We start from the raw sequence: 56211 nt of genomic DNA, 5'->3' as shown, positions 1-56211 counted from the left end.
AGCGTGCCCTCGGCCGTGCCGAGCAGAACCTGCACGGAGACGAGGTGGGCGACCGGCGACGCCAGCGCCGTGCGCGGCGGCAGGAAGTCCTCGTCCGCGGAGAGCGGGCCGAGCACCTCGTCGGCGGCGACCGTCACATCGTCGAACTCCACGCTGCCGCCGGCCGCGAGTCGACGGCCGAAGGTGTCCGCCGCGGCGTCGATCACGACACCGGGACGGCCGGCGTCCACGACGACCGCGAGCGGTGCGCCCGTGTCCGCCCGCACCGCCCGGACGGCCAGCCGGTCGGCGGCCAGGACCCCGGTGGTGTAGTCCTGCCGCCCGTTGAGCACCAGCCGGCCGGAGCCCCTGGTCAGCGTCAGCGCCGGTTCTTGGCGGGCGAATCCGCCGCCCCAGCACCACTGCTCGGCGGCGGACCGCTCCTCGATCCGCGCGGCGAGCGCGGGCCCGGCGAAGAACCGGGCGCTGCCCGCCAAGAAGTAGTGACAGCCCAGGAGTTGGCCGATCGCGCCGTCCGCCGCGGCGATCTCGCGGACGACGGCGAGGGCGGCGGCCCAGTCCCCGCCCCCTCCGTCGGTCCCGGCCGGTGCCGGAGGTGTGAGCAGGCCCGCCTCGCGCAGCCGGGACACCTCGTCGACGGGGGCCTTGCCCGCCTGCTCCCTGGCGACCGCGTCCGTGGCGAGGTCGTCCGCCACCTCGCGGGCCACCCGCAGCCAGTACGGACGCTCGGATTCGGCCCGGTCGTGGGCCGATACGGGGCGGGGCGACGCGGTGGCAGGGCCCATCACGGGGATCTCCTCAAGGTCGGTGGCAGGGGGCGGGGTCCGGGCTCCCCTGCCGGTCGGGGACGTACTTGTAGCCCACGCGTCGTACGGTGACGATCCGTTGGCGGTGGGCCCTGCCCAGCTTGCGCCGCAGCCGGGCGATGTGGACGTCCACGGTGCGGCCGTCCCCGACGTGGTCGTACCCCCACACGGCGGTCACCAGCAGCTCGCGCGTCAGCACGTGGTGGGGGCGCTTCACGAGGTGGGCGAGGAGCGCGAACTCCAGGTAGGTGAGGTCGAGTTCGCGTCCCTCCAGCTCCGCCACGTGTCGCACCGGGTCGATGCGGATGACGTCGTCGTCCGTGGACCGCGCGGCGGCCGGTGGGGCGGGGGCCGGGTCGACGGGGTCGACCGGGCGGATCTCGGGGCGGGGCCCGCCTTCGGCGAAGAGCTCGGTGGGGTCGGTGCCCTCGGGGACGAGCAGCAGGTATCCGACCATCGGTACGGAGCCGTGCTGCCCGGTGCCGCCGCCCTGCGGGGTGGCGCGGACGAGGCTGAGGTGGCGGGTGTCGGAGGGTGGCGCGGTGGCGTGGGTGGTCCGGGTCTGCGGTGCCGTGGTCATGGCGGTTGTCCCTCGCTGGTGTGTCGGGTCACTGGGGCGTCTTGGGTGAACGCGCCCTGGTGACCGGGGAATTGGCGTGCGGAGCGGCACGGTCCGACCTGTGGGTCGAGTGCCTTACGCGCGACAGCACGCGGCGCTGACGACGTGACCAAAGTCGACATGCCGACGACGAACGAGTCGCTGCTGCGTACGGGACATGTGCACCATCCTGTGGGCCCGAGCGGGCCGGGTCAAGGATTTCCTAGTAATTCGGTAGGGAAAGTGGGGAAGGTGTGGCGCAACTCACCGGTCGCCGCCGATCGCGGGGCGCGCGTCGGCCGCCGTCACCCCGCTCAACCAGGCGCGGGCGGCGGCGAGTCGACCGCGAAGCCGCTGCGGCGGAGTGGGCGGCAGTGTCCGCGAGTCGCCTCGCGCGTAGTGCCGCTCGACGTAGTATTGCCCCACGCTGAGCACGCTGGTGACCGCGATGTACCAGAGCGTGGCGACCATGAGCAGCGGGATCACCTGGTACGTCTGGTTGTAAATGAGCTGCGCCGAGTACAACAGGTCGTGCACGGCCAGCACGCTGACGATGCTCGTGCCCTTCAGGGTGCCGATCAGCATGTTCCCCGCGGTCGGCACAATCGAGCGCATCGCCTGCGGGACGACGATGCGGCGCAGGGTGCGGCGCCTGCTCAGCCCGAGCGCCTGGGCCGCGAGGGTCTGCCCGGAGTCCACGGAGATGATGCCGCCGCGCACCACCTCGGCGGCGTACGCGGTCTCGTGCAGCGTCAGGCCGATCAGGGCGGTGAGGGTCGGGCCGAACAGGTTCACCGTCTTGACCGTGATGAACTCCGGGCCGAACGGGATGCCGAGCCCGAGCGTCGGATACAGCGTGCCGATGTTGAACCAGAACAGCAGCTGCACGAGGAGCGGCGTGGACCGGAAGACCCACACGTATCCCCAACTCAGCGTGCGCAGCACCGGGTTGGCGGACAGCCGCATCGTCGCGAGGACGGTGCCGAGCAGGAACCCGAGCACCATCACCGCGCCGGTCAGCCACACCGTCAGGAGCAGCCCGTCGAGCACGGCGGACGTGGTGAAGTAGTGGCCCACCACCGCCCACTGGAAGGCGTCGTTGCGGACCACCGAGTTCAGCACCATGGCGAGTACGAGCAGCGCGACGGCGGCGGACGCCCAGCGGCCCAGGTGCCGGCGCGGCACGATCCGGGGGCGGGCGGGGGCGCTCGCCGGTTCCTCGGGCGAGGCGGCAGGGGGAGTCTTGACGTAGGACGACGTGGTCATCGGGCTCTCCGGGGAGGGGAATCGCGGGCATGGGTGGGGTCGCCCGGCGGCATCCATCGGAGAGCGCGGCGACATGGGCGCTGCGCGGGTACGGAGTGCGGCCGGGCTCGGCGTCGTCACATGCGCCGCGTCCCTCAACGCGGCCGGAGCGGCAGCCGCGCACCGCGGGGCCGCTCCGCCGTCGATCGTATGCGCCCGCCACGCGGATGTGTCAACAGCGCCCGGACGACGCCGAGTCGAGGACATCCGGCATCCGGACACCGGCTCGGCGCGGCTTGACGAACGGCTCGATGTCCTGCTCAATTGTCCGCATGACTGCCCAGCGCCTGGTCTCGCGTAACCACATCGACTTCGGTCGGGTGTGGTCCGCGGCGTGTTGCGCCTGACGCGGCAGCGGGCCCTCTGACCGGCCCTTCCCTCCCTCGGTGACCCCGTCGCGGGCCGAGTCCTGCCTTGCCGCGCGCTGCCGCGCGCCCCTCTTCCACGACCCGTCGTGACCTCTCACGACGGTCGACGTCGTCACACCTGCCCCGACCCGTCGCGCTCCCCGTGTCGTACGGGTCGTCATTCGACATGCCTGCGGTGCCCCGCGCACCGTTCGCACACCTGAAAGGCTCCCGACCCGTGAACCTGCCCGGGACCAGAACCCGACCGCGCCTCGCCGCCCTCGTCCTGCTGCCGCTCCTCGCGCTGACCGCCTGCGGCTCGGGCGACACCGACACCGACGGCGCGGCCGGGGCGGGAGCGCAGGCGGCCGCCGCGCCGACCGGCAACCCGGTCGCCGACGTCCACAAGGTGGACGCCGCCGCCGAACTGCTGCCCGCCGACGTCCGCAAGAAGGGCACGCTGCGCATCGGCAGCTCGACCGGAGGCCCGCCCGCCGCGTACTACCCGAACGGCACCGGCAAGAAGGCCGTGGGGCAGGACATCGACCTCGCCGACGCGGCGGCCAAGGTGCTCGGCATCCAACTCCGGCGCCAGGACGCCTCGTTCGAAACGATCCTCCCGGCCCTGGAGAGCGGAAAGTACGACCTCGGCACCGGAAACTTCGGTGTCACCGGCGAGCGCCTGAAGACCATCGACTTCGTCACCTACATCAACGACGGCCAGGGCTTCGCGGTCAAGACGGGAGACACCTCGTTCGGCAAGAAGATCACCGACCTCGCGCAGCTCTGCGGCCGGAACATTGGAGTCGGCGCCGGCACCACGTTCGAGGCCACCCTCGACGCGCAGAAGGCGCGCTGCACCAAGGCGGGCAGGAAGCCGTACGACGTGCAGGTGTTCTCCGACAACGGCGCCACCCTCACCGCGCTCCAGCAGGGCCGCATCGACGTGGTCATGTCGACCATCAACGGCTTGCGCCACCAGGCGAGCAAGCCCGCCTCCCGGACCACGTTCCTCGGCGAGTTCCACCGACTCGACGTCGGCTTCGCCTTCAAGAAGGACTCCCGGCTCACCAAGGCCTTCCGGGCCGCCGTCAACGAGCTGATCAAGGACGGGACGTACGAGCGGATCCTCAAGAAGTGGGGCACGTCCGCGTCCGCGATCGAGACATCACGCATCAACCCGCCCGAGCACACCTGACAACGGGAGGAGCAGGAGGGACACACCTGACAACGGAGGGGAGCAGGAGGGGCACACCTGCGCGGGTGCGGGTGACTGTCAACGGCTGTGAGACTCGGGGTGGCCGGTCTGGGATCGGCTGCCAGGGTGGTGTCGGTCGTCCCGCCGTGTCGTGACTCTTGTCAACGGTGGCCCTCAGAAGGTGCCTTCGCATGGACTTGTCCGACGTGGTGGGAGCCGACGCCGCTCTGGCCCACCTCGGTGTCCTGATCAGGAGATTGCCCGCCGTTCACGGCGTGGCCCGTCACAGTCCTGGCCCGGAGTGACTCTCACCCAGACCGACGCCGGCCGTCAGCGGCCGAACCGTTGGTCCCCGGAGGGAAAGGCACCCGACCACCGTGACGATCGTCGCGCACAGCCACCCGTACGTCATCGGCGTAGACACCCACGCCCGCAACCATGTCCTGGTCGTCCTGGCCGCCCCGACCGGCGAACTGCTCGATACGGCCGAGTTTCCCACCAGCAGATCCGGCATGACCCGGGCGGTTGCCTGGGCCGCTCGCCGCACCGGCGGCGACCTCACCGCACTATGGGTCATGGAATGCATCGCGACCTACGGCGCTCAGTTCGCCCGCACCGTCGCCGACGCCGGCTACCAGGTCATCGAAGCACCTCGGATGGGGGTACATCGCGGCAAGGGCAAGTCCGACCCGATCGACGCACGGCGCATGGCCGAGGCCGCGCTCCCGCTCGAGGAGCACGAGCTGCGCCACCCTCGCGCCGACGAGGGAGAACGCGCCGCGTTACGCGTTCTGGTGACTGCCAGAGACCAGATGACTGACGAGCGGACCGCGCACGTCAACGCGCTGAACGCATTGGTCCGGGCCGTGGACCTCGGCATCGATGGGCGTCGGGCACTAAACGGTCGGCAAATTCTCGAAATCTCCCGCTGGCGCACCCGCGAAGAGCCTGTCGCAGCGATGGCTGCTCGGGCGGAAGCCATGCGCCTGGCCAAGCGCATCGTCGCCCTCGACGAGGAACTGAGCGCCAACGTGAAGTCGATGACAGCGTTGGTGCGGGCAACGCCGGCCGCGGGGCTGCTGGACAAACCCGGGATCGGGCCCGTCACCGCAGCTGTCGTGATGACGGCCTGGTCCCACCACGGGCGGGTGCGTTCCGAAGCCGCCTTCGCCTGCCTGGCCGGCGTGAACCCGATCCCTGCCTCCTCGGGGAACACCGTGCGCCACCGACTCAACCGCGGTGGAGACAGACGCCTGAACCGAGCCCTGCACATGGCCACAGTCAGCCGCATGATCCACGACTCCGACACCCGCGCATACGTCGAACGCCGGACCGCTGAAGGCCGCACCAGCAAGGAGATTCGGCGGAGCCTAAAGCGCTATCTCGCACGCCAGATCTACCGCCATCTCAACAGAGCCGACAGCCCACCCCCATCGACTTGCGCATCATAGGAGAGTCCCACCACACCCGCGCAGTTCACACCACCACGCCTACTTAGCGATCACCTCGCTCACCACCGGAGCCGCCGAACCGGCACCCCACACGAGCCGCATCGCGTCCGCCCGCGCCCCGGCGGGCGCGCGCAGGGTGGTGACGGAGCCGTCGAGCGGGCCGAGGTCCTGCCACGCACCGTCGACACGCAGCTGCACCTGGGCCTTCGACGCGCTCGCGTCGTCCGGGCGCAGCACCGTCACCGACGACACGGCGCGCGGCGCCGGGTACGTCACCGTGAGGGCGTCACCCGAGGCCGGGGCGGAGCCGGCACGGTAGGCGTTCTCGGGGACACCGTCCGCCGCCGCGGACAGGCTGCTGCCGTCCGCCGGGGCAGGGCCGCCGCTCACCGTCGGGCGGTCCGTCCGCGCCACCGTGAACTCCCGGACGATCAGCCAGTTGGTCTGCTCGGCCGTCGAGCGGGCGCGCACGTACCGGGCGGTCGTACCGCTCGGCGCGTCCGCCGTCCACGTCGCCTTCCCACTGAACCCGTCGCCCAACGCGTGCCACGTCGTGCCGTCCGACGAATACTCCAGGACACCCTGGTGCAGATAGTCCTCCGTGCTGCCGGATTTGCCCATGGCCACCGACACCGAGCCGAGCGGCTGCTCGCCGCCCAGGTCGACACCGACACTCTCGCCCGTCTTCGGCGCCCGGCTGCTCCAGAAGTACGTGGAGTCGTCGCCGTCGGTCATCCGGTCGGCCGTATTGCCGTTGTAGACAGGCAAGTCGGTCGTGCCGGTCGGCTGCGGCGGCAGGCCGAGGGACTTGTTGGAGGCGTCCCGCACCTTCGCGAAGAACGGTTCGAGCACACCCTCACCGACGACCACCGGCACCTTGGTGCCGTTGAGGTCGGTGTACCGGTACGACTTCGCCTTGGCGACCAGCTCCGGCAGTTGCTGCCGGAGCGTCCAGGCCGCCGCGGTGTGTCCGGCACGCTGCTCCTCCAGCAGCCGCACCGCCGCGACCCCGGCCTCGCCCCACGCCTGCGCCGAGTCCAGCCACGGCCCGGAATCCTCGACGAATCCCTTCTCGACGCCGGAGCGGATCGTCGCCGGCGCGTCGCGCAGCGCCGCGAACGCCGCCGTCAGCCGCGACGCCGGGACGGAACCGTCCCAGTACCCCTTCATCAGCTTCGCCAGCTCCGGTGCCTCCGCGGAGTCCATCCGCGAGCTGTGGTTGACGTCCGTGAACGCCCGCAGCGCCCGCGCCACCTTGGCGTTCCCACCGGCCGCCTCCTCGACGGCCGCGCGGTACGAGGCGTCGGGGTCGTACGCCGAGTCGTTCCACGTGTAGTCGGCGACGGTGTGCAGGGCGAGCTTCGACGCGTACGGCTGGATCATCGGGTTCGCGGTGATCCCGGCCAGCTCCTCGGCGAGCCCCTTCTCACGTCCGCTGAACGGGCCGAGGAAGAGGCGCCCGGTCGCGAAGTCGTTGACGGGATAGTTGTCCCACGTCAGGATCGCGTGCCCGAAGACGGCCTTGGCCCGCTTCGCCTGAGCCACCGTCATCGTCGGCGCCACGACACCCTCGCCCGTCCACTCGACGAGCACATCCTTGTCGAGCTGCCCGGAGATCGCCGTCTTGTACGGCGTGGAGGTGGTGTCGTAGTACTCCGTCGGCACCATCTGTAGCGGCAGGGCGCCGTCGTGGGTCTTGATGAACTGCTGGTTGACGCGGTTCAGCAGATACGCCTGCGCCTGGCCGGCGGCGCCTCCACCGGTACCCCACTTCGCCTTGTCCGCGTCGCAGTTCCAGTCGGTGTAGCTGATGTCGTCGAGCGGCACCGCGAACTGCCGCACCCCGATGTCCCACAGCGTCTGGAACTTGTCGGTGAGCGCCTTGAGGTCGTCGTCGGAGCTGTAACAAACGCTCAGGCCGGGGGAGAGGGCGTAGGTGAACTCGACGTGGTTCGCCCGCGCCCGGTCCACCAACTCCTTGATCTGGTCGAGCTGTTCGGCCGGGTACGGGTCGCGCCACTTCGCGCGCAGATACGGGTCGTCCTTCGGCGAGTACACGTAGATGTTCATCTTGTGCGCGCCGTAGTAGTCGAGCTGGTCCAGGCGCGCCTCGTGCGACCACGGCGTGCCGTAGAAGCCCTCGATGACACCGCGCACCGGCGTCGCGGGCCAGTCGCGCACGGTCAGGCCGCGCACCGTGGCGCCGGGGGTCTTGCGGTGCGGCAGCACCTGACGCAGCGACTGCGCCGCGTAGTACGTGCCGGTCGGATCGGCGCCGGACAGCACGATGCGGCCCGCGCCCTTGCCGCCCATGGCGAGGACGTAGCCCTCGGCGGCGAGCCCGGCGGGACCGTCCGCGCGCAGGGCGTCGAGCGCGCCCGCGGAGGCCGGGTTCTCGGACGGCCCGCCGACGTAGACCGCCAGCGAACCGGAGCCGGCGGGGGCCTTCTGAGCGGTGGTGACATCCCGCGCGCCGGCCGCCTTCAGCACGGCGGTGGCCAGCTTCACCGCGGCCGGGTCGGACTTCGTTCCGGTGACGACCGTGACGGCGGGGGTGATGGTGACGTGGTCGGAGCGTTGCCGCTCGCTGTGCGGGGCCGGGGTGATGGCGGGCGGGCCCTCACCGGACCCCGACCCCGACCCGGCGGCGGCCGGGCCCGAGCCGAAGGTGAGGGGAGCGGCGGCCAGGGCCGCCACGGCGAGGATGGCGATGAGTGGCGTCCGGCGGGATCTGTGCTTCGGGCGGAACATGAGTGAACCTCCACGGTGGGCACATGCAACATGCTGTAGCGGACTAGACCACTTCGGTGATGAGGTGTCAATGTTGCGCGAACAGCCGGGAGTTCAAGCAGTTTCACGCACCCCGACGCTCCGCCCCGCCGACCCCCATCGCGGCTCCGAGCACCAACAGGCCGTGTGCCGTACGGGGGTTGACCCCGGTCAGCGCGTCGACGCGAGACAGCCGGTTGTCGATCGTGTTCGGGTGGACGTGGAGTTGCTGTTCGGCGCCGTCGTCGAACTCTTCAACCAGGGCCGGTACGTGGACGACATCGTGCACGAACTCCACTACCCGGCCGAGCTGTTCGACGTCCGGTGGATGCGGGAAGCGTACGGTCACCGCGAGTACATCGTGCGGGACATCGTGCGCTCCGAGACCGGCTGGTGGGACGGGAACCAGACGACCCTGCATCCCTCGCGTCCCTCCGTCGCGGCGGCCGCCCGCGCCGAGGCGATCACCGACAAGCAGGCGGTCCTCGACCACGCGGCCCGGCTGCGGGACACCGGCCAGGTGCAGGAGGCCCTGCACGTCATCGACCTCCTGGCCCTGGCCCCCGGCGACGCCCGCGAACTCGCCGCGGCGCGCGAGCTCAAGAGTGAACTGTGCGGCCTGCGGGCGAAGGAGGCCACCAGCTACGTGTCCCGCAGCTTCTACCGCGTGACGGACTGACACCGTCTCCGCCGGGAGACGGGCCGGGCCGCCTGCCGACGGGCCGGAACTCAGCCGAGCGTGAGTTTCGCCTGTACCGGCAGGTGGTCGCTGGGGAACTGGCCGTTCTTCTCATACGTGTTGATGGCCGCGGAGTGCACGGTCACGCCCGGCGTGGCGAGGATCCAGTCGATGCGGTCGCCGTCCGGGACGAGCGGCTTGTAACCGTGGAACGTCGCATAGAGCCTGCTGCGTTCGGCGGCCGCGTCCCAGGTGTCCTTGAGACCGGTGGCGAGCAGCTGGTCGTAGACCGGGTTGCCGTGCGCGGCCACGTTGAAGTCGCCGGTCATCAGCAGCGGCAGGGAGGTGTCGAGGGCCGCGATCCGCGAGGCGATCAGCTCCGCCGACTTCACGCGGGACACCTGGACCTGGTGGTCGAAGTGGGTGTTGAGGACGTAGAACTCCTTGCCGCCGTCCTGGAGGTCCGCGAAACGCACCCAAGTCGCCATCTGGATCACCGAGTTGCCCCAGCTCTTGGAGCCGATCAGCTCCGGGGTGTCGGAGAGCCAGAAGTGGTCGTACTCGACGGGGCGCAGGCGTCGTGTGTCGTAGAAGACGGTGGCGAACTCGTCCCGGCTGCCTCCCGCTCTGCCGGTGCCGATCCAGGCATAGTGCACGCCCAAGTCGGCATGAATGTCCTGGAGTTGATGGTACAGGCCCTCCTGGGTGCCGATGACGTGCGGGCGCTCCTTGCGGAGCAGTTCGCGCATCACGGGACGGCGGTCGGCCCAGGAGTGGGGCGAGGAGTCGGAGGCGTATCGGAGGTTGAACGTCATGACGTGCAGACGCCCTCCGCGACCCGACGCTGCGGCGCCGGCGGGCGCGGCGGCGGTGGTGGTCAGCGCCGCGGCGGCGGGAAGCGCCGCGGCCACGCCGAGCACGGCGCGAAGTCCGTGGCGGCGGGTGAGGCGGTGGTGCTCGGTCATGGGTCCTCCGGTGCGTCGATGGCTGGGCAGGGGACCCACGGTGGCGAGCTCGGATGAGGCGTAGGTGAACGTTCGGCGGCGGTGGGCGTGACGTCTGTGGGCCCTTGACTCCCTTGTGCCCAGGGGGCGTTGGGGCGATGCGGGGATGGCGGGCGAGGTGCGGCCGCGCCGCTCGCCGGCGGATGGCCGGCCGAGTGCGGTTCTCGGGTACCCGCCCCAGGTCGGAAGTCGCAGGTCGGAGGTCGGTCGACAAGGGGCGCGTGACAGCACTGGGTCGAACAGCCGGGCCCACGGCCCCGTCAGCGCCCAGAACGCGCCGTCCTCCCACAGGAACCAGACCGGCCGGACGGTGGGGGGCGGGTCCAGCAGGTGATGGCGCGGGGGCGGGCCGGAACGGGGCACGATGTGGCTGAAGTTGAGGCCCGAGGCGCTCACGGCCAAGGACCTCAGCTATGCGACCGCACCGGCCCGAACACCTCGGCCGATTCGCTCTGCCTAGTAGATATTGGCGGCGACGTCCGCGCCGTCCTCCCGGCCCGCGTTGATCTGCGCGCGGAGCGCGATCTCGTCGTAGACGCGGACCTCCTTCACGATGCGGCCGTCCTGGATCAGGAACTGCGAGACACCGAGCACCGTGACCGGCTTGCCCGTGAGGGGGCCGAAGGCGGGGATGCCGCGGTACGTGCTGTGCATCGTCCAGGTCACGGCCACGCGAAGACCCGCGTACCGCTCCGCGTAGTGGGTCTGGACGTCGCGCACGGCGAAGCGCGCGTCGGGGAACGGGCCGACCATTTCCAGCAGATCGGCCTGGTAGCGCTCCGGGCGGATGACGGTGCGGTCGCCGATGGTGTGCAGGAAGAGGTCGCGCGCCATGAAGTCGTTGACCTTGTTGAGCTGGCGCTGCGACCACACCTGGTCGATGAAGTCGAGGACCATCTCGCACTCGGGACGGAAGTCGTCGGGGCGCGGCCCGCTGACACCTTCCAGGAGCACGTCCTTCGGCGGCTCCTCGGTCATCGACCCGGTGTACCCCTGGAACTGGAGGCCGCGCGCGGCCTCGTCCGGGTCGATGCCGAGCTGCAGGCAGTCCGCGAGGTCGTCGCGCACCACCCACTCCTCGACCATGCGGCCGCGCCGGTAGAGGCAGTTGGCCACCGTGCGCTTGCGGACGCGGACGTTGCGGCCGTCGACGAGGTGCTCGTCGGCGGAGAAGACCAGGTGCGAGCTGAGGAACGCGTCGTCGCCCCGGGCCTCCCAGACCACGTCCTCGGCCTGGCCGATGTGGCCCGGCACGGAGGCCATCCGCATCGTGCTGCCCTCGATGACGCCGTCGCGGCCGACGACCGTACCGAGACTGGCGTGGACGATCGAGTCGGGCTCGTAGTTGTCGACGATGTGGGCGATGTCGCGCTCGACCCAGATGCGGTCGGTCACCTCGCGGATGAACTCGTCCGGGTCGTTGTAGGGCTGGTACGCGACGGGGTCCAGGGCCATGGTGCTTCTTCCGTTCCAGTGCTGTTTGAATGCGTATGTAGCGTGACTGATGGTGGGTTGGCCCGGCAAGAGGTGCCGGGCCACGGGTTCAGGCGGGCTGTGGTGTGTCCTGGCGGGGGAACTTGTCCGCGCCCAGCTGGCTCCGGTACGTCTCCGTCATGAACCCGGTCACGACGATGAGCGCCAGGACGGCGCCGGCGCCCAGGTAGGCCCACACGGCGTAGATCGTGTCGAAGGTGTCGACCAGCAGCGTCGCCACGAACGGGGTGATCCCCATGAAGATGGAGAACGAGCTGTTGTACGCGATGGCGCTCGCGCTGAACCGGGTGCGGGTCGAGAAGAGTTCGGCCGCGCAGACCGTGATGATGCCGGTGAGGAAGAACTCCGGTACCAGGTAGATGAGTTGGCTGGCGACGGCGGTGGCGAAGGTGCCGCGGTCTCCCACCCAGAAGGCGAGCGGGACGAGCACGATGCAGGCCGCGGCGCCCGTGATGAGCATCGGCTTGCGTCCGACACGGTCCGAGAGCTTGCCGGCCAGCGGGAGCAGCGGGATGAGGACGGCGATCGAGATGGCGTTGGAGGCCAGGCCCATCCAGCGGGGCAGGCCGAGCGTGTTCGTCAGGTACTGCGGATAGAACGTGACCCAGGTGTAGGACAGGATCGCGCACATGATGGAGATCCCGCAGTAGACCAGGATGGGACGCCACTGCGAGCGAAGTGCCTCGCGGATCGGCGACTTGACGACGTCGGTGCCGTCCTCGGTGGCCCGCACGAACTCCGGGCTCTCCGAGATGCGGCTGCGCATCCACAGGCCGATCAGGCTGAGCGGGATCGCCAGCAGGAACGGCATGCGCCAGCCCCACGAGTCGAGCGTGGGCCCCTCGAACACCCAGCTGGTCAGCGCGGCGACACCGGCACCGGCGAGCGTGCCGACGAAGCAGCTGTTGGAGGCGTACGAGGTGTAGTACGCGCGCCGGTTGGGCTCGGCCCACTCGACGATGAACGCCACCGCGCCGACGTACTCGCCGCCGGAGACGACCCCCTGGACCACGCGGAGCGCCAGGAGCAGGAGCGGCGCCAGAATGCCGACCTGGTGGTACGTGGGAAGGACCGCGACGAGCGCGGTGGACGCGCCCATGGCCACCAGGGTCCACAGCAGCGTCTTCCTGCGGCCCACCCGGTCGCCCCAGCGGCCGAGGAAGGTTCCGCCGAGGGGACGGACCAGGCACGCGATCGCGATGATCGCGTAAGTCCCCAGCACCGCAACGGTCTTGTCGCTCTCGGGGAAGAACGCCGGTGCCATGATCGGCGCCATGTAGCCGTACAGGCCGTAGTCGAACTGCTCGACGAAGTTACCGACGCTGCCCGCGCCGATGGCCCGGCGAATCGCGCTCCGCTTCGTCGCCTCGTCGGGGGCGGACGCGGGGGTGGTACGGGGTGGCGCTGCAGAGGACATGGCTGCTCCGATCGCGCGGCGGATGAGGGGTGTGGGGAAGAGGGGGAGGCGTGCACACGTGCGCGCACATACGTGCATGCATACGTATGAACCAGAGTTGAACGTTAAGGTTCCGGGGGTGGGGCGTCAAGGGGTGCGGGCGGGTCCGGCGAAGGTGTGTCACGGCCCGGACGGACGCGCGAGGGCACCCATGGTGTCCATCAGTGCCTGCGCCATGTTGAAGACGATCAGCTGGGCCCCGGCTTCCTCGGCTGCCTGTGCCGCCGCGAGGTGGGGGACGATCGTCATCACCGTGCGACCGCTCTTGGCAGTGGCCCGGTGCGCCTGCTGGACCAGGTCGTCGACGACCTCCTGCGCGGGGAAGCCGCAGTCCGCCGCGAGGTCCGCGGGGCCCACCAGGACCGCGTCCACGCCCTCCGCGCCGGCGATCTCGTCGGCCGCGGCGCACGCGCGCCGTGTCTCGATCATCGCGATGACCAGCGTCTCGCGGGACGCGGCCACATGCTCCGCCGCGGTGACCGTGCCGAACCGCCCCGACCTGCTGTACGTGGCGAAGCCCCGTTCGCCCCACGGCGGATAGTGGCTCGCGGCGACGGCCCGCCGGGCGTCCTCGGCGCCGTCCACGTGCGGGTGGACGAGCCCGGCCGCGCCCAGGTCCAGGCAGCGCAGCGCCAGCGTGGGCTCGGCGGTGCCCACCCGTACGAGGACGTCGATGCCGTGCGCCTCGGCCGCCATGATGTGCTGCTGGAGCAGCGCCGTGTCCGCGGGCCCGTGCTCGCAGTCGATGAGCACGTAGTCCAGACCGGCGACGCCCGCCATCTCCACGAGTGTTTCCGAAGGGAGCCGGAGCAGCGCGCCGCGCAGTGACTCACCGTCCGCCAGGCGCTGTTTGAGGCTGCGGCGCGGGGTGCGGGGGACGGTCATCGGGCCACCATCCCCGCCGACAGGTCGATATCGGCGCCGCACAGTCCGCGCATCCGCAGCATCGCGGTCACCGCCTCGCCGACCTCCTCCTCGGTCACCATCCGCCCGAGCGCGGCACGCGACACGAAGGCCTCCTCGGCCTCTGCGTAGCTGCTGCCCGTACGCTCGGCCTCCAGGCGGAAGTTGCGTTCCATGCGTGGTCCCGAAACCGGGCCGGGGGACAGGGAGTTGACCGTGACGCCCTGCGGTCCGACCTCGCCCGCCAGTGTGGTCGTCAGGCCGATGACCGCCATCTTCGACGCGCAGTACGGGGTGCGCCGCAGCAGTGGCCGCTTGCCCGACACGGAGGCGACGTTGATGACATCACCCGAGCCACGACGTGTCATCGCGGGGAGGAGCGCCCGGCACATCAGGAACACGCCGCGCACGTTGATGTCGAAGACCTCGTCCCACTCCTCGGGGGAGATCTCGGTCAGCGGCGCCACAGGGCCCGCGATGCCCGCGTTGTTGACCAGGATCGATATCTCGTCGTCCGCGAGAGCCGTGGCGAGTGCCTCGACGTCCGCGGGCCGGGACACATCACAGACCTGGGGGACGACGCCGGGGCCGAGATCGTCGGCGGTGCGCTTCAGGGTATCCAGGTCGCGGCCCGTGATCACCACGCGGGCGCCGTCGGCCAGCAGGGAGCGGGTGATGGCGCGGCCCAGGCCGCTGCCACCCCCGGTGACGAGGGCGGTCCTTCCGGCCAGGGGCGCCCCGGTGCGGTCGGTCGTCATGCGCCGGCCTCCTCGTTCCACGCCAGCGCCTTGCCGCCGTACTTCGCGGCCCGTACGTCACCGGAGCGCGCGTGCCCCTCGAAGAGCTCGACGCGGGCGGCGCGCCCGCACACCTCGCCGAGCAGCGCCGACGAAGCGGTGTCGGTGACCTCCTGGTGGGTGACCGTCTTGAGGTACTTGCCGACCCACAGACCGCCCGTGTAGCGGGCCGCGCCACGGGTGGGCAGGACGTGGTTGGTGCCGATGACCTTGTCCCCGTAACTGACACACGTGCCCTCGCCGAGGAACAGCGCGCCGTAGTCGCGCATCTTGTCCAGCGCCTGGCGCGGGTTCTCGGTGAGCACCTCGACGTGCTCGCTGGCGTAGGAGTCGGCGATCTCGAAGGCCTCGTCGAGGGTGTCGGCCACGACGATCTCGCCGTGGTCGCGCCAGGCCGGTTCGGCGAAGTCCTTCGTGGGCATGCCGGGCAGCAGCCGCTCGATGTGCCGCTCGACCTCGCGGCCCAGCTCCTCGGACGTGGTGACGAGGACGGCGGGGGAGTCCGGGCCGTGCTCGGCCTGGGACAGCAGGTCGACGGCGACCACGAAGGGGTCCGCGTGCTCGTCCGCGATCACCAGGATCTCCGTGGGCCCGGCGAACAGGTCGATGCCCACCTCACCGAACAACTGGCGCTTGGCCTCGGCCACATACGCGTTGCCGGGGCCCGCCAGCATCGGCACGGCGCCGATCGTCTCGGTCCCCACGGCCATCGCCGCGACGGCCTGGACGCCGCCCAGCAGGTAGATCTCGTCGGCGCCCGCCAGGTGCATCGCCGCGACGGTCGCGGCCGGGATCTCGCCCCGGATGGGCGGCGTGCAGGCGACGACCCGGGGCACCCCCGCGACCTTGGCGGTCACGATCGTCATATGGGCCGACGCGGTCAGCGGGTAGCGGCCGCCGGGCACGTACGCGCCGGCGGCGGCCACGGGCACGTGGCGGTGACCGAGACGGACGCCGGGCAGCGTCTCGACGTCCACGTCGAGCATCGAGTCCCGCTGAGCCTGCGCGAACGTACGCACCTGCTCCTGCACGAACCGGATGTCGTCCAGGACCTGTTCCGGGACACCGGCGACGATGCGCTCGATCTCCTGGGGCGACAGGCGGAAGGACTCCGGGCTCCAGTTGTCGAACTTCTCGGAGTACTGGCGCACCGCCTCGTCGCCGCGCTCGCGGATGTCGTCGAGAATGGCGCGCACCCGGTCGGCGACGTCCGCGCGGGCGGCGGTCACCTGGGCGGCGGGGACAGGGGACTTGAGGTGTCGGGGCATGAGGGCTCTCTTCAACTCGTTTCGTTGGATACGGGACGGGTCTCAGTACGGGACGGAACTCAGTACGGGACGGAACTCAGTACGGGACGGATCTCAGGCCGCGGCGACCGCGCCGGCCAGGTCGTGCAGCGCCGCCCCCACGGCGTCGGGGCGCTGCCACGGCACCAGGTGTCCGACGTCCGGCAGTTCGCGCATACGGGAGTGCGGCAGGGCTTCGGCGATGGCGTGGTGGAAGGAGGGCGGGCAGAGTGTGTCCCGGCTGCCCGCCAGGACGACGGAAGGGCAGCGCGCGGAGCGCAGCGCCGCGAACGCGTCCTCGCGGGTGGGCTGGGCGGCCAGTTGGGCGCGGGCGTCGGCGGAGCCGACGGCCGACGCCATGCGGCGGTAGCGCTCGGCGTCCGCAGCCGACCAGCGGCGGTCGGGGAACATGTCCGGCAGCGTGCGCTCGACCACTTCCGCGAACCGGCCGGCCGCGACGAGACCATCCAACTCCCGCCAGGCAGCGTGCTGTTCGGGCCGCGGGGCGGCGGCGTTCGTCGCCATCACGCACAGGCCGGCCACCCGCTCCGGAGCCCGGCGCAGCGCCTCGAACCCGACGATGGCGCCCAGGCTGAGCCCGACGAGCACGAACGGTCCGTCCACCGCCGACAGCACATCGTCCGCGAGCGCGCCGACGTCCGGCCGCCGCAGCGCGACGTGATGGACGGCGTGGCCGTCGGGGAAGGTCACGTCCGACCACAGGCTCGCGTCGCAGAGCATGCCGGGGACCACGACCAAGGGCAGCGGCACGCCGGTCACCAGCGCCGCGCGGAGCGGGGGAGCAGCGCGTACGGGGCGACGTACCCGTTGTGGTCGAGGCCCAGGCCCGCGTCGGCGGCCGCCTTGAGGACCTCCTCGTCCCACTCCAGACGGACCCGCCCGTCCCCGGAGTTGACCACCAGGAGGTCGCCCTCCTGGTCGCCGACGTTGCGCAGCGTGCGCCAGGCGTCCTGCGGCACGGAGAGCATGTCGCGCGGTCCCAGGCGCACCGAGACCGGGTCGGTGCGGTTGAGGGTGACCTCCCACAGGCCGTCCTTGACGATCAGTGTCTGGGTCTCCCGCTGCCGGTGCTGTGAGACACCCTGCCCGGGTTCGGCGCGCAGCCAGGCGACGTTGTGGCCGTGCGGGTTGAACACACGCGGCTCCTGGTGCGGGTCCTCGGTCATGCCGTAGCCGATGACGCAGCTCAGGCGTGCGCCGCCGCCCGGCAGGGTGCTGTCGATGAAGGGGTGCTCCGACCACACCAGCTCGTCGGCCGCGGCGACCCGGCGCCTCATCTCCTCGGCGCTGTAGTGGCGCAGCCGGTCGATGTGCTCCTGCGCCATCGGCGTGACTCGCTCGGACTCCGGCGGGAGGGTGTCCCCGGCGACGGTGTCGACGAGCTCGTTGTCGGCGCTGAGGTACAGGCCGTGCTCCGCCGCCTCGCGAAGGACCGAGGGGCCCCAGATGATGCCGCCGGTGCGGTCCATGCCCAGCACGGTGAACAGCCAGCCGTCGTCAGGACCCGTGTTGGTGAAGCCGCGGAAGATCCAGGTCGGCACGGACACGATGTCACCGGCCTTCAGGGGGAGTTCACCCTCCTCGCCGTCGGCGCCCCAGCGCAGCAGGTACTCGCCCGCGGTGCAGATGAACACCTCGGCCGTGTAGTGCAGGTGCAGGTTGTTGGTGATGCCGTGCGGCATGGCGGCGGCGCCGATGTTGTAGCCGTGCGGCAGCCGCAGGTTGACGTGCTGGCCGGAGGACTGCGAGACACCCGGCCCGATCATGGCGTAGTTCTCCTTCCGGTCCGAGCCGGGCGTACGGCAGTCGATGAAGGCCTGATTGCAGGAGGCGAAGTCGCTGCGGCGCACCGTGCGGCGTTCAAGGTCGGGCGTGGACACGACGACATCGGGCATGGGTGCTCCCTGGTCAACAAGCGTGAGTGGAATACGTATGCATTGCCATGACAGGCTCCCGAGGTGTGTCCTGTCAAGAGGATCGAATCGAATTTCTACGCGTCCGGCGACCATGCGGTGCTCAAAGGATTCGAAGGAGGCATACGTATACGACGCGGCGTACGTATACTGTCCGGGCCGCGGGATCTGGTCCGGGCGGTACGAGGTGTCGACGAGGAGAGAGTCATGGCGATCACGAGTCACGACGTGGCGAAACTCGCGGGTGTCTCGCAGCCCACGGTGTCCCGCGCCCTGCGTGACGACCCCCGTGTCTCGCAGGCCACCCGCGAGAAGATCAAGCGGGCCGCCCAGGCGCTCAACTACGTACCCAGCGAGGCGGGCCGCACGCTGTCGACGCGGGCCACCCGCCGGGTCGGCGTCATCGTCACCGACATGACCAACCCGTTCTACCCGCACGTCGTCGCGCCGCTTCACGACGAACTCCAGCGGCTCGGCTACCGGATGATGCTGCTCACCGAGCGCTCCGACGAGGCGGTCGCCGAGGAGAAACTCCTCGACCAGTCGCTCGACGGCGTCGTCCTCGCGACCGCCACGACCGACTCGCGCCTGCCGGCCCTGCTCGAGCGGCGCGGCATGCCCTACGTGTTCCTCAACCGGGACACTGGCCGGCCCGGCGACTTCGCCTCCGTCGTCGACAACGAGGGCGGAGGCCGTCTCGTCGCGCAGGAGCTGGTCGCGCTCGGTCACCGTCGCATCGCCGGGATCTTCGGCGCGGCCAACACCACGACCGGCCGCGAGCGCGAGCTGGGCTTCCGGCTGGCCCTGGCCGACGCCGGCATCGGGCTGCCGGACGACCGCGTGGTGCGTGGCGCGTTCGAGTACGAGACCGGTTACGCGGCGCTGCCCTCCCTCCTCAAGGCGGCCGAACCGCCCACCGCGGTCTTCTGCGGCAACGACGTGGTCGCCATCGGTGTGCTCAATGCCGCGCTCGCGGCGGGCGTCAAGGTGCCCGACGACCTCACCGTCATCGGCTTCGACGACCTGCCCATGGCGGCCTGGGAGGTGTTCCGGCTCAGCACCGTCCGGCACGACCTCGGTGAACTCGCCTGCCAGGCGGCCCGGTTGCTCGCACGGCGGATCGGCGGAGAGGTCGACGCCGACGGCGAACGCCTCGTCCTGCCGACCGAGTTCGTCCCGAGAGCCACCCACGCCGAGGCCCGCTGAGCCCTCACGGCCCGGAGGCCACACGCACGGGCTCAGCGGCGGCCGCGTGCGCCCCGAGTCGCCGCTGGCGCACCACGCCCACGGTGGCCAGCACCGCCGCGAGCCCGAGCGACAGCCACAACTCCAGCCGGTGGCCCGGCAGTACGGCCATGAGCACCAGCACCCCGGCGATGAACGCGATGGTGGCCAGCGTCAGATACGGAAAGCCCCACATGCGCACGTCGGTCGGCCGCTCGCCCTTGCGGCGCACGGCGTACTGCGTCAGCGCGATGACCAGATACATCATCAGCGCGATCGCCCCGCTGGAGGCGATGAGGTACGAGAACACGTCCGGCAGCAGATAGTTGGCGATCACCGCGGCGATGCCGACGACCGTCGACGCGAGGACCGCGTTGCGCGGCACCCCGTGGGACGACGTCCGGGCGAAGGCCGCCGGGGCGTCACCGCGCCCGGCCAGCGAGAACAGCATCCGTGAGGCCGTGTAGACAGCGGAGTTGAGGCAGCTGCACACGGCGACCACAAGCACCACGTCCATGATCCGGGCGGCGCCCGGGATGTCCATCCGGTCCAGGACCGCCTGATAGGACCCGGCCCCCAAGTCGTCGGCGTTCCACGGCACGAGACACACCACGACGAGGATCGAACCGATGTAGAAGAGGCCGAGCCGCCACACCACCGCGCGGATCGCCTTCTTGATGTTCTTGCGCGGCTCCTCGGACTCCGCCGCCGCGATGGTGACGATCTCGCTGCCCTGGAAGCTGAACATCGCGGTGAGCAGACCGGCCAGGATTGCCGTGACACCTTGCGGGGCGAAGCCGCCGTGGCTCCAAAGATTCGAGACACCATGCGCGTCGGACCCGGGCAGCACCCCGATCACAGCGAGCGCGCCAAGGACCAGGAACGCCACGATCGCGACGACCTTGATCAACGAGAACCAGTACTCGAACTCGCCGTAGTTGCGCACCGCCAGCAGATTGCTGCCGGTCAGCACGAGGATCACCCCGAGAGCCGGTATCCAGCTCGGGATCGACGTGAGCCCCGCGACGACCTCCCCGGCCGCGATGGCCTCGATGGGGATGACCAGGATGTAGAACCACCAATACAGATACCCGATCGAGAACCCGGCCCAGCGGCCCAGCGCCCGGTCCGCGTACGTGGAGAAGGAACCCGTGTCGGGGTTGGCGACGGCCATCTCGCCGAGCATCTGCATGACGAGCACCACCAGGGCGGCCGCCAGCAGGAACGAGACGATCACGGCCGGACCCGCGGTGGCCACGGCGGCCGACGAGCCGACGAAGAGACCGGCGCCGATCACCCCGCCGATGGAGATCATCGTGATCTGGCGGCCCTTCAGGCCCTGGGTGAGCTTCGCGCCCGCGGCGGCGGGCGGCTCAGGGGGAGGCTGTTGCATGTGAGGATCCTTGGTCGCGGACGAGGTGGGAGCCACGCCGCGCCTGAACGGCACGCAGGGTCCCGAAAGAGGGGTGGGCCGGGGACGGACGCCGCTGACGACGCCGCCCCCGGCCCGGCGGTACGGGGAGCGGTCAGAGCTGCTCGCGCAGCGCCGCCGGAACGTCGTCGAACGCGCCCGAGGTGCGGCCGATCCTGTCGATGCGCAGCGTCGCGGTCGCGCCGTGCGCCGCGAGGCCCTCGAAGGCGGAGATCCGCTCGACGGCCGGGGCCAGCGCCGCCGTGCCCTCCTTCGCGGCCCGCTGGTACGTCAGCGGCTTGAGGAACCGGGAGACCGAGAGACCGGCGTTGTAGCGCGCGGTCTTGCCCGTGGGCAGCACGTGGTTGGTGCCGGCGATGCCCTTGTCGGAGTACGCGACGGTGGACCACGGCCCGATGAACAGCGAGCCGTAGTTGGAGAGGTTCTCCAGGTAGAAGTCGTCGTCCTCGGTGTGCACCTCGAGGTGCTCGGGGGCGATGACGTCCGCGACGGCGACGGCGGCGTCCCGGTCCTCGACCACGATGACGGAGCCGAAGTCCCGCCAGGCCGGACCGGCGATGTCACGAGTGGCGAGGGAGGCGAGCTGGCGCTCCATCTCCGCGACGACGGCCCGACCGGTCTTCTCGGACGTGGTGATCAGCGCGGCGGGGGAGTTGGGGCCGTGCTCGGCCTGGCCCAGCAGGTCGGCCGCCACCCACACCGGGTCGGCGCTGTCGTCGGCGATGACCGCGACCTCGGAGGGGCCGGCGAGCAGGTCGATGCCGACCTGGCCGAACAGCTGCCGCTTGGCCTCGGTGACGAACGCGTTGCCCGCGCCGACCAGCATGTCCACCGGCGCCTCGCCCAGAAGACCGAAGGCCATCGCGCCGAGCGCCTGCACGCCGCCGAGGGCGAATACCCGGTCGGCGCGGGACAGGTAGGCGCCGTACAGCACCGCGGGGTGGGCACCGTGCTCGCCCGACGGCGGCGTGCACGCCACGACGGTGGGCACACCGGCGGTCTTGGCGACGTTGACCGTCATGAACGCGCTGGCGAGCAGCGGGAACCGGCCGGCCGGAAGGTAGGCACCGACGCGGGAGACCGGCACGTACCGCTGGCCGCCCTTCACACCGGGGGCGACCTCGATCTCGAAGTCCGTCAGGTGCTCGCGCTGCGCGGCGGCGAACCGGTGGGTGCGCTCGTATCCCATCTCCAGGGCGGTGCGGACGTCCGGGGGAAGGGCGTCACCCGACTTCTTCAACTCAGTTGCGGAGACCTCCAGTTCACCGGACCAGCCGTCCAGCTCCTGGGCGTAGGCGCGCACCGCGTCCATGCCCTTGTGCTCGATCTCCGTGAGCATCTCGGAGACGCGCTCGACCACCTTCGGGTCGCGCTGGGCGGGCGGTCCGTCGACGGACGGCTTCTTGAGCCACTGGAGGGGAGGGAGGGCCTGGGCTTCGTCGTGCGTGATCTGCATGGCGAGGACGCTAGACGGCCCGCCACCACAGGACTAGAGGGGCGATTCCTGTCACAAGTACAGGTTTTTCCTGTGGATCTCTGTGGGTCCTGTGGGTCGGGTCGGCTAGAGGCCGCGTTGGGCGCGGATCTCGCGCAGGGTGTCCTCGGCGATGCGGGCGAGTTCGCGGGTGGCGCGGGACAGTGGGTGTCCCCGGCGCCGCACCAGGGCAATGGTGTCGTGGAGGGGGTCGGCGAAGGGGGCGGTGTGCAGCCCCGAGGGGAATGCCGGGCTGTCGACGACCGCCCGGCTCGCGATGGTGTCTCCCACTCCCGCGGCCACCAACTTCAGCGCGGCTTCCACGTGTTCGAGCTCGATCAGCGGGTCGACGCGGACGCCCGCGAACTGGGCGCGCTCGGCGAGTTGCCGCCGCGTCGGGTCCTGCCAGCCGTAGTGGGCGTCGTAGAGGACGAGGGGTGCCCGCGCGAAGTCCTCGATGGTCACCGGCGTACGGGTACGGTCCTCGCTCGCGCTGACGTAGAACACCTCGTCGCGCAGCAGCGGTGTCACCTGGAGTTCCTCGTCGTCGATGGGGAGCACCACGAGGCCGGCCTCGATGCGTCCGGCCGCCACCGCTGCCGCGGTCTCGGCGGAGTTCTGCCCCACGAGCCGCACCCGCACCGACGGATAGCGGGCGTGGAACAGCTGCACCAGGTTGGACAGCAGGTAGTAGTCCGCGTTGCGCAGGACCCCGAAGGTGGCGGTGCCGCCGCCGAGCGAACCGAGGGAGTGCACGGCCCGGGTGCCACTGTCGGCGGACTCCACGGATTGCTGGGCGTAGGGCAGCAGTTCCTGTCCCGCCGAGGTGAGCGCGAGGGTGCGGCTGCCGCGCACGAACAGCTCGGCGTCCAGTTCCGCCTCCAGGCGGCGCACCAGTTCGGAGGCGGATGCCTGGGCGATGTCCATGGCCCGCGCCGCGGCGGTGAACGACCCGAGCCGCTCCGCTTCGACGAAGGCCCTCAGCTGGTTGAGGGTCATGCGGCCACAGGCTAGCCCTGTGCCTGCCGCGGGAAACAGGGGGGTTGTCCGATGCGGGGCGGGCTGATTGGCTCGTGCGGGACCCGCACACCGCCCCGCCCCGGAAGGTTCCTCCCACCGATGACCAGCCGCCGACCCCTGTCGATCTGCCTCGTCCAGTCGGCCGCGCACCATCACGCCGCGGACGACGGCGTGGACGCGTTCGCGGCGGACGTACGCCGTGTCACCCGCGCCCACCCCGGCGCCCGGCTGCTGGCCTACCCGGAGCTGCACCTGTGCGGCCACCGCCCGGACGAGGACCCGGAAACGATGATGACGCTGGCCGCCGAGCCCCTCGACGGCCCGCGTGGCACCCGCCTCGCCGCCCTCGCACGCGAGACGGGCGTCTGGCTCGTGCCCGGCAGCGTCTACGAGCGCGGCGGCGACGGCCTGATCTACAACACGGCGCCCGTGTACTCGCCCGAGGGCGAACGCGTCGCCGCGTACCGGAAGATCTTCCCCTGGCGACCTTACGAGACCACGGCGTCCGGCACGGAGTTCGTCGTCTTCGACATGGACGGGTACGGGCGGGTGGGCCTGTCCATCTGTTACGACGCCTGGTTCCCGGAGGTCACCCGGCATCTGGCCTGGCAGGGCGCCGACCTGGTCCTCAACCTCGTCCGCACACCGACCGTCGACCGCACCCAGGAACTCGTCCTGGCCCGGGCCAACGCGATCGTGAACCAGGTCGCCATGGCCAGCGTCAACGCGGCGCAGCCCGACGGCATCGGCCGCAGCGTCGTCGTCGACCCCGAGGGCCGGATCCGCGCCGAGGCCGAGTCCGCGACGGCCCAGATCGTCACGGACGTCCTCGACCTCGGCGAAGCCGACCGGGTGCGCACGCACGGCACGGCGGGCCTGACACGGGTGTGGGACCCGTTCGAGGCCGGACAGCCGCCGCTCCAACTCCCGTTGTACGGGGGTCAGATGGACCCCGAGCGGTGGAACGAGGCGCTTCCGCGTACGAGCCGGCTCAAGTAGGCCGCACGTGGGCCTGGTTACGTTTCCGGGCCGCTGTTCAGGAGGTCGTTGAGGCGGGCGAGAGTATCAACTCGCCCTGCCGTCACCCCTGTTGGGCCTCGTCCTCCACCGACTCCCGCAACCGCGCACTCGCCATTCGCATGTGCTCGGCCATGGCGCGGTCCGCACCCTCGGGGTCGCGGTCGCGGATGGCCTTGAGGACGGCGTCGTGTTCGCACAGGGTGCCGCTGACGGTGCCCTCGATGTCGCTGACCCGTTCCATCCAGACCTGGAGCAGCGCGCGGATGCTGTGCAGGATGTCGCTCAGGACGGTGTTGCGGGCGATGCTCGCGCACTCCAGGTGGAAGGCGATGTCGGCGTCGATGAACGCCTTCACGTCGCTGCCCGCCTCCTGCATGTGCCGCAGGTGCTCCTCCAGGCGTGCCACGTCGTCGTCGCCCGCGCGCTCCGCCGCGAGCCGCGCCGAGACACCCTCCATGTAGGTGCGCACCTCGACCAGGTCCCGGGTGCGGCGCTGGCCCAGCATCAGGCCCCAGTTGATGGCGCGCGGAAGGAACTCCGAGGTCCCCTCGCGCACGTACGAGCCGGAGCCCGGCCGGATCTCGATGATGCCGAGCACGTCGAGCGCGGACAGGGCGCCGCGCACGCTGGAGCGCGCGACCCCGAGGGCCTCCGCGAGCTGACGCTCGGCGGGCAGCCGGGTGCCGGGCTTGATGTTCCCCGCGGAGAGGTGGTCGAGCAGGCGCTTGGCGACCTCGCTGACCGAGGACTCGCGCACCACGGGGCGCAGGAGTTGGGCGAGGTCGGTCTCGGGCGTGGCGGCGTCGGAGGGCTGGTTGGTCACGGTCACCAGTAGACCAGACGGGTCGTCCGAGCCGTTCCACGGCCGCGCGCGGGCCTCTTTCGTGCCCGCTTTGTCAAGGGTTCAGCCATGAGCAACAAGTGCGACGCTCGCCACATTGGTAAATTGGTGACCAATTTGAGGATCGGGTCTAGCGTGAAGCACAGATCGGCCCGACCTGAGCGGACAGCCAGTTGCTGCAGTGCCCTCGCCCCTCGTGCCGAGCGTGACCCAAGTCCGGACAGAGCTGTCCGGCGAGCCGAGGAGTCGCCATGCCTGCCACCTCCGCGCCGCCCGTGAAGGCGACGAGAACGGCCGTCGAGAAGTCGGCCATCAAGAAGATCTCTATCCGCCTGGTGCCCTTCGTGGCCCTGATGTTCTTCGTGAACTATCTGGACCGCACCGCGGTGTCGTTCGCGGAACCGAACGGGATGGGGGACGACCTGGCGCTCACCGCGGCCCAGTTCGGCTTCGCCTCCGGGATCTTCTTCGTCGGTTACATCGTGCTCGAGGTCCCCAGCAACATGGCGCTGCACCGCTTCGGCGCCCGCCGCTGGCTGGCCCGGATCATGGTGACCTGGGGCATCGTCTCGCTGCTCTTCACCTGGGTGAACAGCAGCGGAGGCCTCTACACGCTGCGCTTCCTGCTGGGCGTCGCGGAGGCCGGCTTCTTCCCCGGCGCGATCCTCTTCCTCAGCCAGTGGGTGCCCAGCCGCCACCGCACCAAGGTCCTCGGCCTCTTCTACCTCGCCCAGCCGCTGACCACGGTCTTCGGCGCCCCGCTCGCGGGCTGGCTGATCGGCCACCACGGCCTGTTCGGCCTCGAGGGCTGGCGCGTGATGTTCCTGTTCGTGTCGATCCCGGCGATCCTGCTTGGCGTCATCGCCTGGTTCTACCTGATCGACCGCCCCGCCGACGCCAAGTGGCTCACCACCGAGGAGCGGGACTGGCTCACGGAGGAGCTGGCCGCCGAGAACGCCCAGAAGACGGGTCACGAGAACAAGCACGCCAAGGGCGACCTGAAGACCGCGTTCACCAACGGCCGCGTCTGGACCCTCGCCGTCGTCTACTTCGGCTTCGTCTACGGCCTCTACGCCCTCGCCTTCTTCCTGCCGACCATCATCGACGGCTTCCAGGAGCAGTACGACACCACGTTCAGCGTCATGGACAAGGCGTGGATCACGGCCATCCCGTACCTGCCGGCCGCGATCGTCCTCTTCTTCTGGAGCCGGCACGCCACCAAGCACGGCACCCGCACCTGGCACGTCGCGGGACCCGCGATCGTCGGCGGTGTCTCCATCCCACTGGCCCTCTACATGGGTTCGCCGACCGCCACCGTCGCCGTCATCACCGTGACCGCCTGCGCCATCTTCGCCGCGCTGCCCGTGTTCTGGGCCGTGCCTTCCCGCTTCCTGACCGGAGCGGCCGCCGCGGCGGGCATCGCGCTCATCAACACCGCGGGCAACATCGCGGGCTTCGCCTCCAGCTACATCACCGGCTGGCTCAAGGGCTGGACGGGCGACTACTACGTGCCGCTCTACCTCGTCGGCCTCTTCATGCTGCTGTCCGCCGTGCTGATGATCCTCCTCGCCCGCCGCGCGCCCACCAGCACCACGTCCCTCCCGGAGAACCAGCGATGACCCGCCTCCACAACGACCCCGCCGCCTTCGCCGACGAAGCGCTCGAAGGCTTCGCCGCCGCCCACCGCCGCTGGGTGCGCCCCGTCCCCGGCGGCGTGGTCCGGGCCACGGCCAAGAACCCCGGTCAGGTGGCCGTCGTCATCGGCGGCGGCTCCGGCCACTACCCGGCCTTCTCCGGTCTGGTCGGGCAGGGGCTCGCGCACGGCGCCGCCGTCGGCAACGTCTTCGCCTCGCCCTCCGCCCAGCAGATCCGCGGCGTCGCCAAGGCGGCGCAGGCGGGCGGCGGTGTGCTGCTCATGTTCGGCAACTACGCGGGCGACGTCCTGCACTTCGGGCAGGCCGCCGAGCGGTTGAACGGCGAAGGCATACCGACGCACACGTTTGCCGTCACCGACGACATATCCAGCGCGGGCCCGGACGAGACCCACAAGCGGCGCGGCATCGCCGGTGACCTGCCCGTCTTCAAGGTGGCCGCTGCCGCCGCCGAACAGGGCGGGTCCCTGGACGAGGTGTCGCGGATCGCCGCTCAGGCCAACGACCGCACCCGCTCCTTCGGCATCGCCTTCTCCGGCTGTACGCTCCCGGGCGCCGACCACCCGCTGTTCACGGTCCCCGAGGACCGGATGGCCGTCGGCCTCGGCATCCACGGCGAGCCCGGCATCGGCGAGGAGGACGTCCCCACCGCCGACGAGGCCGCCGAACTGCTCGTCGCCACCCTCCTCAAGGAACTCCCCGACGGCATCGAGGCGCCGGATGGGCAGCGCGCCGCGGTGATCCTCAACGGCCTGGGCTCCGTGAAGTACGAGGAGCTGTTCGTCGTCTACCGCAGGGTCGCGCAACTGCTTGACGACGCGGGTGTCACGGTCGTCGACCCCGAGGTCGGCGAACTCGTCACCAGCTTCGACATGGCCGGCATCTCCCTCACCCTGACCTGGCTCGACGACACCCTCGAAGCCCTGTGGGCCGCCCCGGCCGACACCCCTGCGTACCGCAAGGGCGCCGTCCCCGAGGCGGCCGCCGCCGACGACGAGTCGTACGAGACCGAGGACGCCCCCGAGGCGTACTCGGCGAGCGAGGAGTCCCGGCAGGCCGCGGCGACCGCGCTCGACGCGCTGCGCCGCCTCAGGGACACCGTCGACACGCACGCCGACGAACTCGGCCGCATCGACGCCGTCGCGGGCGACGGCGACCACGGCATCGGCATGCGGCGCGGCTCGACCGGCGCCTACGAAGCCGCCCTGCACGCACAGGAGTTGGGTGCCGGAGCCCGCTCCCTGCTGACCGCCGCCGGCGACGCCTGGGCCGACAAGGCGGGCGGCACCTCCGGCGCCCTGTGGGGCATCGTCCTGCGCGCGCTCGGCGACGCGCTCGGCGACACCGAACGGCCGACCCCGGCGTCCGTCGCCCACGGAGTCCTCCAGGCGTCCGACGGCGTCCGCAGGACCGGCGGCGCCGAGGTCGGCGACAAGACCATGGTCGACGTCCTCGTCCCCTTCGCCGAGACACTCGGCCAACAGGTCGACACGGGCGCCGAGTTGGGTGCCGCGTGGGACACCGCCGCCGCCGCGGCGGAGCGCGCCGCGCGCGACACCGCCCAGCTGCTGCCCCGGATGGGCCGCGCCCGCCCGCACGCCGAGAAGTCACTCGGCACCCCCGACGCGGGCGCTCACTCCCTCGCCCTGATCGTCCGCGCCGTCCACGGCGCGCTCGCCGCCTGCAAGTAACTCCCTTTAAGGAAAAGCGACATGAGTGAGAAGCTGCGGATCGTCGTCGGCTGCGACGACGCCGGATTCCAGTACAAGGAGGCGCTGAAGCGGGACCTCCAGGCGAGCGACCTGGTCGAGTCCGTCACCGACGTGGGCGTGGACGCCGAGGGCCACACCGCCTACCCGACCATCGCCATCGAGGCCGCCGAGCGCGTCGCCCGTGGCGAGGCCGACCGGGCGCTGCTGATCTGCGGCACAGGACTCGGCGTGGCCATCGCCGCCAACAAGGTCAAGGGCATCCGGGCCGTCACCGCCCACGACTCGTTCTCCGTGGAGCGCGCGGTCCTCTCCAACAACGCCCAGGTCCTCACCTTCGGCCAGCGCGTCGTCGGCCTCGAACTGGCCCGCCGCCTCGCCGCCGAGTGGCTCACCTACCGCTTCGACGAGCAGTCCGCGTCAGCGGCGAAGGTCCAGCTGATGTGTGACTACGAGGCCGCCTGATGAACGCCCCCGTCCTGCTCGGCGTGAGCCTGAAGATGTACTTCGGCCACCACCAGACCCTCAACTGGTCCCGCCGCATCGTGCAGTTGGCGGACCGGCACCCGGCCGTCACCAGCGGTAAGGCGCGCCTGTTCGTGCTGCCCGCCTTCCCCGCGATCGTGCCGGTGGCCGGGATCCTCGCGCGCAGCGGCGTCGACGTCGGCGCGCAGGACATCGCCACGGAGGACGTGGGCGCCTACACGGGCGAGGTGTCGGGTCCCTACCTCAAGGAGATCGGCTGCCGCTACGCCGAGGTCGGGCACGCCGAGCGGCGCCGCCTGTACGGGGAGGGCGACACGGTCGTCGCCGCGAAGACCGGCGCCGCGCTGCGCAACGGTCTCACCCCGGTCCTGTGCGTCGGTGAGCTCGACCCCGTGGAGCCCGAGGAGGCCGCGCGCCGCACCGTCGCCGAGGCCGCCCGCCTGCTGTACGGCATGCGCGGCTCCGTCGTCCTCGCCTACGAGCCGCAGTGGGCCATCGGCGCGCCCGAACCGGCCTCGCCGGAACACATCACCACGGTGTGCGCGGCGCTCGGGGGATGGCTCAACTCCCGCCCCCAGCACGCCGGTTCCACCGTCATCTACGGCGGCAGCGCGGGCCCAGGGCTGCTCACCCGCCTCGGCGGCTCCGTCGGCGGCCTCTTCCTCGGCCGCTTCGCCCACGACCCGGAGGCCGTCGGCCGCATCCTCGACGAGATCGCGCCCGCCGACTCCCGCACGGAGGTGGCCTGACATGGCGTACGGCATCAGCACCTACGCGTACTTCTGGCGCATCTCCTCGCGCGCCCCGCGGCCCATGACGGCCCTGGACATGCTCCGGGACATCCACGGCCTCGGCGGCCAGGTCTTCCAGATCTGCGACTACGCACCCATCGAGTCCTACGACGACGCGCAGCTCGCCGAGCTGAAGGCGGCAGCCGCAGACCTCGGTGTCACCCTCGAACTCGGCACCCGCGGCATCACCCCGGACCACCTGGAGCGCTACCTGCGCATCGCGGAGCGGCTCGGCGTCACCTTCGTACGCTCCATGCTGCACACCACCGACCACAAGCCCGGCGTCGAAGAGTCGATCGCCCTGCTGAAGCAGGCCATCGGCGGCTACGAGGAGCAGGGCGTCACGCTCGGCCTGGAGACGTACGAGCAGGTGGCCACCGCCGACCTCGTCGACGTCGTCAGCACCGTCGACAGCCCGCGCCTCGGCGTCGTCCTCGACCCCGGCAACTGCGTCGCCCGCCTTGAACACCCGTCCCAGGTGGTCGAGTTGACCGCCCCCTACGTGGTGAACATCCACGTCAAGGACTTCGCGTTCAGCCGCAGGGACGGCTGGGTGGGCTTCACCTACGCGGGTGCGCCACTCGGCACGGGCCTCCTGGACTACTCGTCGATGATCGCCGTCGTCCGGGACCACGCCCCGGACCCCGCGTCGGTCAACCAGATCGTGGAGCACTGGCTCCCGTGGCAGGACGGTGGCTTCGATGTCACCGCCGAGCTCGAACACCAGTGGACCAAGCACAGCATCAGCACACTCCTGAAGGGCGAATGAACATGGCCGCCGAGAACAACACGACCGTTGCCGTCATCGGGGCCGCCGGCAAGATGGGCCAGCGTGTCTCCAACAACCTGGTCGAGAGCGACTTCACCGTCCTCTTCTCCGAGAACTCGCCCAAGGGCCAGGAGCTGATCCGCTCGCTCGGCCGTGAGCTGACCGACTCCGAGACCGCCGCCCAGGCGGCCGACGTCCTGATCCTGGCCGTCCCGGACATCGTCCTCGGCAAGGTCTCCGAGCAGCTCGTCCCGCTCCTGAAGCCGGGCGCCGTCGTCCTCACCCTCGACCCGGCGGCCGCCTACGCGGGTCTGCTGCACCCGCGCGCCGACGTGCACTACGTGTGTGCCCACCCCTGCCACCCGTCCGTCTTCCTCCAGCGCAAGACGCAGGCCGAGGTCGACGACACCTTCGGTGGCATCGCGGCCCCGCAGGAGGTCGTCGCCGCGTACGAGGGCGGCGACGCGGACAAGCAGGAGCTCGCCGGGTCCGTCATCCGCGTCATGTACGCGCCGGTCGTCGACGTCCACTGGGTCACCGTCAAGCAGCTCGCCGTCCTGGAGCCGACCCTCGTCGAGACCATCGCCTGCATGGTCGGCGCCCTCCTCAACGAGGCGCTCCACGAGACCGTGCACACCGTGGGCGTCCCCGAGAAGGCGGCCCGCGCGATGCTCCTCGGCCACACTCAGGTCGCCCTCGCCAACACCCTCAAGGGCGACAACCCGTTCTCCGACGCCTGCCTGATCGCCATGGACTACGGCCGCGACTCCATCGTCAAGGACGACTGGAAGAAGGTCTTCGAGGACGGCGAACTGGACAAGGTCATCACGAAGATGCTGAAGATCGAGGAAATCCGCCGCTGAGCCGCTGCCGCTCAGTGACCGGGTGGGTGGCCGGCCCCGCGGGGGACTGGCCACCCGGTCGCGGTATCGGCCCGACGTGGTGCCGGCGGCGCGGTTGATCCGGCCGCCCCGGGTCTTCCGCCTCAAGCCCACCTTGGCAGGGGAGTTGCCCCTGCTGCGACCCGCCACCGTGACTGACGTCTGTTGTTCCGCGACCCGCAGGTGGCGCGGCTGACCGGGAGCCGTGACCGCGACGGGTTCGACGAGTCGCGGCTGCGTGCCTGGTACGGCACCCGTGCCGACCAGGACGACCGGCTGGATCTCGCGGTGGTGGAGCGGGCGACGGGCCGCGTCGTCGGGGAGGGCGTCCTCAACGAGTGGGACCCGGCCGACGAGAGCTGCACGGCCTGGGGACCGAGGCGACGAGGATGATCGTCGGATACGCCTTCGAGGCGCTGGGACCGCACCGCGTCCAACCTCCGCGCCCCGAGGGTGTGCTGAGGGACGCGTTGCTGTGGGACGGGGAGTGGGTGGACGCCGTCGTGATGTCGATCCTCGCGCCGGACTGGTTCCGTTCGCCGGCCGTCTTCGGGCCGCGGGCGACGTGACCTGCCGTGGTTCCGGTGGCGAGGACTGACACCGGAACCACCGCGGTTCCGAGAGAGCCCGGTGGTCGTGCGGCGAGGATCAGATGGTCGCGGCGTCGATCACGAACCGGTAGCGCACATCGCTGGCTTCCATGCGCTCGTAGGCCTCGTTGATGTCGGAGGCGGCGATGAGTTCGATCTCGGCGCCGAGGCCGTGCTCCGCGCAGAAGTCGAGCATCTCCTGGGTCTCGGGGATGCCGCCCATCGCCGAACCGGCGAGGGTCTTGTTGCCGGCGATGAGGGAGAAGAGGTTGAGGGAGATCGGCTCCTCGGGGACGCCGACGTTGACCAGCGCGCCGTCCGTCTTGAGCAGGCCCAGGTACGCGGCGAAGTCCAGCGGCGCCGACACCGTGGACACGATGAGGTCGAAGCTGCCCGCCAGTTCCTGGAAGGTGGCCGGGTCGCTGGTGGCGTAGTAGTGGTCGGCGCCCAGCTTCAGTCCGTCGTCCTTCTTGCGCAGCGACTGCGAGAGGACGGTGACCTCCGCGCCGAGCGCGTGCGCGATCTTGACGCCCATGTGGCCGAGGCCGCCGAGGCCGAGGATGGCGACCTTCTTGCCGGGACCCGCGCCCCGCTGCTTGAGCGGGGAGTACATGGTGATGCCGGCGCACAGCAGGGGCGCCGCGGCCTCGAGGGAGAGGCTGTCGGGGATGCGGACGACGTAGTTCTCGTCGACGACGACCTTCTGGGAGTAGCCGCCGTAGGTGACGTCGCCGTCACGGCCGATGGCGCCGTACGTGGAGGTCATGCCGCCGTTGGTGCACATCTGCTCCAGGCCGGCCTTGCAGTTGTCGCACTCGCGGCAGGAGTCGACCAGGCAGCCGACACCCACGCGGTCGCCGACCTGGTACTTGGTGACACCGGGGCCGACCTCGGAGACGACGCCGGCGATCTCGTGGCCCGGGACCATCGGGAAGATGCCCGGGCCCCAGCCCTCGCGGGTCTGGCTGATGTCGGTGTGGCAGACACCGGTGAACTTGATGTCGATGAGCACGTCGTGCTCGCGGACCGCACGCCGCTCGATGGTGGTGCGCTCCAGCGGAGCCTTGGACGTAAGGGCTGCGTACGCGGCGACAGTGGTCATGTCGTGGTTCTCCTCATGGGAGGGGGGAGGGGGAGTGGGCAGCCCTGTAGCCGTGTGTCGGCCGGGCCTGCTCCTCCACCGTAACGCATGTTCGCGTCGGCGCGTACATAGAGGTTGTGAGTGCGTCGGTGGCGTCAGGCGTCAGGCGCGGTCGCTGTCCGTGTGGGGTGTCACGCGCGAAGCGCCCTCCTTGAGGACGAGGTCGAGGAGGCCGGGGAACCGCTGGTCCAGCTCTTCCTTGCGCAGCGTGTTGTAGCGACGCGTGCCGACGTCGTGCTGTCGGACGACACCGGCCTCGCGGAGTACGCGGAAGTGGCGGGTGAGGACCGACGCGGTGACGTCCTGGTTGAACCCGTTGCAGGCCAGGCCCGGGGAGGCGGCGAGGGTGACGACGATGGCGAGCCGGGTGTCGTCGGTCAGCGCGCTCATGACCTTGAAGAGGTCGAAGTCGTCCACGTCGGGGTGGGTGAGCGGGGATGCGGTGCGGCTGGCCATAGGGGAAGGGTAACGCGAGCCTTATGTTCGCGCTAATGCGTACATGGGTTACGGTGGACGAGCGGGACGGTCCCCCTCCCGTAATCCCCTCGCATTGCCCTCCCTAAGGACGCTCATGTCTGTCAACACCTCCGAGAATTCGACTGTTCCGTCGCTTTTCTCCCCCGTCACCCTCGGGAAGGTCGAGCTCGCCAACCGCGTCGTCATGGCCCCGCTGACCCGGGTCCGCGCCGGTTCCACCGGTGTTCCCGGGGACCTGATGGCCGAGTACTACCGGCAGCGGGCGAGCGTCGGCCTGATCATCAGCGAGGGGACCTACCCCGACCACGCGTCGCAGGGCTGGGTCGGCGCGCCGGGCATCGCCACCGACGAGCAGGCGGCCGGCTGGCGCAAGGTGTTCGAGGCGGTGCACGCCGAGGGCGGCCGCATCTTCCTCCAGATCATGCACGCCGGCCGCGCCAACCACCCCGACATCAACGGCGGCCGCCGCATCCTCGCCCCCAGCGCGATCGCCATCGACGGCAAGACGTTCACGGAGAAGGGAGAGCAGCCCTTCGCCACACCGGAGGCGATGACCACCGCCGAGACACGGGAAGCCCTGGAGGACTTCGTCGCCGCGGCCCGCCGGGCCGTCGAGGCGGGCGCTGACGGCGTGGAGATCCACGGAGCCAACGGCTACCTGCTGCACCAGTTCCTCTCCCCGGCGGCCAACCAGCGCACCGACGAGTACGGCGGCTCGCCCGAGAACCGGGCCCGCTTCGTCGTCGAGGTGGCCACGGCCGTCGCCGAGGCCGTCGGCGCCGAGCGGGTCGGACTGCGCATCTCGCCGGAGATCGCCCTCGCGGACGTCTTCGAGACCGACCGCGACGACGCCCTGGCCACCTACGGCACGCTGATGGACCAGCTGCGCCCGCTGGGCCTGGCCTACCTGTCCGTCCTGCACGGCGAGCCGGGCGGCGACCTCGTGCAGGAACTGCGGCGGCGCTTCGACGGCAGGCTGATCGTCAACAGCGGCTTCCTCGGCGGCCAGACCACCCGCGAGGACGCGATAGGGCGGATCGAGGCCGACCACGCCGACGCCGTCGTCGTGGGCCGGGCCGTCATCGCCAACCCCGACCTCGTCGAGCGCTGGCGGAACGGGCACCCCGAGAACGAACCCCGCACCGAGCTGTTCTACTCGCCGGGCGCCGAGGGCTACACCGACTACCCCTTTCTCCAGGCGGCTTGAGGGCGCGCCCCCGGGGCCGTCAGGGCCCCGCCCGGAACGCCCCCGGTGTCACCCCGGTCCGCAGCCGGAAGAACTTCGTGAAGTCGCTCGGGTCGTCGAAGCCGAGTCGTACCGCCACCTCCTTCGCCGGGAGGCCGCTGTGCCAGAGCAGGCGTTTGGCCTCCAGGAGGACCCGGTCGTCGACGTACTGCTTCGCGGTGCGGCCCGCCGCGGCGAGAGTGGCACGGGTCAGCGTGCGCGGGCTGTAGCCGAGGGCCGCCGCGTAGTCCTCCACCCGGCGGGTCACCGCGTGGTCGCGTTCCACGGCCGCGTGGAAGCGGTGGAAGGTGCCGGACGCCGCCGTCGGGCCAGGCTCCGGGGCGCGTACCTTCGCGAGTCGTATCACCAGCACCGACAGCAGCGCGCGCAGCGCCTCGACGTGTGAGCCCAGGGGGAGCGAGGCCATCGACCCGTACTCGTACGTGAGGTGGTCGAGGGCCCGGCGTACCCCCTCAGCGTCCGCGCCGCGCGGTGTCAGCGGACGCTGTTCGTACGGCGGGTCCATGTGCGCGGCCGAGACGATCGCGGGCGGCAGGAAGCCCGCCTTGAAGACCACGTCCACGCCGTCCGCCGTCCTCAGGCCAGGGCCGAAGCGCTGCACCTGGCCCGGCCGGATCCACAGCCACGAACCGGGCCGCAGCTCGTACTCGACGAAGTCCACGGCCACCTGAAGCGGACGCTCACGCGCGCCGATCAACTGGTGGAACGCGGGGCGCAGCGGCGCGTACGGATCGTTGCCGTGGCGCAGCGAGCGGTCGTGGAGGTCGGCCAGCTCCTCGACCTCCACACCGGTCGGCGCGCCGACGTTCGGCGTGTACTCGAGGTCCTGGACGTCCGGGCGTTCCGAGCGGTCCACGCGGCCCGTGGTCCGTACCTGTCTGATTTTCCCCATCGTGAGTCCCGAGCGTACCGCTGCCGCCCCCGCCCCGCCGCCTAGCGTGAAAGCACAGGTCAGCGACGTGTGAGGAGTGCCCTGTGCGATTGGTCGTGGGAATGACCGGGGCGACGGGAGCCCCGTTCGGTGTCCGGCTGCTCGAGTGTCTGCGCGAGCTGCCGGAGGTGGAGACGCACCTGGTGCTCTCCCGCTGGGCGCGCACCACGATCGAGCTGGAGACCGGCCTGTCGGTGGCACAGGTGTCGGCGCTCGCCGACGTGACACACCATCCGGACGACCAGGGCGCCACCATCTCCTCCGGTTCGTTCCGCACCGACGGCATGGTCATCGTGCCGTGCTCGATGAAGACCCTCGCGGGGATCAGCGCGGGCTACGCCGAAGGTCTCGTGGCCCGGGCCGCGGACGTCGTCCTCAAGGAGCGGCGCAAGCTCGTCCTCGTCCCGCGCGAGACACCACTGAGCGAGATCCATCTGCGGAACATGCTCGAACTCGCCCGCATGGGAGTCCAGTTGGTGCCGCCCATGCCCGCCTTCTACAACAACCCGCGCACCATCGACGACATCGTCGACCACATCGTCGCCCGGGTCCTCGACCAGTTCGACCTGCCCGCCCCCGCCGCCGAGCGCTGGGCCGGCATGCGCGCCGCCCGCACCGCCCGTTCCGCTCGCGCCGCCTTCGCCGAGGGGCCCACAACGTCCGTACAGAACTCAGGAGTTACTCATGCCCTATGACGATCTGCGCAGCTTCCTCGGCACCCTGGAGAAGGAGGGGCAGCTACTGCGCATCTCCGAAGAGGTGCTGCCCGAGCCCGACCTCGCGGCGGCCGCCAACGCGACGGGCCGCATCGGCGAGAATGCGCCCGCCCTCTGGTTCGACAACGTCAAGGGCTTCACCGACGCCCGCATCGCGCTGAACGTGCACGGCTCCTGGGCCAACCACGCCCTCGCGCTCGGACTGCCGAAGAACACGCCGGTCAAGGAGCAGGTCGAGGAGTTCGCACGGCGCTGGGACGCCTTCCCCGTCGCTCCCGAACGCCGCGAGGACGCGCCGTGGCGCGAGAACACGCAGGAGGGCGAGGACGTCGACCTCTTCTCGGTCCTGCCGCTCTTCCGCCTCAACGACGGTGACGGCGGCTTCTACCTCGACAAGGCCGCCGTCGTCTCCCGCGACCCCGAGGACCCGGACAACTTCGGCAAGCAGAACGTGGGCACGTACCGCATCGAGGTCATCGGCGCGAACCGCCTCGCCTTCCAGCCCGTCCCGATGCACGACGTCGCCCAGCACCTGCGCAAGGCCGAGGAGGTCGGCGAGGACCTGCCCATCGCCATCACCCTCGGCAACGACCCGGTGATGGCGATCGTCGCCGGCATGCCGATGGCGTACGACCAGAGCGAGTACGAGATGGCCGGCGCGCTGCGCGGCGCGCCCGCTCCGATCGCCACCGCACCGCTCACCGGCTTCGACGTGCCGTGGGGCAGCGAGGTCGTCATCGAGGGTGTCATCGAGTCGCGCAAGCGGCAGATCGAGGGCCCCTTCGGCGAGTTCACCGGACACTACTCGGGCGGCCGCCGCATGCCCGTCATCCGCGTCGACCGCGTCTCGTACCGCACGAACCCGGTCTTCGAGTCCCTCTACCTCGGCATGCCGTGGACCGAGTGCGACTACCTCGTCGGCCCCAACACATGTGTGCCGCTGCTCAAGCAGCTGCGCGCGGAGTTCCCCGAGGTGCAGGCCGTCAACGCCATGTACACGCACGGACTGATGGTGGTCATCTCGACGAAGAAGCGGTACGGCGGCTTCGCCAAGGCCGTCGGCATGCGCGCGATGACGACTCCGCACGGGCTCGGATACGTGGCCCAGGTGATCGTCGTCGACGAGGACGTGGATCCGTTCAACCTGCCGCAGGTCATGTGGGCCATGTCGGCGAAGGTCAACCCGAAGGACGACGTCGTCGTCATCCCGAACCTGTCGGTCCTCGAACTCGCGCCCGCCGCCCAGCCCGCCGGCATCACCAGCAAGATGATCATCGACGCGACGACCCCGGTGGCACCCGACGTCCGCGGCAACTTCTCCACACCGGCCAAGGACCTGCCCGAGACGGCCGAGTGGGCGACGCGTCTCCAGAACATGATCGCCGCCCGCCACTGACCCTCCGCCGCAGCCCTCCTTCCCTCAAGAAAGGCCAACTCCCATGAACAGCAAGCTGGTTGACGGCGCCGAGTGCCCCCGCTGTCCCGCCGACACCGTCACCCGCATCGCCACGTCCCCCGTCCCCGGCGTGTGGGACGTGCTCCAGTGCACCCGCTGCCTCTACACCTGGCGCACGAGCGAACCCGACCGCCGCACCCGCCGCGATGCCTACCCCGAGGCCTTCAAGCTGACGGACGCCGACATCGAGAACGCGATCGAGGTCCCGGCGGTGCCGCCGCTGCGCGTTTGACCTTGACACGGTGACAAGGTCTTCACTGCTTGCCGAGGAGGTGGTCTCTATGACGATCACTGGGCAGGACACGGAGGCCTCGCGCGCGCTGCGGGGGCTGGAGGCCGGCGACGCGTCGGTGCGGCTGCGGGCCGCGATGGCGGTCGGCTCGGCGCCCGACCCGCAGTTCGTCGGCAAGCTCGTCGAGCGATGCGCGGTCGAGCCGGAGTTCTTCGTCCGCGACATGCTGACCTGGGCGCTCACCCGCCACCCGGCGGCCCTGACGCTCCCCGCGCTGGTGCGCGAGGTGCGGTCGGGGCCGGCGCAGGCGCGCGGCCAGGCGCTGCACACGCTCTCCAAGATCGGCGACCGGAGCGCCTGGCCGGTCATCACGCGGGAGCTGCTGACGGACCCCGACGACGATGTGGCGCGCAGTGCCTGGCGGGCCGCCGTCGTCCTCGTACCGGAGGACGAGGAGGAGGCCGGCGCGAAGGCCGACCTCGCCGCCCTGCTCGCGACGCAGCTCGGCCGGGGCGGCCGGGACACGCAGCTCAGCCTGGGCCGGGCCCTCGTCGACCTCGGCGACGTGGTGGCCCCCGTACTGCGCGCCGCGGCGACGGCATCCGACCCGGACGTGCGCGCGCACGCCCTCGCCACGCAACAGGTGCTGCGCGACCCGGACACCGGGTTCGGCTTCGCGATCGAGGAGGCGAAGCGCGTCGTGGCCCTCGACGGGGCTCCCGTGATGGACGATGAAGTGTGTTGATCGGTGAGGTGGCGCGAAGGTCCGGGGTCAGTGCCCGCATGCTGCGGCATTACGAGTCGCTGGGCCTCGTGCGGCCCTCGCAGCGCACGGGTTCCGGGTACCGGGAGTACTCGGGCGACGACATCCGGCGGATCTTCCACATCGAGAGTCTGCGCTCACTGGGGCTCTCACTGCGCGAGATCGGGCGCGCGCTCGACGAACCGGGCTTCACGCCCTCGGCGCTCGTCGGTGATCTCATCCGGCAGACGCGTGAACGCATCGCGGCCGAGACCGAGTTGCTCACGCGCCTCAACCGGATCGACGCCGCGGAGCCCGGCGGCTGGGAGGACGTCCTCCAAGTCGTCGCGCTGCTCCAGGCGTTGAGCTCGAAGAACGCCGACGCCCGGCAGCGTGCGGCCCTTTCGTCGGGCGGCCAGGACGCGATGCCCGTGGAGGCCCTGGTCGAGGCGGTGTTGAGCGAGACGGACACGAATGTCGCCGGGGCCCTGCGCTGGGCGCTGGTGCGCACGGGCGGCGCCGACAGCCTGCCGCTCCTGGTGGAGGCGCTCGGCTCGCCGCTCGGCGCCGTACGGGAGCGGGCCGCTGAGTGCGTCGCCGAACTGCCGGGCGACGAGGCCACCGCGGAGCTGCGACGCGTCCTCGCGAGCACCGACGCCGTGGTCCGGGGGCGCGCCGCAGTGGCACTCGGCAACCGGGGCTCGGCCGACGCGGTCCCGGAACTGCTCGACATGATCGTGGCAGGCAGGAACGACACCGACGCGGCGGACGCGCTGAGCGTACTGGCGAGCGGCACCACTCCGGCGGACGGCACGACACCGGCGGACGGGACCGCACCGGTAGACGGCAATACACCAGCGGACGGCACCGCACCGGCGGACGGGACCGCACCGGTAGACGGCAATACACCAGCGGACGGCACCGCACCGGCGGACGGGACCGCACCGGCGGACGGGACCGCACCGGCGGACGGGACCGCACCGGCGGACGGGACCGCACCGGCGGACGCCACCGCACCGGCGGACGGCACCGCACCGGCGGACGGCACCGCACCGGCGGACGGGACCGCACCGGCGGACGGGACCGCACCGGCGGGCGCCAACACACCGGCGGACGGGACCGCACCGGCGGAGCGCACCGCACCGGCGGACGCCACCGCACCGGCAGACGGCAACACACCAGCGGACGGCAACACACCGGCGGACGGCAACACACCGGCGGACGGGACCGCACCAGCGGAGCGCACCGCACCGGCGGAGCGCATCGCGACCGCGCTCGTCGATCGCCTCGGCCGCCTCGCCCGCCCCGCCACCGACGCCCCCGCCCGCGGCCGGCTCACGCAAGCGCTCGCCGGTATCCCCGGGGCGACGGCGACACACGCCCTCGTCGAGCTGTCGGCCGACGAGGACCGCGCCGTGGCGCTCACCGCCACGTACCTCCTGCGGCTGCGCGACGGCGAACGGTGAAGTGCCGTGCCGGTGGGGCTACTTGAGCCAGCTGTCCACCAACTGCTTGTTGTCCGCGATCCACTCCTTCGCCGCGGCCTGTTCGTTGCCCGTGCCCTTCTTCTGGAGGAGGAGTTCCAGGCTGCCCAGTTGCTGGCTGGTGAGGTGGAAGTTCTTCAGCCAGCCGGCGACCTCGGGGTTGGCCTTGGAGTAGCCCTTGGAGGCGACCATCTGGACCTTGTCGGGCTTGCCGTAGGCCTTCTTGGTGTCCTTGAGGACCTTCAGCGGCATCGAGGTGTAGGCCCAGTGCGGACGCCAGAGCGTGACCACGATGGGCTTCTTGTCGTTGACCGCCTTCTTCAGGGCGGACAGCATTGCGGACGTGCTGGACTCGGTGAGCTTGTACTCGCTCTTGAGCCCGTAGTCCGGCAGCACGGGGGAGCGGGTCAGGCGCATCAGGCCCGAGCCCGCCTCGATACCGACGATCTTGCCGCCGAACTCGCCGGCCTTCCCCTTCAGGTCGTCGATGGTGTTGACGTCCTTGACGTACTTGGGGACGGTCAGGTTGAGGTCGGCCGGCTCGTACCAGGTGCCGAGCTTCTCCATCTTGGGGCCGAGCTTCTTCCAGTACGTCTCGTGGGTGACCGGCAGCCAGGCGTCGAGGTAGACGTCGGCCTGCTTGTTGGCGATGCCCGTGTAGGTGCTGGCGATGTCCAGGTCGCGGGCCTCGACCTTGTACCCCTTGTCCTCCAGGATCTGCTTCCACAGGAAGGTCGCGGAGACCCCCTCGTCCCAACCGGCGACGTAGGCCAGCTTGACCGTCTTCGAGCCGCCGCCGCTGTTGTCGTCGGAGCCCCCCTCGACCTTCGAGGTGTTTCCGCTGCATGCGGTGGCGAGCAGGGTGAGGGCGGCGGCGGTGCAGCCGAAGAGATAGGTGGTGCGGCGGCGTCGGTTGCGGATCATGGCTGGAGCTCCTGTCTTCACGCGGAAACCGGAGTGGTGGACGAGGCGGGAGAGGGCGACTTCTCCGTGTCGGCCACCGGGGTCGTGCCGGTGCGCCCGCGGCCCGGACGGCGGCGTATGCGGGGGGTGGCGAGGGCGCTGGTGACGCGGTCGAGGAAGATGGCGAGGAACACGACGGCGAGGCCGCCCTGGAAGCCGATCCCGACGTCGAGCTGGCTGATGCCGCGCACCACGATCGTCCCCAGACCGTCGGCGCCGACCATGCCGGCGATGACGACCATGGACAGCGCCAGCATGATGACCTGGTTGATGCCGGCCATGATCGAGGGCAGGGCCAGCGGGAGTTGGACACCTCGCAGGATCTGGCCGTGCTTCGCGCCGAAGGCGTGCGCGGCCTCCACGACCTCCGGATCGACCTGCCGGATGCCCAGTTCGGTGAGGCGCACGGCGGGCGAGATGGCGAAGGCGATGGTGGCGACGACGCCGGGCACGAGACCGATGCCGAAGAAGAAGACCGCCGGAATGAGGTAGACGAAGACCGGCAGCGTCTGGAGGAAGTCGAGGACGGGCCGGACCAGGGCGCTGGCCAGGGAACTGCGGGCGGCCCAGATGCCGATCGGCACGCCGATGACCACGGCGAAGACCGAGGCGACCACCACGACGGCGAGCGTCTGCATCGCAGGCGTCCACAGCCCCATGCCCTGGATGAGAAGGAACGCGGCGAGGGTGTAGACGGCGAAGAACCAGCCGCGGGCGACGAACGCGAGAACGGTGAACACCGCGATGATGACCAGCATGTGAGGAGCCGTCAGCACGAAGAGGACCGCGTTGACCAGTTCCGTCATCACGGTGGTCACGGCGTCGAAGAGGCCGCTGAGGTTCTCGGTCAGCCAGTCGACGGCCTTGTTGACCGGGGTGCCGAGATCAACGCTGAACAGCATCGGCCACCTCCTCCTGTGAGCTGCCTGATGCTTCGGAAGTATCGTCCGCTTCAACGGAGTTGGGGGCCCGCGGGGCGGAGAGAGCGGTGAGCAGCGCCGCGCGGGGCACGACGCCGAGCAGCCGCCCGTCGTCGTCCGTCACGGCCAGCGGCACCGCGTACCGCCCGGCCGCCGCGAACAGATCCACGAGCAGCGTGTCGGGGCCCGCCCGCCCGTACGCGTCGGTCAGGCACTCCGGGCTGTCGCGCAACGAGGCGTGCCCCGCCTCGGCGGCCCGTGCGACGGCGTCGTCGTGGGCCACACCGGCGACGCGTCCGTCGGTGTCGAGTACGTAGACGGCCCCCGCCTCGATGTCCGCCAGGGAGCGCAGGACGTCACGGGGATCGTCGTCGAGGCCGGCCGTCGTCAGCGGGTCGCGCATGACGGCGCGGGCGGTCAGCACGCGGGAGCGGTCGACGTCGGAGACGAAGTCGCGTACGTAGTCGTCGGCGGGGGAGTCGAGGATGTCGGTCGCGGTGCCGAGCTGTACGACGCCGCCGTCCCGCATCACCATGATCCGGTCGCCGAGCCGCATCGCCTCGTTGAGGTCGTGGGTGACGAAGACGATGGTGCGGCGCAGATCGCGTTGCAGACCGAGCAGGAGGTCCTGCATGTCTCGGCGGATCAGCGGGTCGAGCGCGCTGAACGGCTCGTCCATGAGCATGACTTCGGCGTCCGTGGCGAGCGCGCGGGCCAGGCCCACGCGCTGGCGCATGCCGCCGGACAGAGCGCTGGGATAGGCGTCGGCCCACTTCTCGAGGCCGACGGTGCGCAGCGCCCAGTCGGAGCGCTCCTGCCGCTCGGCGGCGGTGCCGCCGCGCAGCCGGATGCCGTACGCGGCGTTCTCGCGGACCGTGCGGTGGGGGAAGAGCGCGAAGTGCTGGAAGATCATGTTGACCTTGCGGTTGCGCAGCTCGCGCAGGTTCGCGTCGTCCATCGTCAGCAAGTCCCGGCCGTCGACGCGGAGTTCGCCCGAGGTCGGTTCGATGAGACGGTTGAGCATCCGCAGCAGAGTCGACTTCCCGGACCCGGATAGGCCCATGACGACGAAGAGTTCGCCTGGTTCGACGGTGAAGGAGACATCGCGCACCGCGTGCACCGTGTTGTCGGCGGATTCGAAAACCTTGTTCAGCCGTGCTGCTTCTATCACCGTGCCCCACCTCCAGGGGTCCGCGCGGGGCGGTTGGAACAAGTCCGGGCTGGTGTTTCGCATTGCGCAACAAATGTGCAGTACGGTGTGACGATGCCGTTGATCCTGACGGCGGTCAAGGCTCTTGCATCCGGGCAACCGCGAATTAACGTCTACGGGCGGCGAGTTGGGTCGCCGAGGCGGAGAGCTGGAGGGCGCTGTGGTGAGGACCGGCAGCCGTGGGCGAGCGCGCGACCGTGCGGTCCAGTCCGTCGACCGGGCGGTGTCGGTCCTGCAGATCCTGGCCGTACGCGGGCCGTGCGGCGTCACCGAGATCGCGGGGCAGCTCGGCGTCCACAAGACGACCGTGTTCCGGTTGCTCGCCACTCTTGAGGCGCGCGGTCTCGTCGAGCAGGGCGCGGGCCGCGGCCGCTACCGCATCGGTCACCCGCTCACCGAACTCGCCGCCGCGGCCGCGAAGAACACCGATCTGTTCCTGCTCAGCCGCCCCGTCTGCCAGGAGCTGGCCGAGGCGGCGGGCGACACCGTGAACGTCTCCGTGCGCGAGGGCCGCGACGTGGTCACCGTGGGCCAGGTGGCGGGCGAGGCGTCGATCGCCAGCGTCGACTGGGTCGGCAGGCGCTGCCCGCTGCACGCCAGCGCCGCGGGCAAGATCTTCCTCGCCCACCCGGCCCCGGACCGGCACGGGAGGCTCCCCGCGGAATTGCCCCGGGGCAGGCGCCTGGAACGGTTCACGCCCCGCACCATCACCCGCCAGGAGCACCTCGCGAAGGAGCTCGCCGCCGTACGCGAGCGCGGGTACGCCGTCTCGTTCGAGGAGTACGAGATCGGCCTCGTCTCCCTCGCCGCGCCGGTCCGCGCCGTGGACGACACGGTCGTCGCCGCCGTGACCCTCGCGGGCCCCGCCTTCCGCATCCGCGAGGACACCGTCCCCACGCTGGCCGTGCACCTGCTGAAGGCCGCCGAGCAGATCTCCTGGCGACGGGGGCGGGTCAAGCGGGGCTAGGTAGGGCCTGTCCGGGGTCCCCGCTGCCCTGTCGGCGCGATCGCCGCCGGTGTGCGCAGGCCCTTCCTGGATAGGCTCCCCGTATGAGCAGCAAAGGTCGCGTGCGGGACACGTCGGTGCAGTCGGTGGACCGGGCGGTGTCGATCCTCCAAGTGCTGGCCGTGCAGGGGCCGTCCGGCGTCACGGAGATCGCCGACGCCCTCGACATCCACAAGTCGACCGTCTACCGGCTGCTCTCCACCCTTGAAGCGCGCGGCCTCGTCGAGCAGGACAGTGAGCGCGGCAGCTACCGCATCGGCTACACGGTGGTCGAGCTCGCGGGCGGGGCGACCAAGGGCAACGACCTGTCGCTGCTGAGCCGGCCGGTCTGCCAGGAGCTCGCCGTCGCCGTGGGCGAGACGGTGAACGTGGCGGTGTACGACGGCGAGGCCGTCATCAGCATCGACCAGGTGCTCGGCAACGCGGCGATCACCAGCATCGACTGGGTCGGCAAGCGCACCCCCCTGCACGCCACGTCGGCGGGCAAGGTCTTCCTGGCGCACATGCCGCAGCCGGAGGCCGCAGGGATCCTCGAGCAGCCGCTGGAGGAGTACACGCCGCACACCATCACGGACCCGGCGCTCCTGAAGGAGCAGTTGCAGGGGGTCCGCGAACTGGGTTACGGCGTCATCAGCGAGGAGCTGGAGATCGGGCTCGCCTCGCTGTCCGCCCCCATCAGGTCGCTGAACGGCGAGGTCATCGCCACCGTGACCGTGTCGGGGCCGACGTTCCGGATCAACGACCGCACGATCTCCGGGCTCGCCGAACAGCTGGTGGCGGCCGGCGAGAAGATCTCGTGGCGCAAGGGCTACATCCGGCGCGGCTGATTACGCAGCGGTAGGGGTTGACGACGCGGTCGCGTGCGCCGCACATTTGTCTCGCATCGCGTTGTTGTTTCGTATCGCGAAACGGGAACGTGGCGACGTCGTCGTCACGCAGCCATGCCCGTTGCCCCCGCGTCATCACGTCCGGGCCACAGAGCTTCCCTGCCTCCCTTGGAGCTGTCGTGCGCGCACCGAACACGAACCTGGATCCCCTGCTCCAGCCCTTCCGGCTGAAGCACCTCACCTTGCGCAACCGAGTGGTCAGCACGTCCCACGAGCCCGCCTTCGGGGAGGACGGACTGCCCAAGGACCGGTACCGCGCCTACCACTTGGAGAAGGCCCGCGGCGGCGTCGGCCTGACGATGATCGGCGGCTCCGCGGTCGTCTCCCCGGACAGCCCGCCCTCCTTCGGCAACCTGCTGCTCTACCGCGACGAGATCGTCCCCTGGCTGCGCCTGCTCGCCGACGACGTGCACGAGGCGGGCGCGGCCGTCATGTGCCAGGTCACCCACCTCGGGCGCCGTACCAGCAACTACACGGGGGACTGGCTGCCGGTGGTCGCCGCCTCCCCGCTGCGCGAGCCCGCGCACCGCGCGTTCCCCAAGGCCGCCGAGCCCTGGGACCTGGACCGGATCGTCGCCGACTACGCGGCCGCGGCGGTGCGCTGCGAGGAAGGCGGCCTGGACGGCATCGAGTTGCAGTCCTACGGCCACTTCCTCGACGGCTTCCTCTCCCCGGCGACCAATCACCGGGACGACGCGTACGGCGGCGACCTGGAACGCCGGATGACCTTCCCCCGGCGGGTCATCCGCGCGGTGCGTGAGGCGGTCGGCCCCGACTTCGTCGTCGGCATCCGCATGGCGGTGGACGAAGCCCTCCCCGGCGGCCTCGCCTTCGCCGAAGGGATCGCCGCCGCCGAGCAGTTCACCGCCGACGGCATCGACTTCGTCAGCGCCATCCGCGGCACCATCGAATCCGACGCCTCCCTGTCGAGGACGATCCCCTCGATGGGTACACCGCTCGGCCCTTTCCTCGACTTCACCGGCGAGATACGTCGCCGCCTCGACATCCCCGTCATGCACGCCGCCCGTATCGCCGACCCCGCCACCGCCCGGCACGCCCTGCGTGAAGGCCTCCTCGACCTCGTCGGCATGACCCGCGCGCAGATCGCCGACCCGCACCTCGTCGCCAAGATCCGCTCCGGTGACGAGGACCGCATCCGCCCCTGCGTCGGGGCGAGTTACTGCCTGGACGCGATCTACGACTCCGGCGACACCAAGTGCATCCACAACCCGGCCACCGGCCGTGAACTCCAGATCCCCCACACCGTACCGATCTCAACCGGGCATCGGCGCAAGGCAGTTGTCGTCGGCGGCGGACCCGCGGGACTTGAGGCCGCCCGCGTCTTCGCCGAACGCGGCCACGACGTCGTACTGTTCGAGGCGAGCGACCAGGCGGGCGGGCAGATCCGGCTCGCCGCCCAGAACCCGCGCCGCCACGACCTCCTCGGCATCGTCGACTGGCGCGTAGCTGAGTGCAAACACCTCGGCGTCGACCTGCGCCTGGGCGCGTACGCCGAAGCGTCCGACGTGCTAGCCGAACACCCCGACCTCGTCATCATCGCAACGGGCGGCCTCCCCAACCGCTCCTTCCTGACCGAGGGGGATGGGCTCGTCGCGGACACCTGGGACGTGATGTCCGGCTCCCTGCGCCCGCGCCCCGGCAGCGACGTCCTGATCTACGACGACCACGGCGGCTACCCGGCCATGGACGCCGCGGAACTCCTCGCCACGCACGGCGTCCGGCTGGAGTATGTGACGCCGGAACGCACCCTCGCGCCCGACGTCGGCAGCATGAACTCCCCTGCGTATCTAAGGGCGTTCACCGAGCACGACGTCACCGTCACGCTCACCCGACGCCTGCGCTCCGTGCGCCGGGGCCGCGACGGAGACGGGAGCGGCCGGTTGGTGGCCACCCTGTTCAGCGAGTACACCGGCACCGACACCGAACGCGTCGTCGACCACGTCGTCGTCGAGCACGGCACCCTCCCCAACGACGAGCTGTACACCGACCTGCTGCCCGCCTCCCGCAACCTCGGCGAGGTCGACCACCGGGCCCTCCTCGCCCGCGAGGCACAGACCGTCGTCCGCAACGAGGCGGGCCGCTACCAGCTGTTCCGCATCGGCGACGCGGTCACCAGCCGCAACATCCACGCCGCCGTGTACGACGCGCTGCGCCTGTGCCTGCCGGTCTGACGAGCCTCCGGAGCGACACACCATGACTGTTCACACCCCCGGCACCGACACCGCCACCGAAACCACCCCCGCCGACCTCGTCGCCCGCCGCACCCCAGGACACAGCCTCGAAGCCCCCTTCTACGTCAGCGACGCGTTCTTCCGCCTCGACGTCGACGCCGTCTTCGCCCGCAGCTGGATCTTCGCGGCCGCCGAGGCGGAACTCCCCGAACCCGGCGACTACGTCACCGTCACCGTCGGCCCGTACTCCGTCATCGTCGTCCGCGACGACGAAGAAGAGGTGAGGGCCTTCCACAACGTGTGCCGCCACCGGGGCGCCCGCATCCTCAACGACGAGTGCGGCTCCGTCGGCAACATCGTCTGCGGCTACCACCACTGGACGTACGGAGTCGACGGGACGCTGCTGCACGCCGAGTCGCAGCCGCCCGACTTCGACCGCTCCTGCTTCGGCCTGCGCGCCGTCCACGTACGCACGGTCGCAGGCCTCGTTTTCCTGTCCCTGGCCGCCGAACCACCCGCAGACTTCGACGAGTTCGCCTCCCGCGTCGAGCCCTACCTCGCGCCGCACAACCTGGCGCGCGCCAAGGTGGCCCAGCGGATCGACCTCGTCGAGCACGGCAACTGGAAGCTCACCATGGAGAACAACCGCGAGTGCTACCACTGCGCGGGCCACCCCGAACTCCAGCGCTGCTACTTCCCGCTCTACAACTTCACCGAGGACGAGGTGCCGCCGGGCATGCGGGCCACCTTCGAGCGTTTCCAGAAGGCCGACGCCGAGGCCCGTGCCACGTACGAGTCCCTCGGCCTGCCCCACGCCACCATCGAGGAACTGGTCGACCGTCCCACCGGGTTCCGCGTCCAGCGCGAACCGCTCGACCTCGCGGGGGAGTCCTTCACCCCCGACGGCAAGGCCGCCGTGCGCCGCCTGCTCGCCGACTTCCCGACCGCGCGCCTCGGCCACCTCGGCCTCCACCTGCAACCCAACGCCTGGTTCCACTTCTCGGCCGACCACGCGGTGCTGTTCTCCGTCATCCCGCTCGCCGCCGACCGCACCCTCGTACGCACCACATGGCTCGTGCACGCGGACGCCGAGGAGGGCGTCGACTACGACCTCGACACCCTGACCGGCGTGTGGGTGGCCACCAACGAACAGGACGCGGTCTTCGTCTCCCGGGCCCAACTGGGCGTGCGCAGCCCCGCGTACGCACCCGGTCCCTACAGCCCGACCGAATCGCAGGTCGAGTCCTTCGTCACCTGGTACATCACCCGCCTCGAAGCGCACATGGAGGGGCCATGACGACAGCGACACTTACGGCGGCGGGACTTCCGCCCGCCTGGGCCGACGGCCTGCTGGTGTGTCGGCAGGTCCACGACGTGACGGCGGACGTGCGGACCTTCGTCCTCGCCCCCACCGAACCGCGGCTGTTCCGCCACGACCCCGGCCAGTTCCTCACCCTCTGCCTGGACATCGACGGCGAGCCCGTCGAGCGCTGCTACACCCTCTCCTCGGCGCCCACCCGCCCCGACCTCGCCACCATCACGGTGAAACGCGTCCCGGGCGGACATGTGTCCAGCTGGCTGCACGACCACCTGACCCCCGGCGGCACGGTGTGGGCGCGCGGCCCCCTCGGCCGGTTCACCATCAGCCGGCACCCCGCCCCCAAGTACCTGTTCCTCTCGGCAGGCAGCGGTGTGACCCCGCTGATGTCGATGACCCGCACGCTGTACGACCTGGCCCACCCCGTGGACGTCGTCTTCGTCCACAGCGCCCGCACCTTCGACGACGTCATCTTCCGCCGCGAACTCGACTTCATCGCGGCCGCGTCACCCAACTTCCGGGTACGCCACCTGCTCGACGACCAGGGTGACCAGCTGAACACCCAGGTGCTGCGCTCCCTCGTCCCCGACCTCACCGAACGCGAGGTGTTCACCTGCGGACCGGCGGGCTACATGCGGGCCGTGCGCGAGATGCTCGCCTCCGACGGCTTCGACATGTCCCACCACCACGAGGAGAGCTTCACCTTCGAGCCGCCGGCGGCAGCGGAACCGGTGCCCGCCGTCGGCACCGGCTTCAAGGTCCAACTGGCCCGCACCGGACGCACCGTCGAGTGCGACGCCGAGACCCCCGTCCTGACGGCCGCCGCCCGCGAGGGCATCACGCTCCCCGCCTCCTGCGCGCAGGGCATGTGCGGAACCTGCAAGACGACCCTCGTGTCCGGCTCCGTCGACATGCACCACGCGGGCGGCATCCGCCCCCGCGAGATCGCCGACAACAAGATCCTGCTGTGCTGTTCGACGCCGCGGGAGGATCTGGTGATCGACGTGTAGCCCCCGCGGTCGCAGGCGCCGGCTCATCTCTCGACGTTGCTCAATGTCCCCAGCGCGGCGAAGACGGAGGAGTCGATGACGGTGTAGGCGTCGTGCACCCACTGTTCATCGGCGCTCGCGGACGACTTGGCGTCGATCACCGTCAAGTCGTTCAGCAGCAGTCCGAGCGCCATATAGACCTTCATCTGGACGGGCTCCACCCCTGCCTGCTCGGCCAGTTGGCGCCACTGATTCCCGTATGCCTCCCGGACGGCCTCGCGTACCTCTTCGTTGGCGCAGGCGGCGAAGGCCTGCCCCTGGATCAGTACGTCGGGGTTGTTCTCCAGGTTGGACCGGTACTGGTTTCCCATCGCGACGAGCGCATTGACACCGGACAGCCCCTCGGCGGCGTCCAGCATGCGCGCCGTCGACTGGGTGAACGAGATCTGGACGCATTCGACGAAGAGTCTCGTCTTGCTGCCGAACAGTCGAAAAATGTACGGCTGCGTTACTCCGGCCGCGCGTGCAATGACCTCGGCGGAAGTCCCGAAGAGTCCGGTCCGGGAGAACTCGAGCATGGCGATATCGCGAATCTGCGCCCGCCGTTCGGTCGATGACATACGAGTTTTTTGCATGGCTCATTGTGTCATACGTGGTGGGCCGGGAGAGGGGGCAGGGGGTGCTCGGTCGGACGCCGCGGCCGAGGCCGGCCTTCCGGTTGCGGGGCGGGTACGAAGTGGAAAGTTATCACTAACTAGAAGTAGGCATCTGTGGGGTGCAGGGCCTCTCGCGAACCCATGAAGATGCAGGTCATCAGGTTCTTCGAGGGTCTCACCAACTTGTATGTAGCTACTTACTTAGTGCTTGCGGTGCTCGACGGGACGGGCTACAGTCATGTGCATCGGATCACGGCCGCCACGTGCTGTGGCCCGAGCGTTCGCGACTGGTCTGAGCCAATCCGGCGCGCGGTTCGAATTGCGCGCCTGAATTACTTCACGTTTCTGCAGGTGTGGTCGGTTCTCGAAAGCGGAACCGGACGGCGAAATTCTTCGAGCGGCTCCTGAGTGCCGACATTGAAGGAGAAGAACGATGCGAGCGACACGGCCCTCGGTCGACATTCCGTCGGGCGGCCTCGGGTGCGAGATCTGGGAATCCTGGACGGGCTTGTGGAACGGTACGGGGGAGGCGGATCCCGCCACCTTCATCGCCGATGGCGTGACCGTCCACCTGCCCACGTTCGGGATGCCGCCGTCGGCGTCGCTGAGCACCCGCGAGGACGTGACGCAGTGGATCGCCGGCTTCCGGAACTGCTACCGGCCGGGCGCCCGCTTCGTCGCGGAACTCGGTCCGTGGCTCATGGAGGACCGGTTCGTCATGGCGCGCTGGCATTTCACCGGCACGTGGCAGGGCGGCGTTCCGGCGACGGCGACCGCGCCGGCCGGCACGGAGGTGTCGATCCGGGGCGTCGACATTCTGCGGCTCGAGGGCCGCCGTATCGCCGAGTACTGGCTGACCGACGACCAACTCGACCTGTACGGACAGCTCGGGGCCGCGATCCCGGAGGGGGCCCGGTCGTGACGGCCGACCAGGGGGACGTCATGGGTTCCCGGCCCGAGTCATTACGCGCGGCCCCGGGCGGGGCGGATGCCTTTCTCGTCGGCAGCGCGGTCGAGCTCCCGGTGGGCGTGGAGCGCTCCACCGATGCCGTGCGCCAGGGGCGGATCTCGCGCGAGGAGGCGAACCGCCTGGATGTGGAGAGCGTGCATGTGGGTGCGGAACCGGCGCCTGTGCTCGCCGCGGCCGCGGCACACCAGGCCGCCGTCGAAGCGGGCATCGACCCCGATCACGTCGGTTACCTGATGCACAGTCACATCTACTACCAGGGACACGACTTCTGGTCCCCCGCCCACTTCATCGCACACGAGGCGGGATTCCAGCAGTGCGTCCCGATGGCCATCGGGCAGATGTGCAACGGCGGCGCCGCTGCCCTGGACATCGCCGTCAGGCGGATCCGGTCCGCGGGGCCGGGTGACCCGGCCCTGAGCGTGGCCACTACGGCGGACACCTTCGGCGGCCCCGGCTTTGACCGCTGGGGCAGCGATTACGACACCGTCTACGGGGACGGCGGCACCTGTGCGATTCTCGCTCCTGGCCCCGGCCCGCACACGCACGCCCTGCGCATCCGCGCCCTCGGCTCACGGGCTCGGTCGCGGTTCGAGGCCATGTACCGCGAGGGCGACGCATTCGGGACCACACCACACCGACTGAGGCCCGCCGTCGACGTCAAGGCCACCAAGCGCGCCTTCTTCGAGCGCTCCGGTGGCACCGAGGAGTTCCGCGACACGGCCGTCAAGACCATCGGTGAACTCGTCGCTGACGTCATCGCCACCGCGGGCATCCGCGTCAGCGACGTACGGGCCACGATGCTTCCCCGGCTGAGCCCCAAGGTCCTCGACCTCATGTACTCCGGGGCGATCGACTCGCGCCTGCGGCCCACCCTGCGCTGCGAACGCCGTACGACGGGGCACCTGGGAGCGGGCGACTTCCTCGCCAACCTGGACCACCTGCGCCGCACCGAGCTGATCGACGAGCGACAGTACGCGCTCGTCATCGGCGGTGGCGGCGGCTTCACTTGGTCGGCCGCGCTCGTACAGAAAGTGGGCCCCGCCGCTCCACGTGGCTGACGCGCGTACCCGCCCCCGCACCTCTTTCGTGATGCACCCACCGTTCGAAAGGATCCAGCGATGTCCGACGCCGCCGCGCACGACTGGTCGATTCTCGACGTCGACCCGACGCAGCAGAAGGTCACCGACACCGACGCCTACGTACGCACCCTCATGCGATGGCACTTCGGCCCCGAGACGGGCTCGCCGTTCTGGCTCGAACGCAGGGCCCGGCTGGACTTCGACCCCCTGACCGACGTCAAGTCCGTCGAGGACCTCGCCCTGTTCCCCAACCTCATCGACGAGTTCCGTGATGTCAGCGCCGAGGAACTGGTGCCCCGGGGCCTCGGGGACGCGAAGATCGCGGCCATCTTCGAGAGCGGCGGCACCACCGGCCGGCCCAAGCGGTTCCTGATGTTCGAGGAGTGGTTCTCCCGCTACCTCGCCTGGGCGGGCCGCAAGGCCGCCTCGGGGCTTGGTGGTTCGGGTGTCAACCTGCTCGCCACGACACCGTCGGGACCGCACATGATCGGCGAGGTCACGGTCCGGCAGTCGCACGCCCTGGGCGGCAAGCGGTTCACCATCGACGTCGACCCGCGGTGGGTCAAGAAGCTGATCGAGCGCGGCCGGGCCGACGAACTCGGCGCCTATGTCGACCACTTGGTCGACCAGACCGCCGACATCCTGGCCACCCAGGACGTCGGAATGATCCAGACGATTCCCGTTCTGTTGACGAAGATCGCCGAACGCCCCGAGCTCGTCGACCTCGTCCGCTCGAAGGTCAAGCGCATCGCCTGGGGCGGCGCGCACATGGATCCCGACACCCGCGCCATCCTGCGCGAGGAGGTGTTCCCCGGGATCCCGATCGTCGGCGGCTACGGCAGTACGACCATCCTCAGCGTCGCCGTGGAGCGCAAGGACGAACAGCCCTCGGGTCTCGCGACGTTCGACCCGTTCTCCCCGTATGTGTTCTTCCGGGTCGTCGACCCGCAGACCGGGCGACCGGTCGCGTACGGGGAGCGCGGGCAGATCGTCATGAACCACATCACCAAGTACGCCCTGATCCCCAACAACCTGGAACGCGACACCGCGGTCCGTACGCCCGCAGAGGACGGACACATCGGGGACGCGGTCGCCGATGTGGCGCCGGTACAGACCTTCGACGGCTCCGCCGTCACCGAAGGGGTCTACTGAGACCGAAGGGGTCCACTGATCATGAACACCCCCCACAGCACGGCCGAGTTCACCCACGTGGACGCGATCACCGGGGCCGGTGAGTACCGGGCCCGCGTCGGCAGGCCGCTCACACTGCCCGACGGCACGGAGATCGGGACCATCAGCGAGGTCCCCCGGCTCTATGTCACCCGCGCCTTCGCCCGCCTGGCACAGGCCCCCGTGCTGCCGTACGAGCGGCGCCTGGAGCTGCTCGCCAAGGCCGCCGACCTGTTCGAGAACGCCGTGCTGGAGGGCCGCACGGTCGACGACTACCTCGACCTGGTCAGCCGCTGCGCCGGCGTGCCGAGGGCCATCGCCCACGCCTCGGTCGCCGCCATCGCCCGGACGCTGCGCGCGTTGCCGGACACGCTCGCCCAGGAGATTCCCCGCGGCGCGGTCACCGACATCGACGACCCCCGCCTGCGGGACGGCGCGGCCTACTGGGCGCGCCGGGGAGGACCCTCGCCGTGCACGCCTCGGGCAACACGCCCGGCGTGCACAGCCTCTGGCCCAGCGCGCTGGCCCTCGGCTACGCGGTCGCCGTGCGGCCCTCGAGCCGCGAACCCTTCACGCCGCAACGCCTCGTGCGCGCCTTCCGCGAGGCGGGCCTCGCCGAGCAGGTGGCACTGCTGCCCACCGGGCACGACGTCGCCGACGCACTCATCGAACAGGCCGACCGGGCGCTGGTCTACGGCGGCCAGGCCGTCGTCGACAAGTACGCGGCGAACCCGGCGGTGCTCACCCAGGGGCCCGGCCGCTCCAAGACACTCGTCACGGACGACGTCGACTGGCGTGAGCACCTCGACACCGTCGCCGCGTCCGTCGCGGGTCTCGGGGGCGCCGCCTGCACCTGCACCACCGCGGTGCTCGTGGGGGGGACGCCGCCACGGCCGACGCCTTCGCCGCCGCGCTCGCCGAGCGGCTCGCCGCGTACGCCGCCGAGCACCCGCGCGTCGAGCTGCCGGAGGCGACGGCCCGTCAACTGGCCGACCACGTGGGGCAGATCGCCGCGGGGACCACCGGCCACGGACCGTCCGAGCTCGTCGAGATCGTGCGGCCGGGCACGGCGGTGCTGCGTCCCGTCGTCCGCGTCGCGCCCGACGCCCGCGCCCCGGTCCTCGGCGCGGAGCTGCCCTTTCCCTGCGTATGGATCGCTCCGTTCGACCGCGCCGAGGGGATCGGGCCGCTGGCCGGCTCCCTCGTCGTCACCGCGATCACCGAGGACACGGAGTTCGCCCAGCGGCTCCTGGACGAACCGAGCATCTCCAACGTCTACATCGGCGCCCATGCCACGACCTGGATGAAACCGGGTGTGCCCCACGACGGCTACCTGTCCGAGCACCTGATGACGACCAAGGGCGTCATCCGATGAAGCGGCCGTACGACGGCGACGACCCGACCGCACACAACCGAAAGAACCGACCATGAGCACCGAAACGCCTGCCGTCGCCGCCGCCCGACCGGTGGACAAGGTGGCCGACCGCCGCCGAGCGATCGTCTTCGCCGTCCTGTGCTGCGGGTTCGTGCTGACCAGCCTCGACATGATGATCGTGAACGTCGCCTTCCCCGCGATCGAGCACGAGTTCCCCGGTTACGACAACGCGGTCGTCAGCTGGACGCTCAACGCTTACACGATCCTCTACGCCGCTGCGCTGATCCCCGCGGGGCGGCTGGCCGACCACCTCGGCCGCAAGCAGACCTTCCTCGCCGGGCTCGTGCTGTTCACCCTGGCGAGCGGAGCCTGCGCGCTCGCGCCGAGCCTTCCCGTCCTTATCGCGGCACGCGCGGTGCAGGCGCTCGGCGCCGCCGCGCTCACCCCGACGTCCATGGGCCTGCTGCTGCAGGTGAACCCGCCCGAGCGGCAACAGCGCGCCGTGCGCAGCTGGACGGCGGCCGGCGGCATCGCCGCGGCCATGGCCCCCGTGGTCGGCGGACTGCTCGTCCAGTCCGACTGGCGCCTGGTCTTCCTGATCAACGTGCCGATCGGCGCCCTTGCCGTCGTCGTGGGAACCCGCGTGCTGCCCGCATCGTCGCCGCGCTCCACCACCGCCCCCGGCCCCGACCTCATCGGTGCCCTGGCCGTGGCCCTCTTCGCGGGCGGCGCGGTGTTCGCCCTCGTCGAAGCCCCCGAAGCGGGCTGGAGCTCGGCCACCACGCTGCTCGGATTCGCCTGTGCGGCGGTCATGCTGGCTATCGCCGTGCTGCGCAACCTGCGGCACGCCTCACCCGTCGTCCCGCGCGAACTGCTCGCCCTGCCCGTCTACGTCCGCACCAACGTCGCCGCGTTCGTCTACAGCGCGGGATTCGCCGTCATGCTCCTTTCGGTCGTGCTGTGGACGCAGAACGTGCGCGGCTACTCGGCGATCCAGACCGGCCTGGCCATCGCACCGGGCACCGTGCTGATGCCGATCTTCGCCATGCTCACCGGACGCATGGCGCGCGGCATCGGTCTGCCCCGCACCGCCGCCCTGGGCTGTGTCGTCCTCGGCGCGGGGATGGCGTGGTGG

General features: G+C 70.6%; 54 protein-coding genes and 1 pseudogene (2 of these 55 cut by a window edge). 30 read left to right on the top strand and 25 right to left on the bottom strand.

Annotation, left to right across the window (positions count from 1 at the left end; genetic code table 11):
* The 3 genes from ACP4E5_RS06500 to ACP4E5_RS06490 all read right to left on the bottom strand — a co-directional run.
* Window positions 1-785 carry the 5' portion of an acyl-CoA dehydrogenase family protein gene (locus ACP4E5_RS06500; protein WP_425825787.1) on the bottom strand. 445 nt of this gene lie to the left of the window's left edge, so the window shows 785 of its 1230 coding nt (coding positions 1-785); the start codon lies at window positions 783-785; the stop codon falls past the left edge of the window.
* A 13-nt stretch (window positions 786-798) separates the two neighbouring features.
* Window positions 799-1386 carry a winged helix-turn-helix domain-containing protein gene (locus ACP4E5_RS06495; protein ID WP_425825785.1) on the bottom strand — a complete coding sequence of 196 codons (588 nt, stop codon included), beginning with the start codon at window positions 1384-1386 and terminating at the stop codon, window positions 799-801.
* Between the two features lie 282 nt (window positions 1387-1668).
* Window positions 1669-2670: an amino acid ABC transporter permease gene (locus tag ACP4E5_RS06490; RefSeq protein WP_425825783.1), complete on the bottom strand. Its 1002-nt coding sequence runs from the start codon at window positions 2668-2670 to the stop codon at window positions 1669-1671.
* A 624-nt stretch (window positions 2671-3294) separates the two neighbouring features.
* Here ACP4E5_RS06490 and ACP4E5_RS06485 point away from each other — a divergent pair.
* A complete protein-coding gene (locus tag ACP4E5_RS06485) occupies window positions 3295-4254 on the top strand; it encodes an ABC transporter substrate-binding protein (protein WP_425825781.1) in 960 nt (319 codons plus the stop codon).
* Window positions 4255-4631: 377 nt separating this feature from the next.
* On the top strand, window positions 4632-5705 hold the full coding sequence (locus tag ACP4E5_RS06480; RefSeq protein WP_425824813.1) for an IS110 family RNA-guided transposase: 1074 nt from the start codon (window positions 4632-4634) through the stop codon (window positions 5703-5705).
* A gap of 39 nt (window positions 5706-5744) precedes the next feature.
* Here the strand turns inward: ACP4E5_RS06480 and ACP4E5_RS06475 are convergent, their stop codons facing one another.
* Both ACP4E5_RS06475 and ACP4E5_RS06470 read right to left on the bottom strand, forming a co-directional pair.
* The gene (locus ACP4E5_RS06475; RefSeq protein ID WP_425825779.1) at window positions 5745-8456 is read right to left on the bottom strand and encodes a glycoside hydrolase family 84 protein; all 2712 of its coding nucleotides are present in this window, start codon (window positions 8454-8456) and stop codon (window positions 5745-5747) included.
* A 103-nt stretch (window positions 8457-8559) separates the two neighbouring features.
* A complete protein-coding gene (locus tag ACP4E5_RS06470; protein ID WP_425825777.1) occupies window positions 8560-8763 on the bottom strand; it encodes a helix-turn-helix domain-containing protein in 204 nt (67 codons plus the stop codon).
* Here ACP4E5_RS06470 and ACP4E5_RS06465 point away from each other — a divergent pair.
* A complete protein-coding gene (locus ACP4E5_RS06465) occupies window positions 8689-9153 on the top strand; it encodes an alkyl sulfatase dimerization domain-containing protein (RefSeq protein ID WP_425825775.1) in 465 nt (154 codons plus the stop codon). The two genes, ACP4E5_RS06470 and ACP4E5_RS06465, sit on opposite strands and share 75 nt — an antisense overlap.
* 50 nt (window positions 9154-9203) lie before the next feature.
* Here ACP4E5_RS06465 and ACP4E5_RS06460 read toward each other — a convergent pair whose 3' ends face one another.
* The 8 genes from ACP4E5_RS06460 to ACP4E5_RS06425 form a co-directional block, all read right to left on the bottom strand.
* Entirely contained in the window at window positions 9204-10118 is a 915-nt protein-coding gene (locus ACP4E5_RS06460; RefSeq protein ID WP_425841117.1) for an endonuclease/exonuclease/phosphatase family protein, read from the bottom strand.
* A 495-nt stretch (window positions 10119-10613) separates the two neighbouring features.
* Complete coding sequence (locus ACP4E5_RS06455) at window positions 10614-11612, bottom strand: nuclear transport factor 2 family protein (RefSeq protein ID WP_425825773.1); 999 nt, start codon at window positions 11610-11612, stop codon at window positions 10614-10616.
* Window positions 11613-11700: 88 nt separating this feature from the next.
* Entirely contained in the window at window positions 11701-13068 is a 1368-nt protein-coding gene (locus ACP4E5_RS06450) for an MFS transporter (RefSeq protein ID WP_425825771.1), read from the bottom strand.
* Between the two features lie 159 nt (window positions 13069-13227).
* Window positions 13228-13992: an HpcH/HpaI aldolase family protein gene (locus tag ACP4E5_RS06445; RefSeq protein WP_425825769.1), complete on the bottom strand. Its 765-nt coding sequence runs from the start codon at window positions 13990-13992 to the stop codon at window positions 13228-13230.
* On the bottom strand, window positions 13989-14768 hold the full coding sequence (locus ACP4E5_RS06440; RefSeq protein WP_425825767.1) for an SDR family NAD(P)-dependent oxidoreductase: 780 nt from the start codon (window positions 14766-14768) through the stop codon (window positions 13989-13991). The genes ACP4E5_RS06445 and ACP4E5_RS06440 overlap by 4 nt, the downstream gene beginning before the upstream one ends.
* Window positions 14765-16075, bottom strand: coding sequence for a histidinol dehydrogenase (hisD, locus tag ACP4E5_RS06435; protein WP_425825765.1), 1311 nt, complete (start codon window positions 16073-16075; stop codon window positions 14765-14767). Before hisD (ACP4E5_RS06435) ends, ACP4E5_RS06440 begins: the two co-directional genes overlap by 4 nt.
* Before the next feature lie 93 nt (window positions 16076-16168).
* Window positions 16169-16864: an alpha/beta fold hydrolase gene (locus ACP4E5_RS06430; protein ID WP_425825763.1), complete on the bottom strand. Its 696-nt coding sequence runs from the start codon at window positions 16862-16864 to the stop codon at window positions 16169-16171.
* Window positions 16865-16869: 5 nt separating this feature from the next.
* On the bottom strand, window positions 16870-18009 hold the full coding sequence (locus ACP4E5_RS06425) for a cupin domain-containing protein (RefSeq protein WP_425825761.1): 1140 nt from the start codon (window positions 18007-18009) through the stop codon (window positions 16870-16872).
* Between the two features lie 225 nt (window positions 18010-18234).
* On the opposite strand from ACP4E5_RS06425, the gene ACP4E5_RS06420 reads away from it, so the two are divergent.
* On the top strand, window positions 18235-19233 hold the full coding sequence (locus ACP4E5_RS06420; RefSeq protein ID WP_425825759.1) for a LacI family DNA-binding transcriptional regulator: 999 nt from the start codon (window positions 18235-18237) through the stop codon (window positions 19231-19233).
* A gap of 4 nt (window positions 19234-19237) precedes the next feature.
* Here ACP4E5_RS06420 and ACP4E5_RS06415 read toward each other — a convergent pair whose 3' ends face one another.
* From ACP4E5_RS06415 to ACP4E5_RS06405, 3 genes are all read right to left on the bottom strand, one after another.
* Window positions 19238-20644 carry an amino acid permease gene (locus ACP4E5_RS06415; RefSeq protein ID WP_425825757.1) on the bottom strand — a complete coding sequence of 469 codons (1407 nt, stop codon included), beginning with the start codon at window positions 20642-20644 and terminating at the stop codon, window positions 19238-19240.
* 133 nt (window positions 20645-20777) lie between these two features.
* Window positions 20778-22139 carry a histidinol dehydrogenase gene (gene hisD, locus ACP4E5_RS06410; protein ID WP_425825755.1) on the bottom strand — a complete coding sequence of 454 codons (1362 nt, stop codon included), beginning with the start codon at window positions 22137-22139 and terminating at the stop codon, window positions 20778-20780.
* Between the two features lie 105 nt (window positions 22140-22244).
* Entirely contained in the window at window positions 22245-23156 is a 912-nt protein-coding gene (locus ACP4E5_RS06405; RefSeq protein ID WP_425825753.1) for a LysR family transcriptional regulator, read from the bottom strand.
* Between the two features lie 120 nt (window positions 23157-23276).
* Between ACP4E5_RS06405 and ACP4E5_RS06400 the strand changes: the two genes are divergently transcribed.
* Window positions 23277-24176 (top strand): carbon-nitrogen hydrolase family protein, encoded by a 900-nt coding sequence (locus ACP4E5_RS06400; protein WP_425825752.1) that lies wholly within the window; start codon window positions 23277-23279, stop codon window positions 24174-24176.
* 82 nt (window positions 24177-24258) lie between these two features.
* On the opposite strand, the gene ACP4E5_RS06395 is transcribed toward ACP4E5_RS06400, so the two are convergent.
* On the bottom strand, window positions 24259-25026 hold the full coding sequence (locus ACP4E5_RS06395; protein WP_425825751.1) for a FadR/GntR family transcriptional regulator: 768 nt from the start codon (window positions 25024-25026) through the stop codon (window positions 24259-24261).
* A 263-nt stretch (window positions 25027-25289) separates the two neighbouring features.
* Here ACP4E5_RS06395 and ACP4E5_RS06390 point away from each other — a divergent pair, with 263 nt between their 5' ends.
* The 8 genes from ACP4E5_RS06390 (at window position 25290) to ACP4E5_RS06355 (ending at window position 31895) form a co-directional block, all read left to right on the top strand.
* Window positions 25290-26657 (top strand): MFS transporter, encoded by a 1368-nt coding sequence (locus tag ACP4E5_RS06390; RefSeq protein WP_425825750.1) that lies wholly within the window; start codon window positions 25290-25292, stop codon window positions 26655-26657.
* A complete protein-coding gene (locus tag ACP4E5_RS06385; RefSeq protein WP_425825749.1) occupies window positions 26654-28381 on the top strand; it encodes a dihydroxyacetone kinase family protein in 1728 nt (575 codons plus the stop codon). The genes ACP4E5_RS06390 and ACP4E5_RS06385 overlap by 4 nt, the downstream gene beginning before the upstream one ends.
* 21 nt (window positions 28382-28402) lie before the next feature.
* Window positions 28403-28864 carry a ribose-5-phosphate isomerase gene (locus ACP4E5_RS06380; protein WP_425825748.1) on the top strand — a complete coding sequence of 154 codons (462 nt, stop codon included), beginning with the start codon at window positions 28403-28405 and terminating at the stop codon, window positions 28862-28864.
* Window positions 28864-29634, top strand: coding sequence for a triose-phosphate isomerase family protein (locus ACP4E5_RS06375; protein ID WP_425825747.1), 771 nt, complete (start codon window positions 28864-28866; stop codon window positions 29632-29634). The genes ACP4E5_RS06380 and ACP4E5_RS06375 overlap by 1 nt, the downstream gene beginning before the upstream one ends.
* Window position 29635: 1 nt before the next feature.
* Entirely contained in the window at window positions 29636-30445 is an 810-nt protein-coding gene (locus ACP4E5_RS06370) for a sugar phosphate isomerase/epimerase family protein (RefSeq protein ID WP_425825746.1), read from the top strand.
* Window positions 30446-30447: 2 nt separating this feature from the next.
* Window positions 30448-31308, top strand: a complete 861-nt coding sequence (locus ACP4E5_RS06365; RefSeq protein WP_425825745.1) for a phosphogluconate dehydrogenase C-terminal domain-containing protein — start codon at window positions 30448-30450, stop codon at window positions 31306-31308.
* A gap of 183 nt (window positions 31309-31491) precedes the next feature.
* Window positions 31492-31719, top strand: a complete 228-nt coding sequence (locus ACP4E5_RS06360; protein ID WP_425825744.1) for a hypothetical protein — start codon at window positions 31492-31494, stop codon at window positions 31717-31719.
* Entirely contained in the window at window positions 31716-31895 is a 180-nt protein-coding gene (locus ACP4E5_RS06355) for a GNAT family N-acetyltransferase (RefSeq protein ID WP_425825743.1), read from the top strand. Before ACP4E5_RS06360 ends, ACP4E5_RS06355 begins: the two co-directional genes overlap by 4 nt.
* Window positions 31896-31974: 79 nt before the next feature.
* On the opposite strand, the gene ACP4E5_RS06350 is transcribed toward ACP4E5_RS06355, so the two are convergent.
* Together ACP4E5_RS06350 and ACP4E5_RS06345 are read right to left on the bottom strand one after the other, a co-directional pair.
* The gene (locus ACP4E5_RS06350; protein ID WP_425825742.1) at window positions 31975-33018 is read right to left on the bottom strand and encodes an NAD(P)-dependent alcohol dehydrogenase; all 1044 of its coding nucleotides are present in this window, start codon (window positions 33016-33018) and stop codon (window positions 31975-31977) included.
* 141 nt (window positions 33019-33159) lie between these two features.
* Window positions 33160-33513, bottom strand: coding sequence for an ArsR/SmtB family transcription factor (locus tag ACP4E5_RS06345; protein WP_425825741.1), 354 nt, complete (start codon window positions 33511-33513; stop codon window positions 33160-33162).
* 115 nt (window positions 33514-33628) lie between these two features.
* Here ACP4E5_RS06345 and ACP4E5_RS06340 point away from each other — a divergent pair, with 115 nt between their 5' ends.
* Window positions 33629-34741, top strand: coding sequence for an alkene reductase (locus tag ACP4E5_RS06340; RefSeq protein ID WP_425825740.1), 1113 nt, complete (start codon window positions 33629-33631; stop codon window positions 34739-34741).
* A gap of 19 nt (window positions 34742-34760) precedes the next feature.
* Here the strand turns inward: ACP4E5_RS06340 and ACP4E5_RS06335 are convergent, their stop codons facing one another.
* A complete protein-coding gene (locus tag ACP4E5_RS06335) occupies window positions 34761-35636 on the bottom strand; it encodes a helix-turn-helix transcriptional regulator (protein WP_425825739.1) in 876 nt (291 codons plus the stop codon).
* 119 nt (window positions 35637-35755) lie between these two features.
* Between ACP4E5_RS06335 and ACP4E5_RS06330 the strand changes: the two genes are divergently transcribed.
* From ACP4E5_RS06330 to ACP4E5_RS06310, 5 genes are read left to right on the top strand one after another with little or no spacing between them, the layout of a single operon-like run.
* The gene (locus ACP4E5_RS06330; protein WP_425825738.1) at window positions 35756-36406 is read left to right on the top strand and encodes a non-oxidative hydroxyarylic acid decarboxylases subunit B; all 651 of its coding nucleotides are present in this window, start codon (window positions 35756-35758) and stop codon (window positions 36404-36406) included.
* A complete protein-coding gene (vdcC, locus tag ACP4E5_RS06325; protein WP_425825737.1) occupies window positions 36396-37823 on the top strand; it encodes a non-oxidative vanillic acid decarboxylases subunit C in 1428 nt (475 codons plus the stop codon). The genes ACP4E5_RS06330 and vdcC overlap by 11 nt, the downstream gene beginning before the upstream one ends.
* Window positions 37824-37866: 43 nt before the next feature.
* Entirely contained in the window at window positions 37867-38115 is a 249-nt protein-coding gene (locus ACP4E5_RS06320; RefSeq protein WP_425825736.1) for a non-oxidative hydroxyarylic acid decarboxylases subunit D, read from the top strand.
* Window positions 38116-38164: 49 nt separating this feature from the next.
* Entirely contained in the window at window positions 38165-38860 is a 696-nt protein-coding gene (locus tag ACP4E5_RS06315) for a HEAT repeat domain-containing protein (RefSeq protein WP_425825735.1), read from the top strand.
* A 38-nt stretch (window positions 38861-38898) separates the two neighbouring features.
* On the top strand, window positions 38899-40323 hold the full coding sequence (locus ACP4E5_RS06310) for a HEAT repeat domain-containing protein (protein WP_425825733.1): 1425 nt from the start codon (window positions 38899-38901) through the stop codon (window positions 40321-40323).
* 18 nt (window positions 40324-40341) lie between these two features.
* Here ACP4E5_RS06310 and ACP4E5_RS06305 read toward each other — a convergent pair whose 3' ends face one another.
* Genes ACP4E5_RS06305 through ACP4E5_RS06295 form a run of 3 tightly spaced genes read right to left on the bottom strand, consistent with a single transcriptional unit; the run spans window position 40342 to window position 43395 of the window.
* Window positions 40342-41265 (bottom strand): glycine betaine ABC transporter substrate-binding protein, encoded by a 924-nt coding sequence (locus ACP4E5_RS06305; RefSeq protein ID WP_425825732.1) that lies wholly within the window; start codon window positions 41263-41265, stop codon window positions 40342-40344.
* A gap of 17 nt (window positions 41266-41282) precedes the next feature.
* Entirely contained in the window at window positions 41283-42206 is a 924-nt protein-coding gene (locus ACP4E5_RS06300; protein ID WP_425825731.1) for an ABC transporter permease, read from the bottom strand.
* Complete coding sequence (locus ACP4E5_RS06295) at window positions 42190-43395, bottom strand: quaternary amine ABC transporter ATP-binding protein (protein ID WP_425825730.1); 1206 nt, start codon at window positions 43393-43395, stop codon at window positions 42190-42192. The genes ACP4E5_RS06300 and ACP4E5_RS06295 overlap by 17 nt, the downstream gene beginning before the upstream one ends.
* 202 nt (window positions 43396-43597) lie before the next feature.
* On the opposite strand from ACP4E5_RS06295, the gene ACP4E5_RS06290 reads away from it, so the two are divergent.
* The 5 genes from ACP4E5_RS06290 to ACP4E5_RS06270 all read left to right on the top strand — a co-directional run bounded on the left by ACP4E5_RS06290 (window position 43598) and on the right by ACP4E5_RS06270 (window position 49847).
* On the top strand, window positions 43598-44401 hold the full coding sequence (locus ACP4E5_RS06290; protein ID WP_425825729.1) for an IclR family transcriptional regulator: 804 nt from the start codon (window positions 43598-43600) through the stop codon (window positions 44399-44401).
* A 116-nt stretch (window positions 44402-44517) separates the two neighbouring features.
* Window positions 44518-45267 carry an IclR family transcriptional regulator gene (locus ACP4E5_RS06285; protein ID WP_425841115.1) on the top strand — a complete coding sequence of 250 codons (750 nt, stop codon included), beginning with the start codon at window positions 44518-44520 and terminating at the stop codon, window positions 45265-45267.
* A gap of 179 nt (window positions 45268-45446) precedes the next feature.
* A complete protein-coding gene (locus ACP4E5_RS06280; protein ID WP_425825728.1) occupies window positions 45447-47519 on the top strand; it encodes an oxidoreductase in 2073 nt (690 codons plus the stop codon).
* Between the two features lie 22 nt (window positions 47520-47541).
* Window positions 47542-48816, top strand: a complete 1275-nt coding sequence (locus ACP4E5_RS06275; RefSeq protein WP_425825727.1) for an aromatic ring-hydroxylating oxygenase subunit alpha — start codon at window positions 47542-47544, stop codon at window positions 48814-48816.
* Window positions 48813-49847 carry an FAD-binding oxidoreductase gene (locus ACP4E5_RS06270; RefSeq protein WP_425825726.1) on the top strand — a complete coding sequence of 345 codons (1035 nt, stop codon included), beginning with the start codon at window positions 48813-48815 and terminating at the stop codon, window positions 49845-49847. The genes ACP4E5_RS06275 and ACP4E5_RS06270 overlap by 4 nt, the downstream gene beginning before the upstream one ends.
* 23 nt (window positions 49848-49870) lie before the next feature.
* On the opposite strand, the gene ACP4E5_RS06265 is transcribed toward ACP4E5_RS06270, so the two are convergent.
* Window positions 49871-50446, bottom strand: a complete 576-nt coding sequence (locus ACP4E5_RS06265) for a TetR/AcrR family transcriptional regulator (RefSeq protein ID WP_425825725.1) — start codon at window positions 50444-50446, stop codon at window positions 49871-49873.
* 469 nt (window positions 50447-50915) lie between these two features.
* Between ACP4E5_RS06265 and ACP4E5_RS06260 the strand changes: the two genes are divergently transcribed.
* From ACP4E5_RS06260 to ACP4E5_RS06250, 3 genes are read left to right on the top strand one after another with little or no spacing between them, the layout of a single operon-like run.
* Entirely contained in the window at window positions 50916-51404 is a 489-nt protein-coding gene (locus ACP4E5_RS06260; protein WP_425825724.1) for an ester cyclase, read from the top strand.
* The gene (locus ACP4E5_RS06255) at window positions 51401-52510 is read left to right on the top strand and encodes a 3-oxoacyl-[acyl-carrier-protein] synthase III C-terminal domain-containing protein (protein WP_425825723.1); all 1110 of its coding nucleotides are present in this window, start codon (window positions 51401-51403) and stop codon (window positions 52508-52510) included. The genes ACP4E5_RS06260 and ACP4E5_RS06255 overlap by 4 nt, the downstream gene beginning before the upstream one ends.
* 60 nt (window positions 52511-52570) lie before the next feature.
* Window positions 52571-53683 (top strand): AMP-binding protein, encoded by a 1113-nt coding sequence (locus ACP4E5_RS06250; protein WP_425825722.1) that lies wholly within the window; start codon window positions 52571-52573, stop codon window positions 53681-53683.
* 290 nt (window positions 53684-53973) lie between these two features.
* Here the strand turns inward: ACP4E5_RS06250 and ACP4E5_RS06245 are convergent, their stop codons facing one another.
* On the bottom strand, window positions 53974-54111 hold the full coding sequence (locus tag ACP4E5_RS06245; protein ID WP_425825721.1) for a hypothetical protein: 138 nt from the start codon (window positions 54109-54111) through the stop codon (window positions 53974-53976).
* Window positions 54112-54171: 60 nt separating this feature from the next.
* On the opposite strand from ACP4E5_RS06245, the pseudogene ACP4E5_RS06240 reads away from it, so the two are divergent.
* From ACP4E5_RS06240 to ACP4E5_RS06230, 3 genes and pseudogenes are all read left to right on the top strand, one after another.
* Window positions 54172-54519: pseudogene (locus ACP4E5_RS06240) on the top strand (aldehyde dehydrogenase family protein); the annotation flags it as partial.
* A gap of 179 nt (window positions 54520-54698) precedes the next feature.
* The gene (locus ACP4E5_RS06235) at window positions 54699-55076 is read left to right on the top strand and encodes a hypothetical protein (RefSeq protein ID WP_425842174.1); all 378 of its coding nucleotides are present in this window, start codon (window positions 54699-54701) and stop codon (window positions 55074-55076) included.
* A 52-nt stretch (window positions 55077-55128) separates the two neighbouring features.
* Window positions 55129-56211 carry the 5' portion of an MFS transporter gene (locus ACP4E5_RS06230; protein ID WP_425825720.1) on the top strand. It continues 351 nt past the right edge of the window, so 1083 of the gene's 1434 nt are visible here — the first part of the coding sequence; the start codon lies at window positions 55129-55131; its stop codon lies off the right edge, out of view.

Source organism: Streptomyces fractus (genome assembly GCF_049844455.1).
GTDB lineage: Bacteria > Actinomycetota > Actinomycetes > Streptomycetales > Streptomycetaceae > Streptomyces > Streptomyces fractus.
Note: the sequence above shows the minus strand (reverse complement) of the source record. Positions and strands in the feature narration are given on the sequence as shown.

Bases quoted from the DNA above. Each gene is read 5' to 3' on its own strand.
- ACP4E5_RS06415 (WP_425825757.1), bottom strand. From the start codon at position 20,644: ATGCAACAGCCTCCCCCTGAGCCGCCCGCCGCCGCGGGCGCGAAGCTC.
- ACP4E5_RS06315 (WP_425825735.1), top strand. From the start codon at position 38,165: ATGACGATCACTGGGCAGGACACGGAGGCCTCGCGCGCGCTGCGGGGG.
- ACP4E5_RS06460 (WP_425841117.1), bottom strand. From the start codon at position 10,118: ATGACCGAGCACCACCGCCTCACCCGCCGCCACGGACTTCGCGCCGTG.
- ACP4E5_RS06365 (WP_425825745.1), top strand. From the start codon at position 30,448: ATGGCCGCCGAGAACAACACGACCGTTGCCGTCATCGGGGCCGCCGGC.
- ACP4E5_RS06455 (WP_425825773.1), bottom strand. From the start codon at position 11,612: ATGGCCCTGGACCCCGTCGCGTACCAGCCCTACAACGACCCGGACGAG.
- ACP4E5_RS06420 (WP_425825759.1), top strand. From the start codon at position 18,235: ATGGCGATCACGAGTCACGACGTGGCGAAACTCGCGGGTGTCTCGCAG.
- ACP4E5_RS06370 (WP_425825746.1), top strand. From the start codon at position 29,636: ATGGCGTACGGCATCAGCACCTACGCGTACTTCTGGCGCATCTCCTCG.
- ACP4E5_RS06305 (WP_425825732.1), bottom strand. From the start codon at position 41,265: ATGATCCGCAACCGACGCCGCCGCACCACCTATCTCTTCGGCTGCACC.
- ACP4E5_RS06245 (WP_425825721.1), bottom strand. From the start codon at position 54,111: ATGTCGGTGACCGCGCCGCGGGGAATCTCCTGGGCGAGCGTGTCCGGC.
- hisD (WP_425825765.1), bottom strand. From the start codon at position 16,075: ATGCCCCGACACCTCAAGTCCCCTGTCCCCGCCGCCCAGGTGACCGCC.
- ACP4E5_RS06390 (WP_425825750.1), top strand. From the start codon at position 25,290: ATGCCTGCCACCTCCGCGCCGCCCGTGAAGGCGACGAGAACGGCCGTC.
- ACP4E5_RS06425 (WP_425825761.1), bottom strand. From the start codon at position 18,009: ATGCCCGATGTCGTCGTGTCCACGCCCGACCTTGAACGCCGCACGGTG.
- hisD (WP_425825755.1), bottom strand. From the start codon at position 22,139: ATGCAGATCACGCACGACGAAGCCCAGGCCCTCCCTCCCCTCCAGTGG.
- ACP4E5_RS06445 (WP_425825769.1), bottom strand. From the start codon at position 13,992: ATGACCGTCCCCCGCACCCCGCGCCGCAGCCTCAAACAGCGCCTGGCG.
- ACP4E5_RS06495 (WP_425825785.1), bottom strand. From the start codon at position 1,386: ATGACCACGGCACCGCAGACCCGGACCACCCACGCCACCGCGCCACCC.
- ACP4E5_RS06380 (WP_425825748.1), top strand. From the start codon at position 28,403: ATGAGTGAGAAGCTGCGGATCGTCGTCGGCTGCGACGACGCCGGATTC.
- ACP4E5_RS06490 (WP_425825783.1), bottom strand. From the start codon at position 2,670: ATGACCACGTCGTCCTACGTCAAGACTCCCCCTGCCGCCTCGCCCGAG.
- ACP4E5_RS06450 (WP_425825771.1), bottom strand. From the start codon at position 13,068: ATGTCCTCTGCAGCGCCACCCCGTACCACCCCCGCGTCCGCCCCCGAC.
- ACP4E5_RS06355 (WP_425825743.1), top strand. From the start codon at position 31,716: ATGATCGTCGGATACGCCTTCGAGGCGCTGGGACCGCACCGCGTCCAA.
- ACP4E5_RS06300 (WP_425825731.1), bottom strand. From the start codon at position 42,206: ATGCTGTTCAGCGTTGATCTCGGCACCCCGGTCAACAAGGCCGTCGAC.
- ACP4E5_RS06345 (WP_425825741.1), bottom strand. From the start codon at position 33,513: ATGGCCAGCCGCACCGCATCCCCGCTCACCCACCCCGACGTGGACGAC.
- ACP4E5_RS06250 (WP_425825722.1), top strand. From the start codon at position 52,571: ATGTCCGACGCCGCCGCGCACGACTGGTCGATTCTCGACGTCGACCCG.
- ACP4E5_RS06270 (WP_425825726.1), top strand. From the start codon at position 48,813: ATGACGACAGCGACACTTACGGCGGCGGGACTTCCGCCCGCCTGGGCC.
- ACP4E5_RS06320 (WP_425825736.1), top strand. From the start codon at position 37,867: ATGAACAGCAAGCTGGTTGACGGCGCCGAGTGCCCCCGCTGTCCCGCC.
- ACP4E5_RS06440 (WP_425825767.1), bottom strand. From the start codon at position 14,768: ATGACGACCGACCGCACCGGGGCGCCCCTGGCCGGAAGGACCGCCCTC.
- ACP4E5_RS06385 (WP_425825749.1), top strand. From the start codon at position 26,654: ATGACCCGCCTCCACAACGACCCCGCCGCCTTCGCCGACGAAGCGCTC.
- ACP4E5_RS06260 (WP_425825724.1), top strand. From the start codon at position 50,916: ATGCGAGCGACACGGCCCTCGGTCGACATTCCGTCGGGCGGCCTCGGG.
- ACP4E5_RS06275 (WP_425825727.1), top strand. From the start codon at position 47,542: ATGACTGTTCACACCCCCGGCACCGACACCGCCACCGAAACCACCCCC.
- ACP4E5_RS06475 (WP_425825779.1), bottom strand. From the start codon at position 8,456: ATGTTCCGCCCGAAGCACAGATCCCGCCGGACGCCACTCATCGCCATC.
- vdcC (WP_425825737.1), top strand. From the start codon at position 36,396: ATGCCCTATGACGATCTGCGCAGCTTCCTCGGCACCCTGGAGAAGGAG.
- ACP4E5_RS06350 (WP_425825742.1), bottom strand. From the start codon at position 33,018: ATGACCACTGTCGCCGCGTACGCAGCCCTTACGTCCAAGGCTCCGCTG.
- ACP4E5_RS06400 (WP_425825752.1), top strand. From the start codon at position 23,277: ATGACCAGCCGCCGACCCCTGTCGATCTGCCTCGTCCAGTCGGCCGCG.
- ACP4E5_RS06265 (WP_425825725.1), bottom strand. From the start codon at position 50,446: ATGTCATCGACCGAACGGCGGGCGCAGATTCGCGATATCGCCATGCTC.
- ACP4E5_RS06340 (WP_425825740.1), top strand. From the start codon at position 33,629: ATGTCTGTCAACACCTCCGAGAATTCGACTGTTCCGTCGCTTTTCTCC.
- ACP4E5_RS06405 (WP_425825753.1), bottom strand. From the start codon at position 23,156: ATGACCCTCAACCAGCTGAGGGCCTTCGTCGAAGCGGAGCGGCTCGGG.
- ACP4E5_RS06310 (WP_425825733.1), top strand. From the start codon at position 38,899: ATGCTGCGGCATTACGAGTCGCTGGGCCTCGTGCGGCCCTCGCAGCGC.
- ACP4E5_RS06375 (WP_425825747.1), top strand. From the start codon at position 28,864: ATGAACGCCCCCGTCCTGCTCGGCGTGAGCCTGAAGATGTACTTCGGC.